Raw genomic sequence first — 57,140 nt, forward strand, 5'->3', positions numbered from 1 at the left:
TGCCGGGGTGGGCATCGTCAGATTCGACAGGGCGGAGAGCAGCATTTCGCCGGTGAGGGCGTCGAAATCGCCGCGCACCACCACCCGGCCGTTCAACGTCGACGCGATCCGCAAGTCGTTCCGATCCACATCCTCGGCGGGTGGAATCTCATCGGACTCGAAGATTCGCTCCAAGGTCGCGATAACACTCCGCACCTTCGTGGTCGTCGCCTCCACTCCGGAAGCGGCAGCCAACAACAAATCGATGCACTTCGGTAGCGCTTCGTCAGGCATGCCCTTTGGTGGTGATTCGCAGAACGCCACGATCAACACGGCATGATCGAAGGAGCAGTCCCCGCAATCGAATCGGGCCGCCACTGCCGGAAACGGGCGTAGCGCTGCACCGAGGGCGGCGATCTTCTTCCCGTCCCGAACCTGCAGCATCGTGTTTGCCGCCAACCAGCAACCCACCCCGCGGCTGGCAATCACCTGATCATCAGGACGCATCGAGAGTTCGTCCACCACCGCCACACGAACAGCCTCGAGACGAAGAATCTCCGCACTCGCCTCGATAGCGGCAGCACGCAACTCAGAAGCAGACAGCTGCCACAGGCGTCCGCGCAACCCTACCGCAGAACCCGAAACCACGTCCGACAGATAGACACTCATTGAATCCCCCGATCCCCACCCAAAACAATACTCGAACACGCGTTCGAGTCAAGCGTCAATTTTGTTGGGCTGGGGTGTGTTGCTCGAGGTGGCAGATGAGACTGGTATGGCCGTGCGTCCTCGGGTCGATGAGAGAATGAAGCGTGCCTGATCGACCTGAGATTGTCTGTATTTGCGGCTCTGTGCGATTCGCTGAAGAGATGCGGGAGGCGAACCGCGACCTGACGTTCGCAGGCGTGATCGTCGTCGCGCCGGGCGAAGCAGACGAGGCGATCTCTGTCGAGCAGAAAACGCTGCTCGACGCGCTTCACCTGCGCAAGATCGACCTGGCTGATCGGGTGCTGGTCGTCAACCCACGCGGATACATTGGCGAGTCCACGCGCCGAGAGATCGCGTACGCGCGCGCCACCGGCAAACCAGTGTCGTTCACGGCGCCGTTTGATCAGTAAGCGCCTCGTTGGTGCAGGCGGCAAGAAAGGATCCCAGGCAGAGTTGCGAGTGTTGCAGGAGAGTCGGTGGAGCGCGCTCCCGTCCGGAACCGCCACGCAGTCGGTTCGAACACCGTGCGCCGATCTACGGGCGGTTGACCGGTCGCCTTCACCTTCGGGAGCAACGGACCGATCACCTCCCCCGCCTCATCCGAAATCGCATCACGCAAAACGCATAAACACTCGTCCGTGAACTACCGGATCAGGATTGGCAACACGCTCTAAGCGCGAATGCCGTCGAGGTCGTGGACCACGTCGCAGCAGGCGCCGAGCAATTCGCGATCATGGCTGATGAGTAATACGCCGACGCCGGTTTCGGTGGCGCGACTCTCGATCAACCGAATGAGCGCGGCCGTCGTGGCGGCGTCGAGCATCGCCGTCGCCTCGTCACAGATGAGGTATTTCGGTTGTTGCGCCAGCGATCTCGCTAGACAGGCGCGCTGCAGTTGGCCGTCGCTCACCTGGTGGGGTCTACGGGACAAGAGATCGGGAGTGAGGCCCACTTCTGCTGCCAGTGCGACCACATCGATTGTCCTACCGGCAATATCGCCGGGTTGACCGATGATCGAGGCGAGCGTCTGCCGAGGGTCGGTTGATGCGCGAGGTGACTGAAACAGCATGGCCACCGTCCCGCGCAGTGCCGCGGATACCGAGAATTTGGTACCCACGACGGGTGATCCGTCGATTCGCACCTCGCCTGACCACGGTGAATCCAACGAGGCGAGAATCCTTGCAAGTGTTGATTTTCCGGTGCCAGAAGGCCCGGTCAGGCCGATCAGCCTTCCCGGCGGAATTTCGAGCGAGACGTTCTCGAGCACCGGTCGGTTCCGGTGGTAACCGCTGGTGATTCCCAGAGCTTGCAGACTCATGTCAGCTCACCTTCCGCAGTGTTCGGTACGTGCGGTCACCCAGTGTGACCAGTTCGGTCGGGCCACCGGATTGTTTCGACTCCGGGCGTCGTAGGTGATAGACGCAGTCGTCGGGGAGATCGGTGAGTTGCGGTGGTGATCCGGGCATAGGAGTCAAGCCTCGGGATGGCAAGGCGCCGAGCAGGTCTCGGGTGTAGTCGTGAAGCGGATCGTGGAACACCAGAGCCGCCGGACCGGTTTCCATGATGCGTGATGCGTACATGACGGCAAGTCGATCCGCGACATCGCTGCGGGTGAGTGATGCAAGGTCATGGGTGATGAGCAGGACAGCCGCCCCGGAGTCAGCGCACTCTCGAAGTAATCCCATGACGTGGTCGGTGAGTTCGCGGTCGAGGTTGGCGGTGGGTTCGTCTGCGACGATCACCGATGGATCCCCGGCCAGCGCACCGGCAATGGCAACGCGTTGCGCCATGCCGCCCGACAGTTCGTGCGGGTAACAGTCCAGGGCCGACGGTTCGAGTCCGACGCGAAGTGCCAAGGCGTCGCAAGTGTGGTCGCTGCCGAGTGCGTCGATCGTCTCCTGTAGCTGCGATCGCGCAGTCCGGACGGGGGTGAGATGTGTTGCGGCGGATTGTGGAACGAGAGCCACGTGACGCCCACGGAACGCGGTGCCGGAGAAGACGTCGAACTCGAGGTCCGCTGTACCGACGGTGACCGTTCCTGTTCGAGAAGCATTCGGCGGCAACATGTTCATGACCGAGGTGGCGATGATCGACTTGCCACACCCGGATTCGCCGACAAGCGCGGTCACCGTGCCGGCTGGAACGTCGAGGTCGATGTCGCTCGCAGCGTGGACTACGGATCCTCCGGGCAAAGGGATCCTGACGGTGAGGGATTTGATGCGTAGGCCGCGTTTCACAGTCGTAACTCCGAAGGTCGAGGGGGCGTGAGCATCGACCGCAGGGCCGAACCGGCAACTGCAACAGCGACGGTGGCGATCACGAGGACTGCGGCGGGGAATGCAAGTGTCCACCAACCGCCGAGGAGTAGAGAACTGCGTGCCTCTTCGAGGAGCGTCCCGAGACTGGGTTTGTGCGGGGGAAGACCGAAACCCAGGAAGGATAATGTCGATTCGTGCCAGACGGCATGGGGCAGCAGGAGAACGACTGCGATCAAGGCCTGTGGCGCGGTCGCCGGCACGAGGTGGCGCATGATCACGTGACGTCGACTTGCTCCCGCGAGAATGGCGGCGTCGATGTAGGGACGCTCCCGCAGACTCAAGATCTCGGAGCGGATGATCCGGGCCACTTGGGTCCAGTGGGTCAGTGCGATCGAAAGCACGATGGCGGCAATGCTTCCACGGAACATCGCGACGATCACGATGCCGAGCAACAGGTGGGGGAGTGCGTTGACGGCATCGGTGCCGCGCATGACGAACCTGTCCACCCAGCCGCCGACCAGTCCGGCCGTAGTGCCGACGGCGACGCCGATCACCGTGGCGAGCAGCGCGCAGGCGAGTGCGATCAGAAGCGAGGTTCTGATGCCTGCAGCTATGCGCACGAATAGATCTCGGCCCGCCGAGTCAGTTCCGAACGGGTGATCGAACGACGGAGCCAGGCGAGCCGCCGAGAAGTCTGTGACTCGGTCGTCGACGTCGGCCAACCATGGGACCAACGCCGCGTACAGCGCAACGAGGATCAGCACGCCGAGGGCGATCTTGAAGCGTCGTTCAGCCATCGGTACCTACTCTCGGGTCGAGCACTGCAACCAGCACGTCGGCAAGCAGTGAGCCGAGCATGACCGTCAATGTCGTACCGACGGTGAGGAACGCGAGCAGTGCCATGTCTAGGTCTCGCGCAGACGACACGATGGCGCCGGCGATCCCCGGCCAACTGAACACCTCTTCCACCAGCACTGCCCCGACTATCAGCTCGGGCAACCGCACGCCGACGATGTTGACGAAAGGTGCCAGTGATGTGGGCAGTATGTGGCGCTTCGTGATGGTCGGCGTCGGGATACCGCGTGCTACCGCGCCGGCGACAAATCCCTCACTCTTCGAACCCACGACGGACTCTCGGACGGCAAGTAGGAGCCACGGCATTTGCGAAATGGCGAGCACCGTCACCGGTAGGACCAAGTGCCGGATCACCTGTCCCGGTGTGGGATCGGCGCCCCCGTCGGTCAGTCCGGCGACCGGGAGCCAGCCGAGAGTCAACGCGAAGAGCGCGATGGCACCCAGCGACAAGACAAACGGCGGAAGTCCTTGGACCACGACGCTCAGCCCGGACACGGTCTTGTCCAGGAATCCTCCACTGCGGATTCCGGCGAGAACACCGAGTGTCAGCGAGGCGAGAATCGCGATGAGGAGTGAGATCCCGACCAGCAGCAAGGTCCATGGCAGACGTTCGAAGATGACTTGGGAAACAGGCTGATTGAACGATCTGGAGATCCCGAGATCGCCGGTGAACACACCCTGGAGCCAATTCCAGTACGTGCTGTACCAGGGGTTGTCGAAACCCATCTGGTCGGCGATCAACGCTTTGTCCGCGTCGCTTGTCGTCATGTATCGCGTGCCGAGGTAGCCGACCAGTGGATCGAACGGTGAGATCGCGGCGGCGGCAAAGAGTCCCGCGGACACCACGGCGATGACCGGCACGATGAACAACACCCGCCGACCGACCATCGTGAGGATGGCCTTTCGGCGGGAGTTGTCACGGTGGCCCCGTGTCGGCCCCGCGTCTGGCCGAACGTCGACCGCTGTCATTGCCCTCGGGCCCACGTCTGCAGTGACCACCATGGACCCCAGGTCACACCGTGTGAGTGTGGTTCGAGTACCGGTCCGGACATCTGCCAGTCGGAATCCTTCGACACGTACGTATGGTCGAGGAACACGAGGATGACAAACCCGGGATCTTCGACGTACGCCTGCTGTACGTCGCGATACGCGGCATCACGCGTTGCCTGATCCAGGCTGCGGCGTCCTACTTCCAAGCCTGCGTCGACTGCTGGATTGGAGTAGTCACTGGCGTTGTCGTAGATGCTGCCGACCCCGGGCGCGATGTACTTCGAGTTCAGCGCGTCGTACGCCTGTGTGTCGGGGTCGAAAGGTTCGTCGCCGCCACCGAGAAGCGTCGAATCCTGGTTGATGCGAGGGTCTATGCGGTCCCAGGAGAGTGCTTCGAGGTCCACCTCGATGCCGACAGCGAGAGCGTCGGAGGCAAATGCCTGAGCGAGATCGCGTCGAACGGTGTCGACGGAGTTGTACATGATCGTGAACTGTGCCCGCTGACCGTCTTTCGAACGGATTCCGTCGGCACCTTCGATCCAGCCCGCTTCGGTGAGTATTCGCTCGGCCTGGGTCGGGTCGTAGGCGAAGGTTGCGTTCGGGTTGTACGAATCGCCGTAGACCTCGGGGATCGGAGTGGCGGCGACGCGGCCGTGTCCGCCAAGGACGTTGTCGATCATCGACTGGCGATTGGCGGCGAGGTTGAGCGCCATCCGCACGGCTTTGTCGCCTGCCACGGGATTGTTCGTCGGGAGTGAGAGCCCGCGCCAGTCTGCTGACTGATGGGCCGTCACGGACATGTTGTCCTTGCCTGAGAACGTATTGGCAAGCAGTGGAGGGAGATTGGTTCCGTCGATCTCGCCGGACGCCATACGTTGGGCGCGGGTGTTGTCGTCAGGAACATAGAGGAGAGTGAGCTTCTTGATCTCCGGCGCACCGTCCCAGTAGTTCTCGTTCGCCTCGAAGACCGCTCGATCCGGTGAGAGGTCGACGAGTGTGTACGGACCCGTACCAACCGGTGCGGTGTTCAACGGCGATTCGGCGGCAAGCCCGGGTGTCGCGAGGGACTCCGATGGAACCATGCCGATCAGCATCTTCGTCAGCAGTGGGGCATACGAGTAGGCGAGGCGGAACTCGACTGTGCTGTCGTCGACGGCCACGACGTCGCTGATCATGTCGTACGACGACCGCGCTTCGGAGGCGGAAGCGGGATCGAGGATCGCCTTGTACGTGGCAACCACGTCGGCGGCGTCGAAGGTCGATCCGTCGGAGAAGGTGACGCCGTCGCGGAGTTTGACCGTCCAGACTGTCGCGTCGGCGTTGGCAGTGGGCATCTCCGCGGCCAGAGACGGCTCGAATCCCGGCATACCGGTGCCTCCGGTGAGCCGGACGAGACCGTCGTACATCTTGGCCTCACCGGCAGCGCCGAACCCTGCGACCGGGTTGTAGCCGCCCAGTTCGTAGCCGTCGGCCAAGACCAGGCCGTCGTTGTTGCCCGAGGAGTCGGTACCAGTCGGGCTACTGCACGACGTGATCAGAAGTGCGCCGATTGCGGCGGTTGCGGTGAGCGTCAGAACGCCTGGTTTATGGAGTTTCACGGGTGTCCTTTCCTTGGTGGACAGGTGTCCGAAAACATCTGTTCACCTATTCAGGTATTCATATGATCTCATCTCGAAACGGATATTTCGCACAAAGGTCGAACGCTGGGACCTTGGCCCCGTCAGTGGCACTCCGAGAGCGCTGTTATCGCAGGCCGTAGTCTGTTCCCCGTGCGCGTACTAGTAATCGGCTCCGGAGCCCGTGAACATGCCCTCCTTCTCTCTCTTGCTCGCGATCCAGGTGTCACGGCCCTGATCTGCGCGCCTGGCAATGCCGGGATCGCAAAAATCGCCGAGCAGCACCCCGTCGACGTCGCCTCTGGTGACGCGGTTACCGCGCTGGCCCAGAAGGTCGAAGCCGACCTCGTCGTCATCGGACCCGAGGTTCCGCTGGTCCTCGGCGTCGCAGACGCGGTGCGCGCAGCAGGTATCGCCTGCTTCGGGCCTTCGGCCGACGCCGCCCGCATCGAGGGATCGAAGGCTTTCGCCAAGGACGTGATGGCTGTCGCCGGCGTCAAGACCGCTCACAGCGAGATCGTCGACAATCCGGCCAAGCTCGACGAAGCACTCGACCGCTTCGGTCCCAACTGGGTGGTCAAGGATGACGGGCTGGCCGCGGGCAAGGGCGTAGTCGTCACGACGGATCGTCTCGCCGCGCGCGATCATGCCGCTGAACTGCTCGAGACCGGGCACCCGGTTCTTCTCGAATCCTTCCTCGACGGTCCCGAAGTTTCGCTCTTCTGCCTCGTCGACGGTGAAACTGTGATCCCACTGCTCCCGGCTCAGGACCACAAGCGCGTCGGCGACGGAGACTCCGGACCCAACACCGGCGGCATGGGCGCGTACACACCCTTGCCGTGGCTGCCCGACGAGATGGTCACGCAGATCGTCGACGACGTCGTCAAGCCCGTCGCTGCCGAGTTGGTCGCACGCGGTAGCAGTTTCTCCGGCCTTCTCTACGCCGGTCTCGCGATCGGTGTCGACGGCCCGGCCGTCGTCGAATTCAACTGCCGATTCGGTGACCCCGAAACTCAGGCCGTGCTTGCTCTCCTCGAAACGCCGCTGGGCGGTCTACTCAATGCGGCATCGAACGGAACACTCGATTCGGTCGGTCCGTTGCAGTGGCGCGACGGTTCCGCTGTCACGGTCGTGATTGCTGCCGAGAACTACCCGGCGACCCCCCGCACCGGCGACGTGATCACCGGAGCCGACGCCGACGGAGTCCTGCATGCCGGTACCAAAAAGCGTGAAGACGGAGCCGTCGTCTCGGCCGGCGGGCGTGTGCTGAGTGTTGTCGGAGTGGGCAAGGATCTGACCGAAGCGCGTGACGACGCCTACGCAAAGATCGCCGACGTCAAGCTTCCCGGCGGTCATTTCCGCACGGACATCGGACTCGGCGCCGTCGAGGGGCGCATCTCTCTTCCCTGACTCGTTCTTTCGGAGGGCCGGTGAACTTTCTGTTCATCGGCCCTTTTCATGGAAAATCAACGGTTCCTCGAAGTTACCCACGAGTATGGACTTCTCGTTCGGTTTCTCCCGGTATATCTCAGCGCGGGGGTCACGGAAAGAGAAGGGCACACTTGAGCATTCGCGCTGGATCCAACGAACGGCACGCACGTACCAATTCCACGCTCTCGCGTAGAAACTTCTTGGCAGCAACAGGATTAGCTGTGGGCGCCGCTGCGCTCTCGTCCTCGTGGACTACGGCCGCCGCTGCGCCCAGGCGAGCATTGAGCGACGGAGACCGTGTCCCTGCGCTCGTGATCGGCAGCGGATACGGCGGAGCCGTTGCGGCTCTTCGGCTGACGCAGGCCGGCATCGACACACACATGGTCGAGATGGGGAAGTCGTGGACCACACCGGGGTCCGACGGCAAGGTCTTCTGCCCGATGCTCTCACCGGACGGACGTTCCTTCTGGCTCAGAGACCGTACAGTTCAACCGGTTTCACACTTCTCCGGCGGCTCGGTGGACAAGAACATCAGCCGCTACGTCGGCGTTCTCGACGCCGAGGACTTCGGCGGGATCAAGGTCTACCAAGGCCGAGGGGTCGGCGGCGGGTCGCTGGTCAACGGCGGCATGGCCGTCACACCCAAGCGCAACTACTTCGAAGAGATCCTGCCCGGGGTCGATTCCAACGAGATGTACTCGACGTACTTCCCGCGGGCCAACGCTGCGCTCGGAGTCAACAACATCGACCCGGCCTGGTTCGAGTCGACCGAGTACTACAAGTTTGCACGAACCGGCCGAAAGACCGCTGAGAGATCCGGTTACACAACAACATTCGTGCCGAATGTTTACGACTTCAACTACATGAAGCAGGAAGCTGCGGGTCAGGTCACCAAGTCTGCCCTGGTGAGTGAGGTCATCTACGGCAACAACGCGGGAAAGAAGTCTCTGGACAAGACGTACCTCGCTGCGGCATCCGCCACCGGCAAGCTCACGATCTCGGCGCTGCACGTCGTGACCTCGGTTGCGCCGGCCGCGACCGGTGGTGGATATCAAGTGGTGATGAACCAGATCAACGAGCAGGGCAACACCGTCGGCACCAAGACGGTGACCGCGGACAAGGTCTTCTTCGCGGCCGGCAGTATCGGTACCAGTAAGCTCCTGGTCGCGATGAAAGCACAAGGGCAGCTGGCGAATTTGCCAGGTGCGGTTGGGCAGGAATGGGGGCACAACGGCAACGTGATGGTGGGTCGCGCCAATCACATGTGGGACGCCACCGGCGCGAAGCAGTCGGCGATCCCCGTGATGGGTATCGACAACTGGGCCGACGCATCTGCTCCTGTGTTCGCGGAAATCGCGCCCTTCCCAGCCGGTACCGAACTGTGGGTCAGCCTGTACTTGGCGATTGCCAAGAATCCGCAACGTGCTCAGTTCCAATTCAACTCGGCAACAGGCAAAGTCGGTTTGAATTGGCAGCGCTCGCAGAACCAGCCGTCGATCGACATGGCGAAGAAACTCTTCGACAAGATCAACAAGAAGGAAGGCACGATCTACCGGACCGACCTCTTCGGTCCGGTCCAGACGTGGGGCGACCAGTTGACGTACCACCCCCTCGGCGGTTGTGTGCTTGGCAAGGCGACCGACGGCTACGGTCGTCTGCCGGAGTACCCGGGACTGTACGTCATGGACGGATCCCTCGTTCCGGGCAATGTCGGAGTCAATCCGTTTGTCACCATCACCGCTCTGGCCGAACGGAATATCGAGAACATCATTGCGAACGACATGAACTAGAGCGGCGACTCGGGGTCAGGTGCGGTGGGATCAACTTCCTGCCGCACCTGCTCTGCGTGGGTAGCGGTTACAGTCACCTGGACAGACGACGGTCGATCCAGGGATGTAGACGTGAGGCGGACAAAATCCGAGGTCGACGGTGATTGGCTCCGGTGGGGCGTGCCGTCGAGCGACGAGCTGGTGGTATCCGAACACGAATTAGACGACGAGCCCGAAGATTTGGTTCTGTGGGGTGGTGCGTCGAGTGCTGATCAACCGGTGACATGGGAAACCCACGCGCACCGATCGAACGAGATTCTGTTCCCGCGTTCCGGCATTGTGGTTGTTCGCTCGGGCGCCCAGATGTGGACGTTGTTGCCGGGACGAGGGCTGTGGATACCGGCACTGCATCGACACTCGGTGCGCGTTGCCGCGGGTGCGCAGTTCCTGACGGTGTATTGCGCTGTAGGGCAGGGGCCTTCGCTCGGTGATCACCCGGTTGCGGTACACGGCACGCCGCTACTCTACGAGTTGTTTCTGCATCTGAGTGCTCGCGAGATGTCGGACGACGCGAGGCGCCGCGCCGAGCGAGTGTTCTTCGACCTCGTCGCTCCCGGCGACGAGCGCGGAGCGATGAAGATCCCCGATTCGGGCCCGGTCGGGCGGATTGCACGCGACCTGTTGTCTCATCCGGAGGACCCACGCAGTTTCGGAGACTGGGCGAACGAGATCGGCGTCAGCACCAGCACTTTGGCTCGTCGGTTCAAGGTGGACACCGGCGTGAGTTTCGGCCAGTGGCGAGTGCTGCTTCGGATGAACGTGGCGATGTCCCTACTCGGCCAAGGTGTTGCGGTCGCCGACGTGGCAGAGCAGATCGGATACTCGACGCCCAGTAGTTTCGTCGCCGCTTTCAAACAGTCCACCGGTGTCACGCCGATGGCATTTCGAAAGAACGCGGATCGTTGATCCGATTTCGACATTCTTTGACAAAACTCCGCGATTGCGTCATCCCCTGATCCGCTCTACCGTTAGCCATGTAGGCGAGGCTTACTTTACTTTCCGGGTTCGGGAGTTTCCCGAAACTCGCTCGACAGCATGGGGCAGAAGTGATCGATTTTGTTGCGACGCGTTCGAAACGCGGTAGCAGGGCCATCTTCATGGCTGTGGCAGTGGCACTTTCGACGGTGCTGGCAGCATGTGGCACCTCGACGACCGACGCGAAGTCCGACGGTGATGCGTGGACGTATGTCGATGCGCGTGGTCAGCAGATTTCACTCGACAAGATCCCCGAACGCATTGTGGCGACGGCGGACACCGCGCCGGTGCTACTCGAATACGGCGTCGTGCCGGTCGGCATCATCGGCTTTTCCAGGCTGGACGAATCAACGTTGAGTGCATTCGACTTCAGTGGAATTGCCCATGTCAGCGAGACCGACACAGATATCAGTGCCGAGAAACTCCTGGCAGTGGACCCGGATCTGGTCATCGACATCTGGAGTTCGTACAACGGCGGAAACTTCGGCAGCATCTGGGGCGACGATATCGCTCGCGTCGAAGAGGTTGCTCCCATTGCAGGTGTCAAGATCACCGACGGGGCGCAAGCAGCGTTGGACAGCTTCAGTTCGTTGGTCCAGGGTATCGGCGGCACCGACACCTCGCCGGTCTACGCGGCAAAACGGGAAGAGTTGAGTGCGCTCGGTGACCGGGTGCGTGAATTGGCCACATCGCGAACGAATATCTCTGTTGCATACGTGATTCCGTTGGAGTCGAGCCTTGACTATGCGGTGCCGGGATGGACTCCGCTCGGAAGTATTCTCGAAACGATGGGCGTCGAATTCGCGAAGCTGGACAGCGAGGACGGTTTCTGGGCATCAGCGAGTTGGGAAGAGCCGGGCGTCTTTCCGGCCGATCTCCTCCTGATTCCGCCGACGTGGTTTGACGCACCGGAGCTCAATTCGCCGACGTTCACCAGGCTTCCGGCTGTGGTTTCGGGCCAGGTTGCCTCGGTAGAACTGCGTACGGGGTACAGCCTGACGGGCATCACGGAGCAGATGAGGCGTTTTGCCGACGTCTACGAGAAGAGTGGGAAAGTCACCTGAGTGGCATCATCGCGGTGCGTGAACTCGCAGTGATCGATTGACTCGGTCGAGGATGCCGATGGCAGTGGTCAATGTGTCGAGGTCACCTTCGTCGAGGGCTGTCAGTTCTTGGGCCAGGACGCCGATGCGTAGTTCGGACCGACGGTCCCGGCGCGCGCTTCGCTCGTCCTTCACGAAAAGCGTGCTCACCCGGCCGTCTGTGGGATCGGGTCGCCGCTCGATCAGGTCCTTGTCGGAGAGGATGCGCACCAGCGTGCTGACGGTGTTCGGGCGTCTGGAGAGGCGATCGGCCACGGCCCCGATGCGAGTGCCGGGATGGTGCGCGACATCGTGAAGTACCTCGGATTGTGCCTCTGGCAAAGTCGCGTCGGTACCCGACGTATCCATGTATTCACGCAGCGCTCGACGCAATTCGAACGCCGCAGCGATGAGTGATCTCGATGGTTCTTCCGCAGTGGGCACGCGATCAGAGTAGCGATCGATCTCGTGTGATCCACGCCCCAAAACTGTATCTGACACAGATATAGTTTACAGTTCCTCAAAGGGTAGGGTCACCTAACCATGACGGTAGATGAAGCTGTCATGCTTCACGACGTACGGGACACGATCATGAATTTTGGACAGAAGTCACGCAGTGTAATGCTGATCGGCGCACTGACATTGGTGGCAGCTCTCAGTGGCTGCTCGAGCGACGCCTCGCCCACAGACACTGACATCAGTGCGTCGACTCCGGCGGACTCTGCGTTTGTCGCTCCGCGAGAAGTCCCGGCTGGAATGGGGAGCGGAAAGTCGGACGGCGAATTCCCTCGTACCGTTTCACACTTCAAAGGTGACACCACGATCGAATCGCAGCCCGAAAAGGTTGTCGTCATTTCGACCGGGCAAGCAGATGCGCTTTTATCTCTCGGCGTCGTTCCTGCGGCTTCGACTCGTGGTGACGGTGCGGACCTGGTGCCGCCGTACCTGTTGGCCGCATACCCCGAATTCCGCACCCAGCTAGGTGATGTCGTCGATGCAGGTGGGCGCTTCACACCGAACTTCGAAGCGATCGTCAAGCTCGATCCTGACCTGATCTTGATGAATGTTGCAGGGAAGGATGCTGATTCGCTGTACGACCAGCTTTCGGCAATTGCGCCCACCGTGGCAACGCAGGGGACCGGCGTCAACTGGAAGCAGGACTTCCTGCTGGTTGCCGACGGGGTAGGTAAGACGCAGCAGGCGACGGCACTGCTGGATACGTTCAACGCCGACGCCGCGGCCTTGGGTGCGTCCCTTTCGTCGCCGCCGACAGTGTCGTTCACCCGCCAGAACGGAAATCGCTTGCGCATCTTCGGTATTCCTTCGTTCACCGGAAGTATCGCCCAGGATGCCGGCCTGACGCGTCCGGAGTCGCAGCAATTCGACGACACCTCCCGAGACATCAGTGAGGAAGAGCTGAACGTGGCGGACGCTGATTGGATCTTCTACGGAGTGCAAGGCGGGGACCCGGCGACGTTGACCAACGCGCCGTTGTGGGCGCAGTTACGTGGAGTGATTGCCAACCATGCCGTTGCTGTCGACGACGACGTCTTCTACCTCAATACCGGGCCGACTGCGGCTCGTGAAGTGCTGAAGGTTCTGCAGAGCGCACTGCAGCAGTAGTTGATTCGGACTGGTTGTGCGTGCCGACGAACCGGAAGACAGCGCCACCCACAGTGACGGCAAGCGTTGCGAGAACAGCTCCGGCAACGACGTCGGTGAGCCAGTGAGCTCCCAAGTAGAGGCGAGTGAGCGCGACGACAACGGTGACCGTCACGGCGAGCAGCATCAGAAGGCGTTTGACGGACGGTGTTCGGTCGACGCTCACAACGAGAACCGCAATGCCGAACAGCGCTGCTGTGCCGGTGACGTGACCGGACGGGAACGAGTGGCCGGTCTCGAGAAGAACCTGGATGTTGGTCGGCGGACGTTCGCGACCGACGAGCGCTTTGATTACCGTACTGGCGACTGCCGCACCGCCAACGGTTCCGATCACGATCAAGCCCGGAACAACCGAACGCGCTCGCCACGATATGAGCACTCCGCAGGTGATCCCGAGCAGCGCGGTGGCGACCGGGCTACCGAGATCTGTGACGGCGACCGCGATCTGGTTGAGGGCGCCGCTCCGATGATCGACCATCCAGTCGGTCACCGGCCCGTCGAAGCTCGTCAACCACCCGTTTCGATATACCTGGATCGAGAGCGTCACCAGGGCGAGGGCGAGCCCGGACGCGCGGAGCGCTGTTGACCGAACGCTGGAGGCCCGGTAGATCGAACCGAATGCGAACAGCGCGGCTGCCACCACGATTGCGGCAACCGCAATTTCTGCGGTGGTGCTCTCGGTCAAGACTTCGGTGACCACGTTTCGCACGGTCGACACAGTTGCTGGCATGAATGCAGTGTGACGATCAGAAGCTGAAGAAACGCTGAACGTAACTCGGTCATGGGCCCACCGTCTGCTCTACTGGGTGCATCCGAACAACTGCGTGTCGACGAAACGGGGCCGGTGGTGCGAGTACTGGTTGTCGAAGACGAAGTACGCCTGGCCGAGACGATCCGGCGGGGATTGGTAGCCGAGGGATTCGTGACCGCCGTGGAACTCAACGGGGACGACGGATTCGCGACTGCCTGCAGCGACGAATTCGACGTGATCGTTCTCGACATCATGTTGCCGGGCAAACACGGATACGACATCGTGCGGGACCTACGCGCCCGGGAGGTGTGGACGCCGATCCTCATGCTCTCGGCGAAGGACGGCGAATACGACCTCGCTGATGCTTTCGATCTCGGTGCCGACGACTACCTGGTCAAGCCCTTCTCGTTTGTAGTATTCCTCGCGCGGCTTCGCGCACTGGTGCGGCGGGGCGCTCCCCAGCGTCCATCGATACTCACCGTGGGAGACCTGTCCCTCGACCCCGCCAAACATCAGGTGATCAGAGCGGGAATCGAATTGACGCTGACGCCACGTGAGTACAGCGTTCTCGAGTTCCTGATGCGCAACAACGGAGTTGTGGTCACGAAGACCGAGATCGTTCGCTCGGTCTGGGACACCAACTACGAAGGTGACGAGAACATCGTCGAGGTCTACATCGGTTACCTACGTAAGAAGGTCGACCTCCCGTTCGGAACCCACAGCATCGAAACCATTCGAGGCATCGGGTACCGCTTTGTCGGCACTGCCTGATCTTCAATCGGTCGGTAGCGGAATTGTCACCTCGAATCGACTTCCACCGCCTACCCTCTCGCTGACGGAAATGGTTCCGTGATGCGCCGCAACGATTTCCGACGCGATGGCGAGTCCGAGTCCGGAGCCACCTCCCTGCCTCGACCGCGGCTGGTCTAGGCGGACGAAGCGTCCGAAGATTCGTTCGCGTTCTGCTGCAGGGATTCCGGGCCCGTCGTCCTCGATCACGATATGGGCTTCGTGGCCGGCTTCGGAACACTCGAGATGCACGAGGGTCTCGGCGTGCCGTACTGCGTTGTCGACCAGGTTTCGCACCATGCGCGCCAACGCCCTCGGGTCTCCGGACACGCGAACCGGAGCAACGGTGGCGGTGACCGCGATCTCGGAGATACCGTCGATCCGCTTCTGCTCGGCGAACAGAATGTCGTCGAGGTCGACGTCGACGACGGTACCGATGGATTCGAGTTCGCTTTCGTCCGAGCGCGCGAGAATCAACAGATCCTCGATCAACTGCCGCATCCGTCGCGCCTCGGGAAGTAGCGCGTCTTCGATCAGTGCGTCGTCGAGGAGATCCGGGCGTCGGTGTGCCAGTTCGAGAGCCGTCGTGATCGTGGACAGTGGACTACGTAATTCGTGGGAGGCGTCGCTGACGAATCGTTGTTGAGCAAGTGCGCCTTCGTCGAGGCGCGCCAGCATGTCGTTCATTGTTGTTGCCAGTCGGGCTATCTCGTCGTTCCCGGACGGGACGGGCACTCGTTCACCTTGACGGCCACTCGAAATCGAGGCAACCCGAGCGCGGATGCGTTCCACGGGAGCGAGAGCCGAACCCACCAGGCGGTAAGTGGCAAACGCGGCCAGTCCAAGAACCAGGGGCCCGGCGATGGCGAGCAGAACGGCAACGGTGGTCACCACGGTTTCAACCGGTTCACGGTCGGCGCCGACGAAGACGGTGACCGGTCCGGCCGGCGTCTGAGCGCCTTGTCCGATCAGCCAGTAGTCCTCGTCGTCGGACTTCTTGACCCTTCCATAGGTGTCCGATTCGTCAGGGCCGAGAATGCGTTCGGACAGTAGGTCGCTGTCAGTTCCAGGCGATTGGGCGACTATTCGGTGATCGGCGTCGACGATCTGCACGATTCCGATCTGGCTGTCGGTGGACAGAAGCGAAGGGTCGAGATCGGCTGGGCTCTTCCCGGTGAGTTGCTGGACCAACTGTGTGGCACGGGCCTCGGAGCTGTTCAGTGCGGACAGGTGCAGGGAGTTCGCCAGTACGAAAACCAGTGCAAGCCCGGCGATCACCAAGCAGAAGGCGATCACGAGGGTAGATGCCACGGTCGTCCGGGCGCGCACGCTCCACCGGGACGGGTGCAGAATCGACTCGCCGATGACGTTCATGGCGTCCAGTCTGTACCTTCGCGGCTGTGCGTATACAAAGACGGGCGACGCGGCCTCGTAATCGGACCGCGTCACCCGTCTAGAGGATCAAGCCACTCGCTTGGCGGTTCGGCCGCCGAATTCGAGCATCACGGCGCGTCCGGTGTCATCGGTGACGAAGCGCCCCAGCGTCCGCGTGGTGTCGGCGCGAGCAGCGAAGTCGAGATCGTTGACGAAGGCGATCGGGATCGCCGGTGGCCAGACGATGTCCTCGTATTCGCCGAGGTCCTGCGCGCTGCCCATGCGGACGCCGATTCCCTCGTCACCGGGGGCGACGGTCATGGTCAGGTTGCCGGCCTGGTACTTGCCCAGGACGGCGTCGACGGCAGAGGGTTCGGGCTCGACCACGTCAAGAGATGCCGGCGCGGGCAACTCTGCGAGGTTGGCCATGCACCAGTCGACGATCTTCTTGCCGATTCCGCCGCCGAGTGCGTTGGTCAGCACGGTGACGGCGAAGTTCTTCTCAGGCACGGTCAAGAACTCGGAGACCTGGAGGTTGCTGACGTTTCCGCCGTGCCGCACTACCTGGGTGGTTCCGTATCGAGTCAGCAGCCAGCCGATGCCGACTTCCTCGAACATCATCGCGGCGGGACGTTGCGGCTTCTGCATCAGCAACCGGGTGGACTCGTCGAGCGGCTGTCCCTCACCCGGGTGTTCGCCCGACAGTGCGTAGCGTGCCCAGACGAGCTGATCGCGCACCGAGGACCACATTCCACCGCAGGGCGTCATACCGCGGTCCAGTCCGGTCTCGTTGGACACGAACGGCTCACCCTCGCGGATGTAGTGGCCGAGTGCAAACCGGTGGGTCATCACGTCCCAGGGCAGGAACGCCGAGTTCTTCATTTCGAGTGGGTCCAGAACGCGCTGCTTGACCAGCTCTTCGAAGGTCAGTCCACTGATCTTGGCTACGACGTATCCGGCGAGAACGAATCCGGAGTTGCTGTAGGAGAAGACCTCTCCGACGGGAAATTCCTGTCGTAGTTCCTTCAGCCGTGAAATCGATCGACCCAGCGCGTCTTCACCCCAGCCTGCCGAGAGGCTGGCGTCGCCGGTGAATCCGCCGGTGTGCGTCAGAAGATGACGCATCGTGACTGTGCGGGTGGCTTCGTCGTCGGCGAGGATCAGTTCGGGGACGTACTCGACCAGTGGGGTGTCGAGATCGAGTAGGCCGTCCTCGACGAGTGCCATCGCGGCTGTTGCAGCAAAAACCTTTGTGGTGGAACCGATCATGAACATCGTCTTGTCGGTGACCGGGAGCTGGGTTTCGACGCTCTCGATGCCGCTGGTGACGACGATGTCCTTGTCGCCGTGCACGATACCGACCGAGACGCCGGGGATGTTTGCCTCGACCCTCCACTGGTCGACGAGTTCCTGAAGCTGTTCTTGCATCTTTGATTCCTCGAGTTCGCTGGCGTTCTGTGTTTCGGCGTTCGGTGTTTCCGTCATCGTATGTGTATCGGTCGTCGTCACGCGTTAACCCGTGGTAGGAAGCGGAATCCGACGTACACGCCGTCGCGGTGCGGCCGTACCGTCGTCCAACCGGCAGCCCCGGGTTGACGGGTGGTCCAGGTCCCCGGGATCTGCGACGGTACGAGAGTGGCCACCGCTGCAGGCTTCTTCGGAGCTGTTTCGTCTTCCTCGGGATTCGGGATGACGTCACCGATGACGGTGATCACAGCCTCGTCAGCGGACTCTCCACGACGGAACTCGATTGCTATTCCGCCCGAGCTGTACTTACCCAGAACCGAATCCGGAATCGACTCCACACTCGCGGGGTTCGGGGCGAGGGCTTGCGGAGGTTCGAGTCCGACCAATGCGGCCGCGGCTTCGGTGAAGAGATCACGATAGAGGCCGTCTGCTTTGCCGCCGCTGGTCAGCAGCGCGATCGCGACATTGTGGCGGGGGAAGATGCGCAGATATGCGTGCTGCCCGATGGTGCTGCCGTCGTGGCCGAAAATTTCTTCGCCCGACCAGGTTTCGTGGAACCAACCCAGACCCCAGCCCGACTTGTCCGGGAACAGTTCGCTGATATCGATTTCGGGTGTACGCATCGCGGCGGCTGATTTTTCCGACACGATCCGCACACCGTCGACGCTCTGACCTTCGAGAAGGCCGAGTTCCGCGAACGTGAGCAGATCTCCGATGCTGGCAGTGATGCAGCCGGCCGGCCCCATCGAGCGCGTGATCGGCCAGACGGGCATCACGACGGAGTTCCCTGTATGGCCCGCTGCCACAGAGTATCTCGGAGTATCTCCGGTCAACGTGAGTGTGTGCGCGAGGCCGAGTGGATCGATGATCCGCTCCTTGAGGATGTCGTCCCAGATACCGCCGCGAAGAACCTCGACGATACGAGCTGCAAGGACGTACGCGGAATTCGAGTACGCGAAGCCGTCCTCGAGTGGATGAACCTGACGGAAGTCACGCAGGCCCTCGACGTAGCGTTCGACGACGTCGTCTCCGCGACCCTTGTCGATGAAGAGGTCACCGTCGATTCCGTTGCGATGGTTCAGAAGTGCGCGAACCGTGATGCGGGCGGCTGTTTCCTCGTCCTGCAGTGCGAAGTCGGGCAGGATCGACCGGACGGTCGCGTCCAGGTCGAGCAAGCCTTCGTCGACCAGCTGCATGACCAGCATCGCGGTCCATACCTTGGTGATGGATCCGATCTGGAACAGGGAGTCGGTGGATACCTCGACCCCGGTGTCTGCATTGATCACGCCGGAAGCCACCGTCGTACGGGTGATTTCCTTGCCGCTGGAATCGAGTGTGAGAATACCGAATTGAGCACCGGTGACGCCGTAACGCTCACACAGTACGTCCAGTGAGCGCTTCCACGCGTCGGCGCCGGCAGATGCGTTGGCCAGGCCGGTCTTGGGCAGCTTCGCGGAGGTGTATCGCTTGACCCACTCGATGAGCCGTGTGCTGTAGTCGATTCGGTGCGAGATCGAGCCGTTGACGAGGAAACCGTGGCTTGCACCGGGATACGCCACCAGTCGGGTGGGTACATGCAGCTGGCGAAGTGCGGCGAACCAGGCCTCGGCCTGACCCAGCGGGCACCGCTCGTCCGACTTTCCGTGCAGAATCAGCGTCGGAGTCACCACGTTCTTCACGGCGGCGAGCGGTGAGGCTGCCAGGAGCCCCGCGGAGTTCTCGGGAACAGTGGTGCCCGTGGCGAGCGACGCGAGGTGCGGACCGAAATCGCAGACTCCGGCCATGGCGTTGAAATCGCAGATCAGCCCACCGGCCACCGCCGCGGCAAAGCGATCGGTCTGCGAGGTGAGGTGGCAGGTGCTGTATCCGCCGTAGCTGTACCCGGTGATCGCCAGGCGGTCCCCGTCGACAAGTCCCTCGGCGACAAGTGCGTCGATCGGCTCGAGGAAGTCGGCTTGGTCCGAGGTACCCCAGGCGCCGTTGACGGCGTACATGAAGTCTGCGCCGTACCCGTCCGATCCACGTGGATTGAGGGTCAGGATGCGCCAGCCCTGCGCTGCGAGAACCTGGTGGGCGGGGTGATAGGTATCGGCAACGCCGGTCCACGCGTTGTGCGGTCCGCCGTGAATGTCGAGCAGAAGGGGTGCAGCGCCATCAGTTTCGGGAGCGGACAGCAACCAGCCATGCACGGTACGGCCGTCGGAGATGGTGAATTCGCGCTCCTCGGCGGCAAACAGGGTCACCTCGGGGAGTGCTTCTGCGGTGAATTTTGTCAGCGTGGTGACAGCGCCGCTGTCGAGATCGACGAGTGCGACCTCGCCGAAGGACTGCTGTGTGGTGACGATGACGGAGGCGACGCGGGCGTCACGGGCAACGGAGAGCGCCGAGACAACCTCGTTGGGATTGGCGACGAGGGAGCGAGAGGTGCCGGTTTCGATGTCGGCTGCATACAGATGCGTCCATCCGCGATCGCGGAGGCAGAACACGATTTCGTCGCGAGTATTCGACAGTGCCGGTGTGCCACCGGGGTAACCGGGCGCGCCGGGCATCACGTTGCGATCGAGATGAGCTGTGAGGGTGACGTCGACCGGTGTCTCAGTTGGGCCGGGGACGGACAGACGGATCAGGTCGGCAGTTCCGACACGGACCTCGGGGGTGCCGATGGCGACGACCGAATCTCCTTGCGGGTGCCACAGTGTGGAGCCCTGCACCCCGGTGGCGTGACCGAGTCGCTGCGGCGGAACTGACAGATCGTCGACGAGGATTCGGTAAGCGCTGAACGTGAGGTTCAGATCGCTGTCCGGTTCGAGATTCGCGGTGAAGGCAAGAGCCGTGCCGTCGGGCGACCAGGACGGTACGTCCGCATTCCAATCACCGTCGGTGAGGCGTCGTACTGCCTTCGTCTCCAGATCGACGGTGTGCAGGTGGCGACGGAAGGTGCCGAGCCAACCGGCGCCGTCCACCTTGTATCCGAGTCGGTCGGTGACGATGGGCGCATTCGGATCGGTGGAGTCCGAACGTGAGATCACAGCGGCGAATGCAATGGCTTTTCCGTCCGGGCTCCAGACCGGTGCGCCGGCACCGAGGGGGAGTGATGCTGCTGTGGTGAGGGTTTCGGCCTCGCCGCCGGCGAGCGGGATCAGGTGCAGCTGCGCGGAGTCGCCGACCTTGCGGAGGAAGGCAATCGAGGTTCCGTCCGGAGAGAACCGAGGTGCCGAATCGGCGGGCCCCGCAGTGAGGCGGCGAGCCTGGGAATCGCGGGACACTGCCCAGAGCGATGTAGTTGCCTTTCCGGCAACAATTTCCGAGCGAACGAAGACGACCACGGTGCCGTCGGGCGAGATTGCGGTTTCAGTGGGTGTGACCACGCGGTGGAGGTCGTCGAGAACAAATGGACGGTCAGTCATGTAGATCCTTCGAATCGGAGAAATAGATGCAGACGTAAAGCTTTGTCTTCCGGCTTATTTCAGAACTCGGATGCCTGGGCCCGCCAGGGTTCCACCAATCGGCGCGTACAGGGACGTCGCACCGTTGAAGAACATGAAGTTCGGCGATGTGGATACCGGAACGACGTCAGAAGAGGTGAACAGCGCCTGTTCCGCTTCCTTCCACACCGAGCAGGATTCCTGCCCGGGCAGAACCGATGCCTTCGCAGCCAGTTCGGTGTACTCGGGATTGTCGATCGATGCGAAGTTGACGCCCGCCGGCGGGGTCGGGCCGGAGAAGTACGGAACGAAGATGCTGGGAGTGTCACTCTGGACGGTCAGACCGATCGAGATCGACCAGGATGTCAGGTCCTTTGCCGCGAACGTATTGGAGATGATGAAATTGTTGTCACCACCGCGAAGCTCTACCTTCGCGCCGAGTTCCTGCCACTGCTTCATCGCGTATTCTGCTGCTGCAGAAGTGGTATCGCGGTAGTTGGCAAAGATGACCGTCAATTGCAGCGATTGACCGTCCTTGGTCAGAACGCCGTCGGATCCGGGCTTCCAGCCGGCGTCGGCGAGGGTCTTCTTCGCCGCGGCCATGTCGAACTTCGGAACTACACCGGTGACACTGTCGTAGTCACATGCCCGCGGATCGACAACGGCCAATGCCGTAGCGCGCGAACCCTTGCCACCGGTGTTGATGTCCGTGTAGTCGTCGAGATCGATTGCCTGCACGAGCGCGCTGCGCACCGCTTCGTCCTTGGTGGGAAGAGCAGTGTGGTTGAAGATGAACTGCCCGCTCAAGGTGTTCGACGTCATCGATTCCAGGCCGGACGCTTCCACACGTTCGATATCCGCACCGGCCACCGGTGCTGCGTTCACCGTTCCGGTGAGGACCAGGTTCGCCGTCGTCGCCGCGTCGGTCACGATCTTGATCGTGACGGCCTTGGGCACTCCGAGGGTGTCCGATGTGGTTTCGCCGTTCGGTCCCCAGTTGTATCCGTCGCGGCGTTCGAGCGTCACGTGATCGTTTGCCACTACTTCGGTGATCTTGAACAGGCCGGTTCCGTTGCTGCTGCCGCGAACACTGGCGGGGTCGTCGAGTGCTGCCTGGCATGCCAGTTTGAGAGCACCGATGCGCTCGAGCAGGAAGGGCGCAGGTTCCGCCGTCTTGATCGTGAGCTCGTCGCCATCGGCGGTTGCTACTGCAGTTTCGGGTACCGACGCTCCCAGCCACGGCGAGCCGTTCGTCTTGTCGACGACCCAGTTGATGTTGTTCGCGGCTGTCTGGGCAGTGAACGTCGTGCCGTCTTCACACGTGATCCCTTTTTTGAGGGTGAAGTTCAGCGAAGTTCCGTTCTCGCTCCATTTTTCGGCCAGATACGAGCCCGCTGCACGGGTTTTGGGGTCGATGGCCAACAACGAGTCGTTGGTATAGCTGTTGATTGCCTGCGTGGCAGTCAGGTTGGTGATCAGGGGATGAAGGTTGCCGGGGTCGGTGTTCACGATCGTCGTGAAACTCCCGTCCTTGGCGTAGTCCCCGGAGGTCCCGCCGCCAGGATCAGAGGTGCTTCCGCACGAGGCAACCGTGAGAACGCCGATCGTGACCAGAGCCGCGGTGGGCACTGAGCGAGCTTTCATCTGATGCACCTTTTGATCGAAGGATGTCGTTGATCAATGCTGCGCGAGGGACGTGGCCCAGGTCTCGTTGAATCGACTCATGCTGAGCACCTGAATCTGTCGGATCGTCACAATGGATGGTCGTCGTTTCTCACGGAAGTGTGGTTCGGCTACCGTCGGGGTGTGCGCTCAGAATCTCGTCGATCAGATATCCAGACCTTCCATGTCATGGATGTATGGAAGGCCGCGACCGAACGTCAGCGGACGCACGGTGACGTTCTGACGTTGGCTGCCGGTCAACCGTCGACCCCCGCGCCGGCACCGGTGCTGCGTGCGACGCGCGAGATCCTCGGCACCGAACTACTCGGGTATACCGAGACTTTCGGGATCCTGCCGCTACGCGAAGCTATTGCGCGCTACCACAGCGAGCGATCGGGAATAGCCGTCGACGCCGAAGACGTGGTGGTGACGACAGGTTCGTCCGGGGCGTTCACCTTGCTTTTCCTGGCCGCGTTCGACGAGGGCGACACCGTGGTGGTCGCTCGCCCCGGATATCCCGCCTACCGCAACACCCTTGCCGCTCTCGGCTGCAACGTCGTYGAACTCGACTGCGGGCCGGCAACCCGATACCAGCCGACGGTGGACATGCTCGAGGCCTTGCCGTCGCCGCCTGCCGGTCTGATCATCGCCAGCCCGGCAAATCCGACGGGCACGGTGATCTCGCCCGAGGAGCTCGCTGCGTTGGCGACGTGGTGCGAGCAGCACGGCACCCTTCTGATCTCGGACGAGATCTACCACGGCATCGGATACGGCGATCAGCACACGTCGAGTGCCTGGGAGACCTCACGCGAATCCGTTGTGATCGGCTCGGTGTCCAAGTACTTCTCGATGACGGGTTGGCGGCTCGGGTGGATGTTGGTGCCGACGTACTTGCGGCGCCCGCTGCAGCGACTCGCGTCGAACATGACGGTGTGTCCGCCCGCGATCTCTCAGTACGCCGCCATCGAGGCGTTCTCGGACGAGGCGAAGGTCGAGTTGGACGGGCACGTTCAGCGGTACGCCGTCAATCGTGAACTGCTGTTGACCGGGTTGCCGAAACTGGGCATCACCGAGCTGGCTCCCGCCGACGGTGCGTTCTACGTCTACGCGGATATCGGCCATCTGTGTGGCGACGAGGGCGCTACCACGTGGTGTGCCCGGTTGCTGACAGATACCGGGGTCGCGTTGGCACCCGGAATCGATTTCGACACCGTCCACGGAAACCGGATGGTCAGACTTTCGTTCGCGGGCGCGACAGCCGACATCCAGGAGGCGCTGACCCGCCTCGAGAAGTGGCTCGGGTAACAAACAGCAGGGTCTTCGAGCTGTTTCGCCATGCGGAGGTGCCCTCTGCTGGCACGATGTCGTGGTGTCTTCTGCAGCTACGCCCAAGGGTGAACGACGTCGCCAAGCTCTGGTGGCGTCCGCTGCTGAACTTTTGCTGGAGGGCGGGTTCGACGCCGTTCGTCACCGAGCGGTGGCAACCAGGGCCGACCTTCCTCTGGCTTCGACGACCTATTACTTCGACTCACTCGACGATCTGATCGCGTGTGCCGTCGAGCTCAACGGCAACGCCGACATGGAAGCGATGCGCGCCAGAGTGGCTGCGGTGACCCAACGTCGGCGGGGCGCGGAATCAACCGTCGAACTTTTGGTCGAGCTGCTGCTCGGAGACGAAGAGAAGCGGCCGGAGAGCCGCGAACGATTGATCTCGCGCTACGAACGATTTGTGGCGTGTGCCCGTCATCCCGCGCTTCGTGACGTGCAGTTGCGCCTACGCGCCCAGCTCGACGACCTGTTGACCGATGCGCTTCGACGCTCGGGCCGAACGGCTCCCGAGGGGCAATTGCGCCGTCTTGTCGCGATGGTCGACGGCGCGATGATCACGGCGCTCGGGGAGTACGACCCGGATCCACGCGGGTTGGCCAGAGGAATGCTCTTGGAATCGATCGACGTGATGGCGCCGCCGGTCGTCTAGTCGGGGGTAACAGCACTGCTCGGCCACCGTTAGACTGAGGCCTCGTGAGCCGCATCCCGAATGTCCTTGCCAACCGATACGCCAGCCCGGAGCTTGTTGCTCTGTGGTCTCCCGAGTACAAGATCGTGCTCGAGCGTCAATTGTGGGTGGCGGTGTTGCGTGCGCAGGCAGAGCTGGGCATCGACATTCCGGCCGACGCCATCGACGACTACGAGCGCGTCATCGACGACGTCGACCTGGCGTCCATCGCGGACCGCGAGCGGGTCACCCGCCACGACGTGAAGGCACGCATCGAGGAATTCAATGCACTCGCCGGACACGAGCAGGTCCACAAGGGCATGACCAGCCGTGACCTCACCGAGAACGTCGAGCAGCTGCAGATCGTGCGTTCTCTCGAACACGTCTACAACCACGGCATCGCCGTCGCCGCCCGTCTGGGTGAGCGCGCTGCCGAGTACTCGTCCATCGTGATGGCCGGCCGCTCGCACAACGTCGCAGCTCAGGCCACCACCTTGGGCAAGCGTTTCGCTTCCGCGGCCGACGAGCTTCTCGTTGCACTGACACGTCTGCGTCAGCTGATCGATCGCTACCCGCTGCGTGGGATCAAGGGCCCGATGGGTACCGCTCAGGACATGCTCGACCTCCTCGACGGCGATGCGGCCAAGCTCGAGCAGCTCGAAGCGAAGGTCGCGGAGCACCTCGGATTCGCCCACGTACTGACCAGCGTCGGCCAGGTGTACCCGCGTTCCCTCGACCACGACGTCATCTCCGCGCTCGTCCAGGTCGGCGCGGGCCCGTCGTCGTTTGCACACACGATCCGCCTGATGGCCGGCCATGAGCTGGTCACCGAAGGCTTCCAGCCCGGCCAGGTCGGCAGCTCGGCGATGCCGCACAAGATGAACACCCGCTCGTGCGAGCGAGTCAACGGACTTCAGGTGATCCTGCGCGGCTACGGCTCCATGGCAGCCGAGCTTGCGGGTGCACAGTGGAACGAAGGCGACGTCTTCTGCTCCGTCGTGCGCCGCGTCGCTCTCCCGGACGCGTTCTTCGCGATCGACGGCATGTTCGAGACCTTCCTGACCGTGCTGATCGAGATGGGCGCGTACCCGGCCGTCATCGAGAAGGAACTGACGCGCTACCTGCCGTTCCTCGCCACGACCCGCGTTCTCATGGCAGCGGTGCGCGCGGGCGTCGGACGCGAGACCGCCCACGAGGCGATCAAGGAGAACGCCGTCGCAGTTGCGCTGGCGATGCGTGAGGAAGGCAAGGAGCCCGACCTGCTCGATCGCCTTGCCGCCGACGATCGTTTGCCGCTCGACCGCGCCGCACTCGACGAGGCTCTGGCCGACAAGGCGGCCTTTGTCGGCGCCGCGTCTGCTCAGGTCGACGCCGTTGTCGCCGAGGTGCAGAAGCTTGTCGACGCCAACCCCGAAGCTGCGGCGTATGCGCCGTCGCCGATTCTGTAAGGGCTACGCCCCCGTGCGCCTTTTCGGTAGTCACCACTACCGAAAAGGCGCACAGGGTCGAAGAGCATGAACTGCATCTTCTGTTCCATCATCGCCGGTGAGGCCGAGGCCAGCGTCGTCTACGACGACGCGAATGTCCTTGCCTTCATGGATATTCGGCCGTTCACATCCGGCCATCTCCTGGTCGTGCCGAAGCGCCACGCCAGTGGATTGTCCACGCTCGATTCCGACGACGGTGCCAGGATCTTTGCCGTCGCACAGAAGATCGCCGCAGCGATGCGTACCGGACCTCTCCCGGTCGACGGAGTGAATCTGCATCTCTCCGACGGAGCTGTTGCGGGGCAGGAAGTCTTCCATGTTCATCTGCACGTCATTCCGCGAAATCGCGGCGACGGCTTCGGCCTGCGTGCACTACCTCGCACGCCCAATCGGGCAGTTCTCGACAGCACGGCTGCCGTCATTCGCGGTGCACTGAACTAGCGGTACCGGCCAGTTTCAGGGACTGCCGATCAGTTCGACAACGGAGTCCAGAAGGACACTGCGCCAGCACAACCAGTCGTGGCCGCCGTCGAAGATCCGATACGACACTTGCGCTCCGGCAGCTTCCAACGCCTGTGCGACCGCTGCGCTGTGCCCGACCATGTCGGACTCGTGCCTACCTACTTCGAGGACAACGCGTAAACCGTCCGGCACGCCATCGCGCTCGATGCGTGCGGCGATGTCTCCACCCGGCGGACCGTCCTCGCCGCGCTTCAAGCCTGTCGGCCACCAGAATGAACCGGACCCGCTGGCGACCAGCGCGAAGTGTTCGGGGAATTCGAGTGCTGCGAACATCGAGGCCAGGCCGCCGAAACTCTGCCCTGACACCACCGTTCGCGTTCGATCAGACGAGAAGGGTGCGACGGCGCGCACCTGCGGAAGTAGTTCGTCGACGACTGCACTCCAGTAGTCGCGGTTGCACGGCAATTCCTTCGAACGACGTTGATTGTCAACGGAATCAATGGCCAGCAGAACGCAGGACTTCAGTTTGCCGGTCTGGACTGCACGATCGAAGGCGGCACCTGCTGGCATGACCTCGGCCCAGTGGCGCCCGTCGAGAAGTATCACGAGCGGCCGTTCTTCGAGCGGTGTCAATCCGTCGTCCACGGTCTCGTAGATCCACACCGGCCGCTCGACGTCCAACGTCGAACTGGCCCAGGTGAGCTGTATCGACTTCCTGAAAACTGGAGCATCCCAACCGAACTGGACCGGCGCCGAGGGCATCTCAGCGACGGAACGCCTTGTGTCCACGCCTGCGGAAAGCGGATTGAGTGGGTCGGCAATTCGGTGTTCGAGCAACCCCAACCAGCGGGTGCGGCGGGTCGTGTCTTCCTTGCCTGCTCCCGGATAATCGAATTCGTCGACTACGGACTTCGGCGCCGGGATGATGCTGTAACTGCTGCGCCAGGTGTTCGAGACTTCGGCGGCGTAGAACCACACCGGACTCTCACTGATCCGTTGCATCACGCTGAGTTGTTCCGTGTGATGGTCGGTCAACGAGTTTGCGTCGAGGTAGACGCGCTCGACTTCCGTCTCCTCGGGCTGTCGCCAGAGGAAAGTTACTCGAACTGTATGTGTGTCAACACTTTCGATGATCGGCGTGCCTTGTTGCACTATCCGGTTCCAGAAGGTGTCGATGTCGGGCGAGGCCGCGAGGGAAGCGGACAATTCTGTCACCGCCTGAGTTAGCATGAGCACAGCCTAACCTAATTTCATGGGCTTTTGAATTCGAGGAGTGGTCCGCCAGTGGGCGTCACAATGAAAAAATCGCGCGCCTTGAAGGTGCTCTCCGCAGTCTTGGTGGCAGGGTTCGCTCTCGCCGGATGTAGTTCTGCGGATGCCGATTCCGGTGCTGATTCGGCTGCATCGCAGGGTAATTGGCCCCGCACGGTGGAAACGCCGAAGGGGCCGGTGGAGATCACGTCGAAGCCGGAGAGGATCGTCTCGACCAGTGTGACGCTGACGGGCACGCTGTTGTCGATCGACGCTCCGGTGGTGGCTACCGCATCGACGGGACCGAACACCGACGTATCGGATGCGCAGGGGTTGTTCACACAGTGGGGCGACATAGCTCGAGAACGTGGACTCGCAGTGCTGCCGATGGGCGGAGCGAACGCAGAATCCGTTCTGGCCCAGAACCCGGACCTCATCGTCGTCTCGGCGACCGGAGGTGACTCCGTCGTCGATCTGTACGAACAGTTCACGGCCATCGCTCCGACAATCGTGGTGGACTACGGCGGAAGTAGTTGGCAGGAAGTGGCCGCCGTGCTGGGTGAAGCGACAGGTCTCGAAGACAACGCAGCGGCCACGGTCGCGAAATTCGACAGCGCAGTAGAGGCAGCGAAGGCCAAGGTCACACTTCCCCCGCAGCCGACCACCGCGCTCGTCTACTACGAGGACGGCAGCGGCGCCAATATCTGGACGCACGAGTCCGGGCAGGCGAAGTTGCTCACGGCGATGGGTTTCACGGTCGCCGACATTCCCGAGTCTGCGAAGAGCAGTGAATCCATGGGTAAGCGCAAGGACATCATTCAGGTCTCGGCCGAGAACCTCTACGACGGTATCGCGGGCAACACCCTGATCTTGGTCAGCGCCGACGACGGTGCGGTGAAAGCGGTCGAGGCACTTCCCCTGTTGGCGCAGCATCCGGCAATTCGTGATCACCATGTCTATGCCGTGGGGCTCGATACCTTCCGTCTCGACTACTACAGCGCAACCAACATGGTGAACCGGTTGGTCGAGCAGTTCAGCTGAGACATAAGTACTGGACATAAGTACTAGGCCTTTCACCCCGAACTAGTCCTTTGGTTGTAGCCGAGAATCGAACATTCCCTTCACGTTCGCCGAATGTGGGACCAAGTGGTGCGCGCATGCCACCATGAACGTCAATCATCGGATGCGGAATGGGGAGTGGATGTTCGACTCGGCTGGTCAGAATGTCTCGGGGCAAGCCCTGGCATCGCGAGGGTGGGGACGTTTCAACCTGAACAACCCGGCCACGGCGGCCGTGATCGTCGGCCTGCTGAGTGTGCCGTGGGTGTTCGGTCTCGCCAGTCTCAAGACTGAACCCGAGACGAGCAATCGAGTGCTGAGCGATCCGGGAACCGTCGTCGGCATCATGGGTTTCCTGACGGTGTTGACCGTTGTGGCGTGTGCGCGCCGGCGGTACCCGATCGCGTACTACCTCCTGACGTTGGCAGGATCCGGCGGATTGATGCTCTTCCTCGGCAGTCGATCGCTGGGGGCCACGCCGCTTTTCTGGTTCGCGATCATGGCAGTGTCCATCCGGGTGAGCGGCATGCGCCTGGTCGGACTGCTGGTCCTCGGAATGGCGATGGACGTGATCTTGGCGATGTATCTCACCGAGCGGGACGGGCTGACGGTCGCAGAGGTTCAGGTGGGGGAGTTGCCCCACCTGTTCCTCGAGCCGGCGGCAAACACCGTCACGAGTTTTCTGGTCGTCGCCGCCATGGGAAAGATCGTCGCGCGTCTGCGAAAGCAAGCAGTGGAGAACAGTCAGGCGGTAGCGGATCTGCACCGGGACCGCGAACGCAAGATCGCGAATGCCGTTGTCGCCGAACGGCAGGACATGGCACGTGAGTTGCACGACGTCGCGGCTCACCACATGACCGGCATGATCATCCAGGCCCGTGCCGCCGACAAGTTCTTCTCGAGCAATCCCGAACAAGCGCAAGCCCTCCTGGGCGGCGTCATCGAGCAGGGGCAGCGGGCCCTCAACAGCTTGCGGCAGATCGTGGGGATCCTCCGTCTGGGTGAGGAAGACCCCGATTTCCCGACGCCTATGGTCTCCGACATCGACGAGTTGGTGGACGACTGCAGGCGCACCATCTCGTCGATCTCGCTCGAGAAGGTCGGCCGCTTCGACGACCTGGACAGCGGAGTCCAGTTGACGTGCTACCGCATCGTCCAGGAGGCGTTGTCGAACGTCCTTCGCCATGCGCCGGGTAGCGAGTCCAAGGTATGTCTGAGCCGAGAAGCCGGTGCGGTGAGAGTCCGGGTGATCAATACGCTCGGGAATGCTCGTCCGTCCTCCGACGGGCAAAACCTCGGAATTGTGGGAATGCGCGAACGCGCGACACTCATGGGTGGTCAACTGGACGCCGGACCGAATTCGGAAGGTGAGTGGGCTGTGCAGGCACTGGTGCCGGTGAACGGGAGGATCAACGCATGATCGACGTCCTTATTGCAGACGACCAGCAGGTGGTACGGCAGGGGTTCGAACTGTTTCTCTCCGGTCACCCCGAGATTCGCGTCGTCGGGCATGCCAAGACGGGAGTCGAGGCGTACGAGCAGGTGCGTGCACTGCGTCCGGACGTCGTACTGATGGATATCCGAATGCCTCACGGTGACGGGTTGACCGCGACCAGGGAGGTCCTTGCCGAGTTTCCGGCGACCCGCGTCGTCGTGATCACCACGTTCGATCTCGACGAGTACGTTTTCGAGGCGCTCGACAGTGGCGCCGCAGGGTTCCTGCTCAAAGACGCCGATCCCGAGGAGCTCTCGTCGGCAGTGCTGACCGTGGCCGAGGGTGGCTCGGTGCTCTCTCCGAGATTGACGTCGAGACTGATCGTGGAGTTCGCGAGGCGCAAGCCGGCACCGATGTCCACGGCGCGCTCCGGATCGGATCACGGTCTCAGCGCGCGTGAAATGGATGTGGTGCAGTTGCTGTCACAAGGCTTGGGAAACAACGACATCGCAGATTCTCTCAGCCTCGAGCAGAGCACGGTGAAGTCGCACATCAGCAACATCTGCAAGAAGCTGCAGGTGCGTACCCGTGTGCAGATCGTCATCTGGGCGTACCGAAACAACGTGATCGCCGTATCGCGCTGACGCACGGGACGCTGCGGCGCATCCGGCACGGCGCGGGCAGAGAAAGTCCACGTGCCCGGGTTCGACCCCTCGTCGAACCCGGGGCAGGTGGGTCGCTCAGCCCAGCAGTTTGGCTTTGAGCGTCATGACGGTCGCCGGACTCAGACCCAAGCCCTCGGTCAGGTAACGATCGACCGACCCGTAGGTCTGGTCCAACTGGGCGAGGCCGGCATCGAGATAGCTTGCCTCGACACCCAACAGGGGCTCCATGTTGACGGCCATCTGTTCGCCCAGGCTCGCCGCGATGCCCGCGCGCGTGGCCTTCATGCCTTCGGCTGTGTATTCGTTGGTCAGCAAGTAGTCGTTCATGATCACCGAGCGGTCGACACCGGCGATGCTCAGCAGCAGAAACGACGTCCAGCCGGTGCGGTCTTTACCTGCAGTGCAATGGAAGACCTGTGCGCCTTCGGTTTCCGCGAGGCCCGTGAGCAACTGTGCGAACCCGGCTCGCTCCGTCGCTCCGGTGACGAAGGCGCGGTTCATGTCCTGCATCATCGATCGTGAGTCCTCGGGGGACTTGATCTTCGCGACCATCTCGGCGATGTTCCCGGACAGGATCGGAATGTTCTCGTACGCAACCCCGTCGGGCAGGACATCCGGCTTGCTGGCGATCTCGGGTTCCGTGCGCAGATCGTAAACCTTTGTCAGTCCCAGCTTTTCGAGAATGCTCATGTCATCGCCCTTGGGCGTGATCGCGTTCGCGCGGTAGAAGACTCCCTTGTTCACGGGCAGACCGAAAGTTCCCGAGTATCCGGCGCCGGTGCCTGCGACGTCGCGGAAATTGTCGATCCCGGTCAGCCGCGGAGCATCTGGGGTTTGCTCGGCACTGCCGAAGTTGCTGGATCCGAAATCCAGTGAGCCGAACTGTGGAGCCGAGGGGGCAGGTCCGGCGTGCGCGATCGAGGCGCCGAAACCGGTGATGAGAAAGCTGCTGGTCAACGCAATGGCCGCGGCAGACCGTAGCGAGCACGTGCGCGTGGATCGGGACATGTGTGAGCCCTTCGTCGAGCGGAGAGAGTGGCTGGTCGATGAGGTATCGCGAAGGCAAGGTAGCGAGTTCGCGTGTCCGATTCGAGAGGAATCTTGCTTTGCTCCCTCTCAGTGGGAGGCGTGCTGCTGTGAGCGTGAGTGACTCGGGAGGCGCAGTTCATTCCTCGAGACCTGTGTTTGTGTAAAGGTCCAGTGCCCTGATATTGGTTAGCCTCACCAAATCAATTCCGGAGCAGTCCGGTGCGTTCAGATGGAGTTCAACATGCGGGTTCAAGGTCTGTCGTGGTTTCGCCGCGCAGTGGTGATCGGCGCAGCAGCTGCGCTGGCGGTCGGCGTCGCCGGCTGCAGCAACTCCGAGGAGGCGTCGTCCGAATCGTCGACGACAGCCGCGAGCTCGCAGACCCGTGTCTTCGAGGCACAGAACGGATCCATCGAGATCCCGAGCGACCCGCAGCGGATCGTGGCCTGCGGATACGCAGTTCTGCCGCTGATTCAGGCGGGAGCGAACCTGGCAGCAGTATGTGAGTGGACCCGTGAACTCGGCAACATGGACGACAAGACCAAGGCCGCTTACGAAGCTCTGCCGAAGGTCGCGCCCGACGGCAACGTCTCCCAGCTCAACTACGAGGGAATCGTCGCTGCCGAGCCCGATCTGATCATCATGGGTGTTCCCGCTCGTGTCGAAAGCCAGCTGGACATGGCGCAGCTCAAGGCGGCCGCTCCCGTCGTCTTCCTGGGACCGACGGTTCCTGCTGATTGGCGAGTGCTGGGCGAGCAGTTCGCCGATGCCGCGAATGTCTCCGACACCTACGGCGAGTTCAAGGACGACTACGACGCCAAAACCGCCGAACTGGCCGCGAAGTACAAGGACAAGCTCGGCTCGTTGACCTTCGGCGGCGTGTGCAACGTCTGCAAGCCCGAGGCCGGCACCTTCTCACGCGAGTACGCGTCTTCGTACACGACCAATCTCTTCGACGGACTCGGACTGCAGTTCCCCGGCACCCCCGCAGACCCCGCCGACATCCACGTCGAACAGGTATCCATCGAGAAGATCGGCGAAAATCTCGGAAATGTCGACGTGATCGTCTACGGCCTCAACGCCGATGGCTCGATGTCTCCGCAGTTGCAGGAGCTGGTCAATTCCGAGCTGTGGAAGGAATTGCCCGCAGTGAAGGCCGGCAACGTCGTCCAGGTCCAGCATTCGTTGGCCGCGACCTATCAGACGGCTCTTCTGACGCTGGATTCGATCGACGAGGGCCTGTCGAAGCTGCCCGCAAACCAGTAGTTCATCGACTGTGACGGTGGCCTCTCGCCTGCTGGCGAGGGGCCACCTGCATATCCGGATGAGCAGGGCGGACAGCTCTCCGAACGGCGAGGACGCTTACCTGTCCCGGCTACCGGGGTTCTGTACGAACTGCGAACGCCCGATAGGGTGACCGGGTGCGTCCTACACTTGATTCCTACACTCATCTGGCCGGTGGCAAGGTCCGTGACCTTTACACGATCGACGACGASCATCTGCTGCTTGTCGCGAGTGATCGGATCTCGGCCTACGACCACGTGCTCAGCACGCCGATCCCGGACAAGGGTCGCGTGCTCACCGCGATGAGCGTGTTCTTCTTCAACGTCCTCGGTGGCACCAACCACCTGGCCGGCGAGCCCGACGACGATCGCATCCCGGAAGAGGTTCTCGGCCGCGCTCTCGTAGTGCGCTCCCTCGACATGGTTCCCGTCGAATGCGTCGTTCGTGGCTTCCTCACCGGCTCCGGCCTGGTCGACTACAACAACACCGGCGCAGTGTGCGGCGTCGCGTTGCCCGAGGGCCTCGTCGAGGCGTCGCGGCTGCCCGACCCGATCTTCACCCCGGCGTCCAAGGCAGCTCTCGGGGATCACGACGAGAACATCAGCTTCGATCAGGTAGTGGAGAAGGTCGGCCAGAAGCTGGCAGTGCAGCTTCGCGAGGACACTCTCGACGTTTATGCCCGCGCCTCCAACTTCGCGGCCGATCGCGGAATCATCCTTGCGGACACCAAGCTCGAATTCGGTCTCGACTCCGGTGGAAACCTCGTGCTCGCCGACGAGGTGCTCACCCCCGACTCGTCGCGCTACTGGCCTCTCGAAGGCTACGAAGCGGGCAAGGTGCAGCCCAGTTTCGACAAGCAGTTCGTGCGCGACTGGCTCACGAGCCCCGAATCCGGCTGGGACCGTAGCTCGGACACGACACCGCCGCCGTTGCCGCAGGAGATCGTCGACGCGACTCGGGCACGCTACATCGAGGCGTACGAGCGCATTTCCGGTCTGTCCTTCGACGATTGGGTCGGTCCCAGCGCATGAGCCTGATCCCGCCGGTCGCAAAGAAGGTCCCCGCCGAACGTACCCATCACGGACACACGTTCGTCGATGACTACGAGTGGCTGCGGGACAAGGACAACGCCGAGGTCGTCGCATACCTCGAAGCCGAAAACGCGTACACCGACGAGCAGACGGCCGCGCTCGAGCCGTTGCGCGAGAAGATCTTCCAGGAGATCAAGTCGCGGACGCAGGAAACCGACATGTCGGTGCCCACTCGCATGGGTAAGTGGTGGTACTACTCGCGCAGCGTGGAAGGCAAGTCGTACACCGTCCAGTGCCGGTGCCCCATCGCCGGTGAAGACGATTGGACTCCGCCCAACCTGACGCCCGGCGTCGAGCTGGCCGGCGAGCAGATCCTCATGGACGGCAACGTCGAAGCCGAAGGGCACGAGTTCTTTTCGCTCGGCGCGTTCTCCATCAGCGAGGACGGCACGTTGCTCGCGTACTCGGTGGACATCGTCGGCGACGAGCGGTACACCTTGCGGTTCAAGAACCTCGAGACCGGTGAGATGCTCGCCGACGAGATTCCCGATACCGCGCCTGGCGCCACCTGGGCGATCGACCACAGTCACGTCTTCTACATGACGGTCGACGATTCCTGGCGTCCGGACACCGTGTGGCGTCACAAGCTGGGAACGCCGCAGAGTCAAGATGTTTCGGTGTTCCACGAGCCCGACGAGCGGTACTGGGTTTCGGTGGGGTCTACCCGCAGTGAGAAGTACCTGATGATCTGGGTCGGTTCCAAGGTGACCAGCGAAGGCTGGATGCTGGAATCGGCGAACCCGGAAGGCGACTTCCGCGTCATCATCCCGCGTCGCGAGGGCGTCGAGTACGGCGCTGAACACGCGGTGATCGGGGGAGAGGACCGCTTCCTGATCCTCCACAACGACGTCGTGGACGGAGTCAAGGCCGAGAACTTCGTGTTGGTGGAAGCTCCCGTGTCGGATCCGACAAACATGACGACGCTGATCGAGCACAGCGCAGACGTTCGTCTGGAAGAAGCCGAAGCCTTTGCCGGACACCTCGTCCTGAGCTACCGCCGCGAGGCGCTCACTCGGGTTGCCGTGTGGCCGTTGACGGATGACGGCTACGGCGAGCGTCACGAAATCGACTTCGACGAAGAACTCTTCAGCATCGGTATGGGGTCCAATCCGGAATGGGCGCAGCCCACCATCCGACTCGGCTTCACGTCGTTCATCACTCCCGGGCAGGTGTACGACTACTACGTCGCCAGTGGTGAACTGGCACTGCGCAAGTCGCAGCCTGTTCTCGGTGACTTCGATGCGAGTAATTACGAGCAGCGTCGCGACTGGGCAGTGGCCGACGACGGAACCCGCATTCCGCTCTCGATCGTGAGGCGCGTAGGTGCGCCGGAAGGTCCCGCGCCGCTGCTGTTGTACGGCTACGGTTCCTACGAGGCGAGCATCGACCCGTCGTTCTCGGTTGCCCGCTTGTCGTTGCTCGATCGCGGCGTCGTCTTCGTGGTCGCACACGTGCGCGGCGGCGGCGAGATGGGTCGTCACTGGTACGAAAACGGCAAGACGCTCACGAAGAAGAATACCTTCACCGATTTTGTCTCGTGCGCAAAGCATTTGATCGACACCGGTGTCACGGCGGCCGATCGGATGGTTGCCGACGGCGGTAGTGCGGGTGGATTGCTGATGGGGGCTGTCGCCAATCTCGCTCCGGAACTGTTTGCCGGCATTCTCGCCAATGTTCCGTTTGTCGACCCGCTGACGTCGATTCTCGATCCGTCGCTACCGTTGACGGTCATCGAGTGGGACGAATGGGGAGATCCGCTGCACAACAAGGACGTCTACGACTACATGCGCTCGTACAGCCCGTACGAGACCGTGGAAGCCAAGGACTATCCCGCCATTCTTGCGATCACGAGCATCAACGACACCCGCGTTCTGTACGTGGAGCCGGCCAAGTGGGTCGCGAAACTGCGCGCCACGAAGACCGGTGATGCTCCGCTACTTCTCAAGACCGAGATGAGCGCCGGACACGGCGGTGTCAGCGGTCGGTACGAGAAGTGGAAAGAGGTCGCATTCGAGTTCGCCTGGGTTCTCGACACGGTTGGCGCAAACTAGATTCTGTGTCAATCAGGTTCTGCGGTAACGAACCTGAGGGCGCCCAGCGCGCCCGTACTCGGTCTCCCGGGTGAGCATGCCGTCGTCTGCCAGCTTTTCCAGGTAGCGCCAGGCCGTCACCCGGGACACGCCGACCGATGCTGCCACCTCTGCAGCGGTCACCGGTCCTTCAGAATCCCGGACAGACGCTGCGACGAGTCCGAGTGTTTGAGACGCAAAGCCTTTCGGTGCCGCTGCGCGATCGTCGGACGTTCGTAGTGCGGACATCGCGCGGTCGATGTCGTGTTGACTGACCGCAGACTCGCCAGCGGGAAGTGCTGCACGATATTCGAGGTAGCGCTCGAGCTTGTCGCGGAATGCTGCGAAAGTGAACGGCTTGAGAAGATAGAGGACGATCCCGCGAGCCACGGCGCTTCGGACCACCTCCAGATCGCGCGCCGAGGTAACCGCGATGATGTCCGGACTGGGCCGCAACCCGCCCAGGGCGGAGGCCACGTCGAGACCGCTGGCGTCGGGCAACCCGATGTCGAGCAGGACCAGGTCGATGGGCTGGTCGGTGGCGTTGGCCGCCGTAACTGCACGCACGGCGGCGTTCCCGGAATGAACCACGCTGTGGACCACGAATTCCGGCACACGCTCGACGTACGAACGGTGCGCCTGGGCGATCAACGGTTCGTCGTCGACTATCAGTACACGGATCATCGCGGTGCTTCCGCCTCGCGCAGCGGGATACGGACAACCAGCATGGAGCCCATCGCCGGCTCGCTGGTGAGCGTGCCGCCGTGCCGTTTCACGACTTGAGAGACCAGTGCGAGACCGAGTCCGCGAGAGCCGGATTTTGTGGAGTAGCCACGGCCCTTGGCCTTTTCGAGTGCTTCGGGTGTCATTCCCGGGCCGCTGTCGGCGACGGCAACAACCATCATCGAATCCTCTTCCATTACCGTCACTTCCACCCACGGAGACTCGCTCGCGCGCGATGCGTCAATAGCATTGTCCACGAGATTGCCGACCAGCGTGACCAACTCGCGTGCATTGAGCGAAGGAACCGGACCGAGCGCGGTGTCTTCCGTGATGGTCAGGTCGACCCCGCGTTCGGTCGCTTCGCTCATTTTCCCGAGCAGTAGTGCGGCCAGCGCCGGCTCGTGGACCGCATTCATCAGACGATCGATCAGCTGTTGGGACACCCGCAATTCGTTGGTGGCGAAGGCCACTGCGTCCTCGTTTCGCCCCAACTCGACCATCGTGATGATCGTGTGCAGACGATTTGCACTCTCGTGGGCTTGCGATCGAAGCGACTCGGCAAAACTACGTACCGAATCCAATTCCCCGAGTACGTTCTGAAGTTCGGTGTGATCGCGAATTGTCAGCACGGTGCCAATTCTGTTGCCCTCCCACTCAACCGGGTGTTGGTTGACCACCAGCACACGCTTGTCGGTGAGGTGCACTTGATCCTTCGCGGGAGAGGCGTCGTCGACCCGCATGGTCTCGGGGATGGATGAAAGTGGCACGGGCCCGTCCGGTAGATCGAGGAGGCGACGTGCTTCGTCGTTGACGATGTCCACTCTCGCGTCTTTGCTTCGGCCTTGCCCGATCACCACCAAACCCTCACCGATGCTGTGCAGTACGGCGTCGTGGTGCTCGTACATGGTGCGCAGTTCGTCCGGAGCCATTCCCAGGGTCTGTCGCCTGATGCGTCGGCTCACCAGAAGTGAACTCAGGAGGGCGGCAAGAAGACCGCCGCCGGCAACGAACAGGATGACCGGAACGCTTTGGGCGAACTGCTTGCTGATCTGCTCGCGGGTGACACCGGCAGAAACCAGACCGACCAGGGTTCCGCCGGAATCGTAGACAGGAGTGACTGCGCGGATCGACGGCCCCAGCGACCCGGCGTACGTCTCCGTGAAGGTCACGCCGGCGAGTGCGCGGTCAATGTTTCCGTTGAACAGTTGACCGATCAGCTCCGGGCTCGTGTGGGTGAATCGAGTGCGATCCGGCGCCATCACCACGATGAAATCGACGCCGGTTGCCTGTCGTATTTTCTCGGTCTGTGGTTGCAGAATCGCGGTCGGGTCCGGGCTCGTCAGGGCGGCCGCCGTCGAATCCGACAGGGCAAGAGTCTGCGCTATCGAGCTCACCTGCCTGCGGATCGCGTCGTCGCTGTCTCGGCGTTCGTCGACAACTGCGAGCGCGGCCCCCACGCCGATGACCAGCGCCAACAACGCCAATTGCAGGAGCAGGATCTGCCTGGCGACGCTCATACGTCGGCCGGTCTTTCGTTCGACCATCGAGCGCCTCCTGAACGTAATGAACACAAACTTCCGGGCCCACCTGTTTGCAACAAGAATTCTCCACGACTCGAAGTGATCCCGATCACTTCACAGATATCCGATCCAAAGGACACCCCATGAGCAGCACGGCAACAGGGACAGTAGACGGTTCCCCACAGCCCGAGGGCACCAAGGCAAAGCGCGACAAGACGCATTGGCTCTACATGAGCGTCATCGTCGCGGTTATCGGCGGCATCCTCGTCGGTTGGCTCGCACCCGAGTTCGGTAAGTCCGTCGGTGTACTCGGCACGTTGTTCGTCAGCCTGATCAAGATGATGATCAGCCCGGTCATCTTCTGCACCATCGTGCTCGGCATCGGCTCGGTTCGAGCTGCTGCCAAGGTCGGCAAGGTCGGCGGCCTCGCACTCGCCTACTTCATCGGGATGTCCACCATCGCACTCGCGATCGGCCTGGGCGTCGGCAACCTGCTCAACCCGGGCAGTGGCCTGAACATCACGCCCAACGCGGCCTCCGTGGCCAAGCTTGCAGATCAGGCCCACAGCGCGGGCGGTACCTGGGACTTCATCGCGTCCATCATTCCGACGTCGATGCTGTCCTCCCTCACCGCCGGCAGCGTGCTGCAGACTCTGTTCGTCGCCCTTCTGGTCGGCTTCGCGATCCAGTCGCTCGGCAAGTCGGGTGAGCCGATTCTCAAGGCCGTCGGATACATCCAGAAGCTCGTGTTCAAGATCCTGACGATGATTCTCTGGCTCGCCCCGATCGGTGCTTTCGGCGCCATCGCCAGCGTCGTCGGCCAGACCGGTTTGAACGCCGTCGTCCAGCTCGGAACCCTGATGATCGGCTTCTACCTGACCTGCCTGATCTTCGTCTTCGGTGTTCTCGGAACGCTGCTGCGCGCCGTCACCGGATTCAACATCTTCAAGCTGGTCAAGTACTTGGCCCGTGAGTACCTGCTCATCTTCGCCACGTCGTCCTCCGAATCGGCACTGCCGCGTCTGATCGCCAAGATGGAGCACGTAGGCGTCGAGCGCACCACGGTGGGCATCGTCGTTCCCACCGGCTACTCGTTCAACCTCGACGGCACCGCGATCTACCTGACGATGGCCTCGATCTTCATCGCCGACGCCATGGGACAGCCGCTCGCCTTCGGTGAACAGCTCTCGCTGCTGGTGTTCATGATCATCGCCTCCAAGGGCGCTGCGGGAGTCAGCGGCGCCGGTCTGGCCACGCTGGCCGGCGGACTTCAGAGCCATCGCCCCGAGCTTCTCGACGGCGTCGGACTCATCGTCGGAATCGACCGCTTCATGTCGGAAGCGCGAGCGATCACCAACTTCTCGGGCAATGCGGTCGCGACTCTCCTGGTCGGCGCGTGGACCAAGACGATCGACAAGGAACGCGTCATCGAGGTGCTCGACGGGAAGATTCCGTTCAACGAAGCCACGATGCTCGACGACGAGGACGAAGAAGAGCAGCACAAACTCGAAACGGCTCCGACCGGCACCAAGCAGTCATTTGTGAGCCATCACTAGATACTTCCGCTCTGCTGAACGTTTGACCGCACAGCAGGCGCGGAACCCGATCTACGATCAGTGATCCTGGTCGTAACGATGAAAGAGACCGCCGCACCAACCGTGCGACGGTCTCTTTCTGTTCGTGGGTGCTATGTGTACCAGGTGGGTTCGGGAATCTCGCCGGTCAGAAAACGACTACCGACTTCACGGCGCTTGTACGCGAGCGGATCGTGAAGGGTATGCGTCCGGATGTTGCGCCAGTAGATATCCAGGCCGACATCGTTGGACGTGGCTCTGGCACCGGTCAGTTCGAAGATCTTGTTGCTGATCTCCAAGGAGACGTCGGCGGCGCGAAGTTTTGCGGCCGCAATGCGTACGGCGAGGTCGCCGCGAGCCTGCTCGGTGAGGTTTTCGCGAGCGTCGTGGAGCACGGCGTCGGCCTCACGGCTGACCTGATCCACGAAGGCCTCCGCCGCCCACAGCTTCGATTGCAAGTCGCCGTAGCCCTCACGGAGGTACCACTCGTCGGTTGCGATTTCGCGGTTGTCACCGCCGTACGGCCATGGACGCGTACGGGTTCGGGTGTACTCGGCCGCAGTGTCCAGTGCGCCACGGGCGATCCCGAGGTAGAAGTTCGCGAACACGATCTCGATCGCCGGGAAGTTCAGGGTGTTGTAGACCAGAGGTTGGAATTCCTTGTCGACAAAGCCTGCCGCACTTGCCCAGTCGACCTCGACGTCGTTGATCTCGACACTGCCCGAATCGGTGAGGCGCTGCCCGAGGTTGTCCCAATCGCCGCGGAAGACTATGCCGTCCTGAGCAGTCGGCACGATAGCGAACACATGCGTCGCAGTTCCGTCGATGATTCCTTCGAGCACCGTGAGGTCGGTGACTCGTCCGCCGGTGGAAAACGACTTCACACCGTTGAACACCAGGGTGTCTCCGCGGTCCACGACGGTGAGGTCCGTATCTCGAGGATTCACTGCGCCGCCGAAGAAGAATCGGTTGCTCGTGTACAGCTCCTCGACAGCGGAGATCTGCGGATCGGTTCCGACCAATCTGGCTGCCCATGCCCACAGGTAGTGATACCCGAGCAGTTGCCCGATGGAGCCGTCGGCGCGCGCGATCTCCCGAACCACCTTGTAGGCGGTCTCCCATCGCTGCCCACCGCCGCCGAACTCGATCGGACCCAGCAGTGTCACCAGACCACTGTCCTTGAGCAGCTGGACTTCTCGGAACGGTGGTTCGCCGGCTCGGTCGCGGGCGAGCGCGTCGACGGCAAGGACGTTGCTCACCTCGCGAGCGCGGTCGATCCAGCCTTCGGATGTGTCGGGAACGCCGACGAAGACTTCGGTTTCACTGGTCACGGTCATGCCTGTACATCCTTTTCGGTCGGTGCAGTCCCGATGGCCCACACGTAAATCGGTTCGGTTCCGTTGATTTCGTAGTCGCCGACAACTTTGGATTTGAAGACGACCGGATTATGACTGGCCACGGTGCGCGCGTTGCGCCAGAACCGATCGAGATCGAGGTCGCGGCTCACTCCGGAAGCGCCGAGTGCGTCGAAGATCTTGGCCGTGGCTGGAACGACGAGTCCGATCGAGGCGACTTGCCCTCGCCCCGAATCGATTTCGGCTGCGATGTTGGCGGCTTTCTCTTCCTCCGGCGAGCCGGAGAATGCGGCTTCGTATGCCCATTGGGACGACTGTGCTGCGTGCAGCGCCACGGCCTCGGCTGCAAAGGCAGCCGAGGACACCTCGCCGACAACTTGCTGGATCTGCGAATCCTGCGCGTATCTCGGAGCGTTGCCGTGACTGAAGGTTCGAGTACGAGAGGCGACTCGACGAGAGATCTCGGTTGTCGCAGCCTTGGCGATGCCGGCGAGAGTGGCGAGGTGGAAAAGTTGGTAGAACGCGGTCTGGTATTTGAAGCGCGTCGAGAAGTCGAAGATGTTCTCCGGCTGGACTATTGCGTTCTCGTAGACGGACGAGCCGGAGCCAGTCGTCTGCTGGCCGAACCCGTTCCAGTCGTCACTGTGTGTGACACCGGGTTGTCTCGCTTCGACTGCGGCGATCACGAATGCGCCGGTGTCGGTGCGCTGCGAGTACAGGTCGATCCAGTCGGCGAAAATGGAACCCGTGCTGTAGAACTTTGCCCCGTTCGCCAGGAAGTGGTCGGCATCGGGTGCGGGCGAGACCTTGGTGTTGGCTTCGCCCAATGCAACGTCGCCGATTTCGGTCCACGCGTTGCCGACCAACTGTCCCTCCGCGAAGCGTCGGAGCCAGGTGTCGCGCTCAGGCCCGGGGTCGGCGACCAGTCGGTCTTCGACAAACGCGAAGTGACCGCGCAGTGCCTGGGTGATGTTGGAATCGGCGCTCGACAACTCGACTAGTAACCGGATCAATTGCGGGATGCTCGCGCCGGATCCACCGTGTGTTGTCGGCACCCGAACGGCGCCGAAGCCTGCTTTCTTGAGTGCGTCGATCTGTTGGAAGGGAAGCACGTGATCGCGTTCGCGTTCGACGACGGCTTGTGCGATGTCCGCGAAGATCGGACGGAATTTTGCTGCCAGTGTTTCGTAGTCGACCTCACTCTTGATCGGATCTGCAGACCGGGAAACGGCATTCGGCGTCAGTGCGGTGGTCATGGGAAGAATGCAAGCTGTAATCACCAGGGGCGTCGATCCTTCATCGCGACCTGATTCGAAGTGTTGTCAGTCCGCGCAAATCTCGGTTCGATGGCCTGCCGGGCAGTTGGGCCGGAATCGAATGGTCAGTGCGATTGCTCGTGAAGGTGTTCTACGATCCATCCGTTCCATTCGACAGTTCCTCCGGAACCACAATCGTGTCGGAACGGCTGCCCTGGAGAGCCGGGTCGAACGACCACGCGAAAGTCTCTCGCCTCCAATCGAAGATCGACAGTCGTGTGTTCTCCGTCGACGCTCTCGGCGACACTCTCGAGTGCGTCCGTCGCGACGATGCCGGTAACGCGTCGGACTGCGTGTTCGGCGGCCTGAGCGGCCTGTGACAGTGCCGCTCGGCCGCGCAGGTGCAGCAGCTCCAATTCTCCGGCTTGGTATTTTTCGGCTGCATCGATTGCGGAGTTGCCGTCCAGTCGGCTGAAATAGACTGCGGCGGGCCACGCAATCATGTTGGCCGCGAAACGATCTCCGCCGATGTGACTGCATTCCCACACATCTGCGATCTGTGCCGCGTTCAGCGCCGACACGACCGGGCGACCGAGTTCCGCGCAGCACGCATCCTTCTTTCCATGTGTGCAGACCGCGAAGAGCGGTTCCGTGCGGGAACGGCCGAAGTCGGGTTCCACACCGGTGGCCATCGATTCGAACGGCAGTACCGACAGGTCCTCGTATCGGTCGACCGACCCTTCCCGCATCCACTGACGTGTGCCGTCCGTCCAGGCGAGTACGCACGTCGGGGTTAGGACTCGGCGGTTGCGGGGCCGCCGGATCACCACGAGGCGAATACGACCCTGCGCTGCGTAGATTTTTTCGGTGAGTGCGACGGGGAGAACGTCGTCAGGAGCGGACGCCGGCCAGGGGCCGGGGTGCTCGATCAACACCCACAGATGTGTCATTCCGGCGCGACCGACCAGCGGTTCGCCGGCGGTCGACGACTGCCGTGTACAGGCGTGAGGGCGTCGACTGGTTTGCGGATTGGCGACAAATTCCGGAAAGCACTGCATAGATGCCTTCCCCAGGACACCGTCGCTGCAGGTGTGGCAGGGAAGGGAAGACATGATGAGGCTCCAGTCTCGTAGGTTAGGCTCACCAGACTATTGGATGGTGAATCCTTTGCTCAGCCGTGGTGAATGCGCGTGGTTGTGACGGTCGAAAGCAGTCGGTAACAGGAGTGTTGGGAATGAAACGCAGTAACTCGCGGGCGAAGTACGCGCTGGGTGGTTTTGTCCTCGCCGCCATCGTGGCAACGACAACGGCGTGTGGCAGTGACGACAAGACGGATACCGACAGTCAGTCCGCCGACACCGTGCACGCGGTCACCCATGCCCGCGGAACCACGGACGTACCGATGGATCCGCAGAGAGTTGTCGTGCTCGAGCCGGTTCAGCTCGACACGTCGGTAGCGCTGGGCGTGATTCCCGTGGGCACCGCGGTCCTCAGCGAGACGACCGGGGTTCCGGCGTACCTCGGTGAGAAGGCCGCAGAGATCGAGATGGTCGGCACCGTCGCGGCGCCGAACCTCGAGAAGATCGTCGCACTGAGCCCGGACCTGATCATCGGAACGGAATCGCGGCACGGTGATCTGTACGAGCAACTCGCTGCCATCGCGCCGACCGTCTACATGGCGACCCAGACCGATCCGTGGCAGGACAACGTCCAGTTCGTCGCAGAGGCGTTGAACAAGACCGATCAGGCAGGCGAACTGCTCGGTGATTACACGGCACGCTGCGAGGAAGTGGCGAGCAAGCATAGCACCGAGGGCAAGACCGCTCAGCTCATCCGCCCACGCGACGACGTTCTGACGCTGTACGGACCCACGTCGTTTGCCGGAAGCACTCTCGAATGCGCGGGACTCACGATTCCCGCACGCGACTGGGAGAACTCGATCTCCGTCGACCTCTCCCCGGAATTCGTCTCCGGAGCCAACGCCGACCTCATCCTGGTCACCTCCGCGAAGCCGGCAGATGCCAGCACGATGCCGAAGGCCGTGGCGGACAACGCCGGATTCTTCCCGAACCCACATCTGGTCGACATGTCCTACTGGATCACGGGCGTCGGACCGCTCGGCGGCCTCACCGTTCTGGACGACCTCGATCGCATTCTCGGAGCATCGAAGTAGCAGTAGGTGAGAACAAGCAGTAGGTGAGAACAAGTAGTGGGCGAGAACTGGCAGTCGGCAAGAGTCGCTAAGTTGGACCTATGACAACTCCAGTACAGAACATCGCGATCAACACCCTCGGTGGCGTGCCCACCTCGTTGGGTGAATACGACGGCCGTGCCGTGCTCGTGGTCAACGTGGCATCCAAGTGTGGACTGACCCCGCAGTACTCGGCGCTCGAGAAGCTGGCCAGCGAGTACGCCGATCGCGGTCTGACCGTGATCGGCATCCCGTGCAACCAGTTCATGGGGCAGGAACCGGGTACCGCCGAAGAGATCGAGACGTTCTGCTCCACTACCTACGGCGTCACGTTCCCGCTCCTCGAGAAGATCGAGGTGAACGGCGAGAACCAGCATCCGCTGTACGCCGAACTCACCAAGGCTGCCGACGCCGAAGGCGCTGCGGGCGACATCCAGTGGAACTTCGAGAAGTTCTTGATCGGACCGGACGGCACCGTCGTCAACCGCTTCCGTCCGCGGACCGAACCTGACGCTCCCGAGGTTGTCGCCGCCATCGAAGCCGCGCTTCCCAAGAATTAGTAGCCGCGCTTCTCAAGAACTAGTAGCTGTGCTGAAAACTGCCGCCGGATGATCATCCGGCGGCAGTGTGCTGTTCACCCACAGCTGCCACTATCGGAGTATGTCCGCAGAACTGATCGTGTCGGTATCCGGAATCAGAGACGAGACATGTTATCTCGCTGCCGGATTCGCAGACGAGATGGACGCTCGAGGTGTCCGCCTGTCGCTCCTGGTGGCGCCGCGACTGAAGGACAAATATCGACTGGCCGACGACGCGGTGACGACGGCCTGGCTGCGTGAGCGTCGTGAGCACGGCGACGCCATCGTTCTGCACGGCTACGACCAGGCCGCGACCAAGCGTCGTCGAGCCGAGTTCGCCACTCTGTCGAAGCACGAAGCAAAACTGCGACTACTCGCTGCGGATCGGGTTCTCGAGCATGCAGGCCTTCGGACCCGGGTGTTCGCACCGCCGCGCTGGGTGGCGTCGCCTGGTGCCATGTCGGTGTTGCCGGAGACCGGCTTTCGGACGATGGCAGGCCTCGGCGCAGTACACGATCTGACCCGTGGAACCTTGCAGCGGGGAAGGGTTTTCGGTATCGGCGAGGGCTTCAAGGCCGAGCCGTGGTGGTGTCGCGCATTGGTTCTCGGAGCCGGGCGCGCCGCCAAGCGTGGGGGATTGGTCAGATTGTCGATTACTGCCAAGCAGTTGGGAAACGAGGGCCCACGTCAGGCTGTTCTCGACGCTGTGGACCTCGCGCTTTTTCATGAGGCCACCTCGCAGGTATACCGATGGAACTCCCCGTCGCAGGCACTCGGCGCTGCCTGAATTCGGTCATTGGCAACTATTTGATAGCTGCGAGACGGTGTCGTGTGTCCGGGTTGCCCGAGCAGGCAGACTCTTCGCATTTATCCCGTTCCTTGCAGGCAGTAGGGCCGATTAGGTCAAAGTCGCATAAAGTGGACGTTGAATTCGAGTACGGCGTCGCCCAACCTTTTCGCTGCTACAGTGCGGGCAGTTAATCTGCCGCTAGTAGACGAAGTTGAGGTTCACCATGCGCGCACGAGGGTTCTCCAAGTCGGCCGAAGGTCTTGTCGCTCTGGCTGTGGGCGCAGTCGTCTGTGCTGCAATCGTCCCGGCAGTTGCGTCTGCCGCTCCGACCGGCGTGGTTCACACGCTGCCGACGGGCGGTGTCGACGGCGGTGCGAGCGAAGGCACCCGCACCGCAACTGTCGACGACGAAGGTGAGCAACTCACACTGCGGCTTCACAAGATGAATCTGCGGGGATCCGACTYCTCGATGGCCGTACAGGAAAGCGGCGGCGAGCTGACCGATGTGGTGATCCCGGCGCCCCGTTCGTACATCGGCAGTGTGGAAGGGCATCCGGACGCAATCGTCTCGGCCATCGTCGACTCCGCCGGAACACTGCGCGGGCAGGTGATTTTCGATCGTGGTGCTTCGATCGAGTTCGTGGGATCCGACGTGGTCGGTCGCAGCACGGCGCCGATCGACGCAAAACCCAAGTGGCCGACCGCCTCTATCGCGTCGGCCTCGGCCGCAAGCGTCGGCAAGACGGTGAAGCAGTTCGTGGTGGGATTGGATCTGAGTGGCGAGTGGTACTCCGCGCACGGCGCAGGCAGTCCCGCCGTCGCTCTGGATCGGGCCGAGGAATCAATGGCCCGAACCGCTGCCATCTGGATCAGAGACGTCGGAATTCGGCCGATCCTGGGTCGGGTTGTCCTTCGCGCCGATGCCGCGAGTGACCCGTATTCGAGCAGTTGTGAAAACCTCGACCAGTTGGAAGGTCTGTGGTCCGATCAGGTCGGCACGAGCGTCGACCAGGCGACTGTCGTCTGCGCTTCCGGTGGCGGAAATGCCTACTACTCGAGGTTCGAACTCGATCACAGCTACGCGCAGGTCGGTGCCGAGCCCGATGGCAACTTCAGCCGCGTCCTCCGCCACGAGTTGGGCCACAACTTCTACGCCGACGACTATCACGGCGGCGGCGCCGAGGGATCGACCATCATGAACGGCAACGACCTCTCGCGCTTCGACGGCACCGAATTTGCTGCCATCGTCGATGCCGCCGACGTGGCCTCAGCTCGACTCGACGACGTCGGTCGGTACACGACAAGCCCGATCCCGCCGTACGCCGCACTCGACACCGCGCAGGTCCGCTCAGGTGGCACAGTCACCGTCGACGCCGTCGCGAATGATCATGACAGCAACGGAGATTCGATCAAGGTAACCGGGGTCGAGGCGACGTCACTTCTCGGTGGCACCGTAAAGCTCGAAAACGGCGAAGTGGTGTTCGAGGCCGGAACGAAGACAGGCACCGACAGGATTCTCTACACACTCACCGACGCAGCCGGTGGGACGAGCACCGGCTGGATCATCGTCGATGTGAGTGCGTGAGGACTGAATCAGGCGACTTCGACGCTCGACTCCTCACCGAGAACTCGGAACTCGGTACCGTCGGCAGCCATTTCCGAGTAGCGACCGTAGAAGATGCCTGTGGCTTCGTCGCGGATGATCGCTTGATGTATGGGAACCGCGACGCGCGGCGCTACCGCGCGAAGGTAGTCGATGGCCTCCGAGATCTTGAGCCACGGTGCGGCGGCGGGAAGGGCAAGAACGTCGACCTTCTGTTCGGGGACGTAGAGGGAATCGCCGGGATGCATGAACTGCGCCGGGTTGGTGGCGTCGCCGAGGAGGAACGCGGTGTTGTCGATCATCGGTAGGTCCGGATGGATGATCGCGTGCTCTCCGCCGGTCCCGGTCACCTCGACGTCGCCGATGCTGAACCGGTCGCCCGGCCGGACTCCCGTCCAGCGCCCACCGAGCTTCTCAGCCGTCTGCGGATCGCTGTACAGCACCGCGTCGGGGTTCGCTTCGGCCAGTTCGGGCAGCCGCGCCGGGTCGGCGTGATCGGGGTGTTGATGTGTCACGAGGATGGCGTCGAGGCCGGTGATGCCTTCGAATCCGTGCGAGAAGTTGCCGGGATCGAAGAGGATTTTCGATCCGTTCAACTCCACGAGCACACAGGAATGGCCAAAATGTGTCAGTCGCATGATTTCGAGTATGCGCCGCCCTGGAGTGACTCGCAGGCGGGTTTCGCGGGTGTTGGCCGTCACGCCCCGATCACTCGATGCGAACCATCTCGGGTGCGCCCGGTAAACTGGCCATCACCCGAGCGTTTCACTCCGGGTTCGCGCACTAGTACCGAGGAGCAGCACGTGGCCCGTGTCGTCGTCGAAGTCATGCCCAAGGCCGAGATTCTCGACCCCCAGGGACAGGCAATTGTCGGGGCACTGTCTCGCCTGGGCTTTGCAGGAGTATCCGATGTCCGTCAGGGCAAGCGGTTCGAGTTGGAGATCGACGGCAGTGTCGAAGACGCCGAACTCGAGAAGATCGCCGAAGGCCTGCTGGCCAACACGGTGATCGAGGATTGGACCGTCAGGCGCGTCGAGGCATGAGCGCACGTATCGGGGTTATCACGTTCCCGGGCACGCTCGACGACATCGATGCTGCTCGGGCCATCAACCTGGCCGGCGGTGAAGCTGTCGAACTCTGGCACGGCGACGCAGACCTCAAGGGTGTCGACGCGGTTGTCGTTCCCGGCGGATTCTCCTACGGCGACTACCTTCGTTGCGGCGCGATCGCACGTTTTGCTCCCGCGATGGGCAAGGTTGTCGAAGCAGCCAAGGGCGGCATGCCGGTCCTGGGCATCTGCAACGGTTTCCAGATCCTCTGCGAAGCAGGTTTGCTCCCCGGTGCCCTGACCCGTAACCAGGGTCTGCACTTCATCTGCCGCGACGAGTGGTTGACGGTCGAAGCCAACAACACGGCTTGGTCCTCACGTTACGAGGCCGGCGCCCAGATCCTCATCCCGCTCAAGTCGGGTGAAGGTCGCTTCCAGGCTTCCGAAAATGTTCTCGACGAACTCGAGGGTGAAGGTCGCGTCGTCTTCCGCTACTCGGAGGAGAACCCCAACGGTTCGCAGCGTCGTATCGCCGGTATATCTTCCGCCAACGGCCGCGTCGTCGGGTTGATGCCGCACCCCGAGCACGCCACCGAGGCTCTCACCGGACCGAGTGACGACGGACTCGGCTTGTTCTACTCGGCACTCGACGCGATCGTCACTGCCTGATCGCCTGCTGATTTTCACCACTGAACGCCGACCGGAAATCCGGTCGGCGTTCAGTCGTTTGTGGGGGCGTCCCGGTTCTCGGGTTACTGGCTGTAGGAACTGAGGAAGTTGCCGAGACGCTCGAGGGCGGTCGCGAGGTCGTCGGTGTTCGGCAGAGTCACCAACCGAAAGTGGTCGGGTTCGATCCAATTGAACGCGCGGCCGTGACTGACCAGAATCTTCTCCGATTCCAGTAGATCGAGAACGAACCTCTCGTCGTCGACGATGCCGAACTTGTCGACGTCGAGCTTCGGGAACAGATACAGCGCGCCGTCGGCCTGCTGACAGCTGATCCCGTCGATGCTGTTGAGCGTGCTGTGCGCGAGATCGCGCTGTGCTGTCAGTCGACCTTGCGGGAGCAGGAGGTCCTCGATGGACTGGCGTCCGCCGAGTGCGGTCTGGATCGCGTGCTGCGCCGGCACATTGGCACACATTCGCATGTTGGCCAGCAGTTTGATGCCTTCGATGAAACTCGACGCCCGCTCGAGTGGTCCGGTGATGGCCAGCCATCCGGCTCGGAACCCGCAGACGCGGTAGGCCTTGGACAGCCCCGAGTACGTCAGACACAAAACGTCTCGCCCGGTCATCGACGCAAGGTTTGTCATGGATCGGCCGTCGTAGACGATCTTCTCGTAGATCTCGTCGGCGAAGAGCATCAGGTCATGCTTGCGGGCAATGTCGACGAAGCGTTGCAGCACCTCCGTCGAGTAGACGGCGCCCGTCGGATTGTTGGGATTGATGACGACAATCCCTCGGGTGCGCGGAGAGATCCGGGCTTCCAGATCGTCGAAGTCCGGTGCCCAGCCCTGGCTTTCATCGGTGAGGTAGTGAACCGGCGTGCCGCCGGCAAGTGAAACCGAAGCCGTCCACAAGGGGTAGTCGGGAGCGGGAATCAGGATCTCGTCCTCGGGATTGCAGAGCGCCTGCATCGTCAGCGTGATCAGTTCGGAGACGCCGTTTCCGAGATAGATCTCGTCGACGGTGACGTCGGTGATACCCCGCGTCTGGTAGTACTGGACCACCGCGGTGCGCGCCGAATACAGTCCGCGAGAATCGCAATATCCCTGGGCGGTAGGGAGATTGCGGATCATGGCCATCATGATTTCGTCCGGTGCTTCGAATCCAAAGGGGGCCGGATTGCCGACGTTGAGTCGCAGGATCGTGTGTCCCTGATCCTCGAGTTCTTCGGTCTTGTCGAGAATTCGCCCTCTGATGTCGTACCTGACATTCTCGAGCTTGCGGGCCTGATCGATGGGTGTGTTCACGCGGTTACGTACCTCTCCGGTTCGGGTGGGCGAGTTGTGTTTCAGATGAGAAGGGCGCCTCAGTGTTCGGTCTGGAAACGGACATTGATTCGCGATAGCGCTAGCGGCGAGAGGGGAGTAGCGCTACTATGATTCGACATGTCCAATGATAGCAGTTCGAGGATTGTCGCAGCCTTGCGCGAATGGATCGCGACGGCACCTCCAGGCGCGAAGCTTCCGTCCACTCGGTCGCTCGTGAGCCTGCACGGGGCGAGCCCGGTCACCGTGCAGAAGGCGCTGCGAACGCTGGTATCTCAGGGGGTTGTGGAGGCTCGTCCCGGTGTGGGGACCTTCGTACGCGCCGCACGCGTCGTGCGACCCAACGACTACGGGTGGCAGACCGCGGCGCTCGGATCGCCGAACTATCGTCTGCAGCTTCCTATTGCGCTGCAGTCCACCTCCAACGACGTGATCGCGCTGCATTCCGGCTATCCGGCCCGAGAGCTCTTGCCCGAAGGTCTGGTTCGTGCAGCCTTCACCAGGGCGACGCGAACCGACGCCGTGTTCAATCGGCCCCTCGCCGCCGGGCTTCCGGAACTGCAGTCCTGGTTTGCCTCCGAATTGGGTTCCGCAACTCCCGCCGGGATCACTCCGCCCGGGCCGAACGACGTGGTTGTACTTCCCGGCAGTCAGGGTGGGCTTGCGACGTCCTTCCGTGCGCTGGTGGGGGAGGGGCGTCCGTTGCTCATGGAATCGCCGACCTACTGGGGTGCGATCCTGGCTGCCGCGCAGGCCGGAGTCACGGTCATTCCGATCTCCAGCGGCGCCAACGGTCCTGATCCCGAAGAGCTTTCGCGTGCATTCGAACAGACCGGTGCCCGTGCGTTCTACGCACAACCGAGCTTCGCGAGCCCGACGGGAGCACTGTGGTCGCCGTCGTTGGCTGACAAGGTTCTCGACACCGTCCGTCGGCACGGCGCCTTCCTCATCGAGGACAGTTCGGCGCTCGACTTCGGAATCACCGCAGATCCCAGCCCCATCGCTGCACGCGACGACAGCGGACACGTCGTCTACCTTCGTGCACTGACCAAGAGCGTGTCGCCATCGGTGCGAGTTGCCGGATTGATCGCCCGAGGGCCGGCCTACGAGCGGATTCTTGCTGATACACAGGCAGATTCGATGTATGTCAGTGGGATGCTGCAAGCGGTAGCGCTCGACGTCGTGACCCAACCGGCCTGGCGTACGCACTTGCGCCGGCTTCGTCAGCAACTCGAGGCCAGACGCGACCTCCTCGTGTCGAGTCTGCGCGAGCATGCGCCGGACGCTCACCTCGACGCTGTACCGCAAGGCGGACTCAACCTCTGGCTTCGGCTCCCGGACACCACGAATCTCGAACGTGTCGTGCAGGACTGCCGGTCGGCCGGCGTCATCGTCGGGGCCGGTGACGATTGGTTCCCGGCAGAACCGACCGGAAAGTTCCTGCGGCTCAACTACGCCGGACCGAACCCGGGTGAGTTCCCCGACGCCGCCCGCATCATCGGCCGAGCAATCACACAACATATGTAGAACTTCACCTCGCTGGTGGTTGACCTGAACTTCCGTTGAGGTTTTATCGTCGTGTCCATGAACAAACAAGCGATGCAGCCACCGGCCAATCAGCCGATCGGATTCTGGACAGCGCGCGCCGGTGAAGCGATTCGCGCGCGCACGCGCGGAGCGCTCGAAGCAATCGGCGTGACCCAGCCGGGGTGGTGGGTCCTGCACCAACTTTCGCTGCACCCTGAAGGGGTGGAGCGAGCTGTCCTCCTGCGAACGATCGGTCCGAACGAATCAACTGACGTGATCGACGCGGCCGTCGACTCTGCTCTCGACCTGGGCTGGGCGCGTGAAGACGAGTCTGTCCTTCTCCCTACTGATGCGGGCTCCCAGCAGTTCGATCGCGCCGCGCGGGTACAGCAGATGCTGCAGGAAGAGCGGATGCAGGGAATCAGCGAAGAAGAATTCGTCACCACCATCACGGTTCTGCAGCGAACCATCAAGAACGTGGGCGGCGACGCCTGGCACTGGTAGCCACCACTACCGCCGCCCGCTGTCTGGCAGGGCGGCCTCGATCAACTCGACGGCACGAGATACACCGCCCGCCGCTGCGAGTTCTTTTGCCAACTCTGCACTGCGTCGGCGGAACTCGTCCGAGCTCACCCGGGTCAGCGCCTCACGAAGCTCTACTGGCGTGACGGTAGCGCCGTCGACGCGTACTGCGACACCGGCGTCGACGAGCGAGTCGGCGTTGCCGAACTGATCGACGGCTTGCGGCACCGCGATCATGGGCGTGCCGGTCACGAGTCCCTCGCTGGATCCGCCCATACCCGCGTGGGTCACGAACGCGTCGGCCTGCTGCAGAATCGCGAACTGCGGTACCCATCGGTGTATTTCGACGTTGTCGGGCAGTGGTCCGAGATCCGAGATCTGCACCTGCTTTCCGATCTGGAGGACGACGTGCCAGCCGTCCATCGGGCCGAAAGCCTCGACGCAGGTGCGATAGAAATCCGGATGATCGGTGAAGGCTGAACCCAGCGAAATCAACACAAGCTTGCGTTCGGGATCCGGGTTCACCCAGGGTTGATTGCTCGGTTCGAGTGCGGGGCCGACGAACGTGTAGACGTCGCGGTTCACGCGATCGGCGTTGGGCTGCATCGATTCTGCGATCAGCACGATTGCACGGGGTGGGCGTCCGGTGAACTCACGCGGATCGACCTCGACGCCTTCGGCGCGGAAGAACCGGGCCTCCCGATCGAGCAGGTCGACGCCTCTCGGATCGGAACGAATCTCGTCGTACATCGGTGCGGCGTCGGCTTCGTAGCCGTCCCAGGCAACATACGTCGGCGACAACTGGATGATGGGAACATTCCACTGCTGAGCCAGTATTCGCGCGGGGATCCCGGCGATGTCGTAGAGAAAGAGGTCGGGACGGTCGTCGTCGTAGATTTGGCGCAGCTGCGGCAGCATCGCCTCGTAGTCGTCCTGGAAAATCGTCAACTGATCGATCAGATCCCCATCCCAACTCTTCTCCGGTTCGGCGCCGTCAGGGGAAGGAACGAGGCTGGGCAGCGTGGAGACGTACGGTGCGAATTCGGCCCCGGTCGCCTCGATGACCTCGCGCATCGACTCGTCGTTGGCGTAGGTGACGCGGTGACCGGCGGCGACGAGACGCGCGATGATCGCCAGGCTTGGATTGACGTGGCCAGGTGCCGGAATGCTCACCATGGCGATATGTCTGCGGGTCATCGATCACTCCTGCCGTCTGACTGTTGTCGAACAACAACTGTTCTGGAACAACTCCGGATACCGGACCGAGACTATCCACCAGGATGGGTAACGGCATCTGATTTTTGCCGGGGAAGTACCGTGCGCACTCGAGTAGGACTACGCATCCGAGTGCCGGGATGGGCGAGCAGACTTCGAAGCATGAGCACACCGACAACACCTTCGAAGACCACTGCAGCCTTCTATCTGCAGGCCGGAATAGCCTTTGCCGTCAGTTTTGTCGGCACCCTCCTCGGAATTGCGTATCTTCCGATCGATGCGTGGCAACGCGGATTTCTCGGAATGTCCTTGCTGTTCTTGGTCACCAGTACGTTCACGTTGGCCAAGGTGATTCGTGATCAGCAGGAGGCGTCTACCGTCAGGGTTCGAGTGGACGAGGCTCGACTCGAGAAGTTGATCGCCGAGCACGATCCGTTCAAGGCAGCTGCCTGAGTCCCATCGGCACAGTGAGGACGAGCGTGCTGCCGAGCGGCTGCTCGTTGCGGCGGGCCGTCAGGTTGCCGCCATGCGCCAGCGCGAGGCTCCTCGCAATGGTCAGTCCCAAACCAGAGCCGTCGGATCGATCACCGCGATGGAAACGGTCGAAGACGGATTCGAGTTGGTCTGCGGGAATTCCGTCACCGGTATCGGTGACGGACACCGTGAGGTGGTCACCTTCCCGTGCGAGTGTCACCGTCACCGAACCTCCGGTTGGAGTGTGCCGCAACGCGTTTTCGAGCAGGTTGGCGAGGATCTGTTCGATTCGTTGGCGATCGACCTCGGCCGTGATCGGTTGCGGAGGTAGGGCGGTTGTCAATTCGACTCCACGATCGGCAAAACGTGGCCCCGCTGCTGCCGTTGCGCTGCAGACGATGTCGTCGAGATTCTCGGTCCGGCGATCGAGTACGAGAGCGTGTTCGTCGGCAGCGGAGACGTCCGCCAGATCGCACGACAGCCGACGCAGACGTTCGAGTTGATCGCGCATCACCGACCACGACGAAGGATCTGCCGGCACAACTCCGTCCTCGATGCCGTCCACGTACGCAGCCAAAGTCGATACCGGAGTGCGCAATTCGTGGGCAAGGTCGGCAAGCAGTCGTTTGCGGACCCGATCCGAATGATCAAGGCGTGCAGCCATGTCGGCGAATGCCGTTTCGAGACGCGTGAAATCGGCATCTACGTCGGACCTGCCGATAGTCACGTCGAAGTTCCCGTCGGCGACGCTTTGCGCCGCCTCTGCCAGCATGGTGATCGGTGCCGTGACGCGTCGGACGATGTAGACCGCGGCGATGCCTGCGCCCACCAGCGCGACCACGATCCCGCACAACAGTGCAATGGTCATGGTCTGAGCGAATGCTTCTTCGGTGTGGGTGCGGACATTCGAGTCTTCGATGCCGGCCATCATGAGGTGGTTGTGAAAGAGCGGGGCAGCGACGGCGATGGCAACGGCGGCGATTACGAGGCAGGCGACGAACAGGACGACAAGCTGCGCGAGCAGTAGTTTTCCGCGTAGGCCGAGTTTTTTCATGACGACCGCGTTCATGACGACCTCAGTGAGTATCCGACGCCCCTGACGGTTCTGATGAACCGCGGATCGGTCGCGTCGTCGCCGAGTTTGCGGCGTAATGCACGGACATGGACGTCGACGATGTGCTGGTCCCCGAACCAGGACGACCCCCACACCGAGGCGATGATCTCGGCCCGACTCCAGGCTGCGTCGGGTCGGGATGCGAGCGCGGACAACAGGGTGAACTCGGTGGGGGTCAGATCGACCAGGTTGTCGTCGACACGGACCGTGCGGGCCAGGACGTCGATGTCGAGTCCGGGAGGCGTTGGCAGCACTTTCGGCAGCAAACTCGACGCGCGTGGCCGTCTGAGCAGAGCTTTCACTCGCGCAACCAACTCGCGGGGGCCGAAGGGCTTGACCACGTAGTCATCCGCGCCGGCCGCCAGACCCGTCACCTTGTCCGACTCTTCACCGCGGGCGGAGAGCATCAGGATGTACGCGTCCGAGAAGGTGCGGATTCGTCGGCAGACTTCCATGCCGTCGAAGCCCGGGAGCATCAGATCGAGCACGATCAGCGCGGGCTCGAATTCGCGCACCGAACGTACTGCGCTCGGCCCGTCGTGGGCGAGGCGAACGGTGAATCCTTCGCGTGTCAGATAGTTGGCGACAACCTTCGCGAGGGCAGTCTCGTCGTCGACGACAAGAACACGCCCCGGTTCCTCACCAGGTCGTAGTTCGGCGCTCATCAAACCGAGGTTAGTCGACTGTGTGTCTGCATTGCTGTCGTGTGGTGGTTTCCGCTCGACTGTGAAGATTCGATGAAGGAAGCCTGTTTGGGCCGGTTATCGGGCTTCGAGGCGGATTTTCGCCGGTAACGTGGCAACTGTGCATGTGCAGCATTGTTGTCAAATCAATTGTGGTGCAGCGCATATCGAACAGAATCAATTCTCGGGAGTGAAACATGTCTTTGACGGTCAGGAAGAGCGCCGCACGGTTCGTACCGGTTGTGGCAGCGGCAGCACTGTTGATTGCCGGATGCTCGGACAACTCCGGGGAGAGCG

Annotated in this window: 52 protein-coding genes (2 of these 52 running past the window's edge); 28 read left to right on the top strand and 24 right to left on the bottom strand. The window is 62.3% G+C overall.

Annotated features, from left to right (window positions below; all coding sequences use genetic code 11):
• Positions 1–648, bottom strand: partial view of an HNH endonuclease signature motif containing protein gene (locus AC1DWA_RS03470; protein ID WP_477846316.1) — the beginning only. It extends 651 nt beyond the left edge of the window; only the first 648 of its 1,299 coding nucleotides appear in the window; the start codon lies at positions 646–648; the stop codon falls past the left edge of the window.
• Positions 649–848: 200 nt separating this feature from the next.
• On the opposite strand from AC1DWA_RS03470, the gene AC1DWA_RS03475 reads away from it, so the two are divergent.
• A complete protein-coding gene (locus AC1DWA_RS03475) occupies positions 849–1,097 on the top strand; it encodes a hypothetical protein (protein WP_229757029.1) in 249 nt (82 codons plus the stop codon).
• 260 nt (positions 1,098–1,357) lie between these two features.
• On the opposite strand, the gene AC1DWA_RS03480 is transcribed toward AC1DWA_RS03475, so the two are convergent.
• From AC1DWA_RS03480 to AC1DWA_RS03500, 5 genes are read right to left on the bottom strand one after another with little or no spacing between them, the layout of a single operon-like run.
• Positions 1,358–2,005 (bottom strand): ABC transporter ATP-binding protein, encoded by a 648-nt coding sequence (locus tag AC1DWA_RS03480; RefSeq protein WP_133727656.1) that lies wholly within the window; start codon positions 2,003–2,005, stop codon positions 1,358–1,360.
• A 1-nt stretch (position 2,006) separates the two neighbouring features.
• Entirely contained in the window at positions 2,007–2,924 is a 918-nt protein-coding gene (locus AC1DWA_RS03485; protein ID WP_211918287.1) for an oligopeptide/dipeptide ABC transporter ATP-binding protein, read from the bottom strand.
• Positions 2,921–3,742 carry an ABC transporter permease gene (locus tag AC1DWA_RS03490; RefSeq protein ID WP_020906350.1) on the bottom strand — a complete coding sequence of 274 codons (822 nt, stop codon included), beginning with the start codon at positions 3,740–3,742 and terminating at the stop codon, positions 2,921–2,923. Before AC1DWA_RS03490 ends, AC1DWA_RS03485 begins: the two co-directional genes overlap by 4 nt.
• Positions 3,735–4,769 carry an ABC transporter permease gene (locus AC1DWA_RS03495; protein ID WP_020968536.1) on the bottom strand — a complete coding sequence of 345 codons (1,035 nt, stop codon included), beginning with the start codon at positions 4,767–4,769 and terminating at the stop codon, positions 3,735–3,737. Before AC1DWA_RS03495 ends, AC1DWA_RS03490 begins: the two co-directional genes overlap by 8 nt.
• Positions 4,766–6,388, bottom strand: a complete 1,623-nt coding sequence (locus tag AC1DWA_RS03500) for an ABC transporter substrate-binding protein (protein ID WP_092765103.1) — start codon at positions 6,386–6,388, stop codon at positions 4,766–4,768. Before AC1DWA_RS03500 ends, AC1DWA_RS03495 begins: the two co-directional genes overlap by 4 nt.
• A gap of 171 nt (positions 6,389–6,559) precedes the next feature.
• Here AC1DWA_RS03500 and purD point away from each other — a divergent pair, with 171 nt between their 5' ends.
• The 4 genes from purD to AC1DWA_RS03520 all read left to right on the top strand — a co-directional run bounded on the left by purD (position 6,560) and on the right by AC1DWA_RS03520 (position 11,705).
• Complete coding sequence (gene purD / locus AC1DWA_RS03505) at positions 6,560–7,816, top strand: phosphoribosylamine--glycine ligase (RefSeq protein ID WP_020968538.1); 1,257 nt, start codon at positions 6,560–6,562, stop codon at positions 7,814–7,816.
• Between the two features lie 152 nt (positions 7,817–7,968).
• Positions 7,969–9,627 carry a GMC oxidoreductase gene (locus tag AC1DWA_RS03510; protein ID WP_029254543.1) on the top strand — a complete coding sequence of 553 codons (1,659 nt, stop codon included), beginning with the start codon at positions 7,969–7,971 and terminating at the stop codon, positions 9,625–9,627.
• A 111-nt stretch (positions 9,628–9,738) separates the two neighbouring features.
• The gene (locus tag AC1DWA_RS03515; protein WP_477846315.1) at positions 9,739–10,572 is read left to right on the top strand and encodes a helix-turn-helix domain-containing protein; all 834 of its coding nucleotides are present in this window, start codon (positions 9,739–9,741) and stop codon (positions 10,570–10,572) included.
• A 191-nt stretch (positions 10,573–10,763) separates the two neighbouring features.
• Positions 10,764–11,705 (top strand): substrate-binding domain-containing protein, encoded by a 942-nt coding sequence (locus AC1DWA_RS03520; RefSeq protein ID WP_477846314.1) that lies wholly within the window; start codon positions 10,764–10,766, stop codon positions 11,703–11,705.
• A 6-nt stretch (positions 11,706–11,711) separates the two neighbouring features.
• Here AC1DWA_RS03520 and AC1DWA_RS03525 read toward each other — a convergent pair whose 3' ends face one another.
• Positions 11,712–12,224 (bottom strand): MarR family winged helix-turn-helix transcriptional regulator, encoded by a 513-nt coding sequence (locus AC1DWA_RS03525; RefSeq protein ID WP_477916467.1) that lies wholly within the window; start codon positions 12,222–12,224, stop codon positions 11,712–11,714.
• A gap of 42 nt (positions 12,225–12,266) precedes the next feature.
• Between AC1DWA_RS03525 and AC1DWA_RS03530 the strand changes: the two genes are divergently transcribed.
• Positions 12,267–13,346: an ABC transporter substrate-binding protein gene (locus tag AC1DWA_RS03530; protein WP_020968543.1), complete on the top strand. Its 1,080-nt coding sequence runs from the start codon at positions 12,267–12,269 to the stop codon at positions 13,344–13,346.
• Here the strand turns inward: AC1DWA_RS03530 and AC1DWA_RS03535 are convergent.
• Entirely contained in the window at positions 13,282–14,115 is an 834-nt protein-coding gene (locus tag AC1DWA_RS03535) for a phosphatase PAP2 family protein (protein WP_202022464.1), read from the bottom strand. The genes AC1DWA_RS03530 and AC1DWA_RS03535 overlap by 65 nt on opposite strands.
• Positions 14,116–14,232: 117 nt before the next feature.
• On the opposite strand from AC1DWA_RS03535, the gene AC1DWA_RS03540 reads away from it, so the two are divergent.
• A complete protein-coding gene (locus AC1DWA_RS03540) occupies positions 14,233–14,907 on the top strand; it encodes a response regulator transcription factor (protein ID WP_030534675.1) in 675 nt (224 codons plus the stop codon).
• A gap of 3 nt (positions 14,908–14,910) precedes the next feature.
• Here AC1DWA_RS03540 and AC1DWA_RS03545 read toward each other — a convergent pair whose 3' ends face one another.
• The 4 genes from AC1DWA_RS03545 to AC1DWA_RS03560 all read right to left on the bottom strand — a co-directional run bounded on the left by AC1DWA_RS03545 (position 14,911) and on the right by AC1DWA_RS03560 (position 22,835).
• Positions 14,911–16,299, bottom strand: a complete 1,389-nt coding sequence (locus AC1DWA_RS03545; protein WP_030534674.1) for a sensor histidine kinase — start codon at positions 16,297–16,299, stop codon at positions 14,911–14,913.
• An 87-nt stretch (positions 16,300–16,386) separates the two neighbouring features.
• Positions 16,387–17,784, bottom strand: coding sequence for a serine hydrolase domain-containing protein (locus tag AC1DWA_RS03550; RefSeq protein WP_021342978.1), 1,398 nt, complete (start codon positions 17,782–17,784; stop codon positions 16,387–16,389).
• A gap of 20 nt (positions 17,785–17,804) precedes the next feature.
• Positions 17,805–21,173, bottom strand: a complete 3,369-nt coding sequence (locus tag AC1DWA_RS03555; protein ID WP_279218632.1) for a serine hydrolase — start codon at positions 21,171–21,173, stop codon at positions 17,805–17,807.
• A 54-nt stretch (positions 21,174–21,227) separates the two neighbouring features.
• Positions 21,228–22,835 (bottom strand): ABC transporter substrate-binding protein, encoded by a 1,608-nt coding sequence (locus AC1DWA_RS03560; RefSeq protein ID WP_477846312.1) that lies wholly within the window; start codon positions 22,833–22,835, stop codon positions 21,228–21,230.
• Between the two features lie 162 nt (positions 22,836–22,997).
• Here AC1DWA_RS03560 and AC1DWA_RS03565 point away from each other — a divergent pair, with 162 nt between their 5' ends.
• The 4 genes from AC1DWA_RS03565 (at position 22,998) to AC1DWA_RS03580 (ending at position 26,777) form a co-directional block, all read left to right on the top strand.
• Positions 22,998–24,158 (top strand): pyridoxal phosphate-dependent aminotransferase, encoded by a 1,161-nt coding sequence (locus AC1DWA_RS03565; RefSeq protein WP_477846311.1) that lies wholly within the window; start codon positions 22,998–23,000, stop codon positions 24,156–24,158.
• A 64-nt stretch (positions 24,159–24,222) separates the two neighbouring features.
• Positions 24,223–24,831 carry a TetR/AcrR family transcriptional regulator gene (locus AC1DWA_RS03570; RefSeq protein WP_024487531.1) on the top strand — a complete coding sequence of 203 codons (609 nt, stop codon included), beginning with the start codon at positions 24,223–24,225 and terminating at the stop codon, positions 24,829–24,831.
• A 44-nt stretch (positions 24,832–24,875) separates the two neighbouring features.
• Positions 24,876–26,297 (top strand): adenylosuccinate lyase, encoded by a 1,422-nt coding sequence (gene purB, locus AC1DWA_RS03575; RefSeq protein WP_477916468.1) that lies wholly within the window; start codon positions 24,876–24,878, stop codon positions 26,295–26,297.
• Between the two features lie 66 nt (positions 26,298–26,363).
• Positions 26,364–26,777, top strand: a complete 414-nt coding sequence (locus tag AC1DWA_RS03580; RefSeq protein WP_047889106.1) for an HIT family protein — start codon at positions 26,364–26,366, stop codon at positions 26,775–26,777.
• Positions 26,778–26,792: 15 nt separating this feature from the next.
• Here AC1DWA_RS03580 and fes read toward each other — a convergent pair whose 3' ends face one another.
• On the bottom strand, positions 26,793–28,028 hold the full coding sequence (fes, locus tag AC1DWA_RS03585; protein WP_211918300.1) for an enterochelin esterase: 1,236 nt from the start codon (positions 28,026–28,028) through the stop codon (positions 26,793–26,795).
• A gap of 66 nt (positions 28,029–28,094) precedes the next feature.
• Here fes and fepB point away from each other — a divergent pair, with 66 nt between their 5' ends.
• The 3 genes from fepB (at position 28,095) to AC1DWA_RS03600 (ending at position 31,187) form a co-directional block, all read left to right on the top strand.
• Positions 28,095–29,090 carry a Fe2+-enterobactin ABC transporter substrate-binding protein gene (gene fepB / locus AC1DWA_RS03590; protein ID WP_019747062.1) on the top strand — a complete coding sequence of 332 codons (996 nt, stop codon included), beginning with the start codon at positions 28,095–28,097 and terminating at the stop codon, positions 29,088–29,090.
• A 124-nt stretch (positions 29,091–29,214) separates the two neighbouring features.
• Positions 29,215–30,528: a sensor histidine kinase gene (locus tag AC1DWA_RS03595; RefSeq protein WP_256922331.1), complete on the top strand. Its 1,314-nt coding sequence runs from the start codon at positions 29,215–29,217 to the stop codon at positions 30,526–30,528.
• On the top strand, positions 30,525–31,187 hold the full coding sequence (locus tag AC1DWA_RS03600; RefSeq protein WP_019747064.1) for a response regulator transcription factor: 663 nt from the start codon (positions 30,525–30,527) through the stop codon (positions 31,185–31,187). Before AC1DWA_RS03595 ends, AC1DWA_RS03600 begins: the two co-directional genes overlap by 4 nt.
• A gap of 96 nt (positions 31,188–31,283) precedes the next feature.
• On the opposite strand, the gene AC1DWA_RS03605 is transcribed toward AC1DWA_RS03600, so the two are convergent.
• The gene (locus AC1DWA_RS03605) at positions 31,284–32,216 is read right to left on the bottom strand and encodes a tyrosine-protein phosphatase (protein WP_153213265.1); all 933 of its coding nucleotides are present in this window, start codon (positions 32,214–32,216) and stop codon (positions 31,284–31,286) included.
• Between the two features lie 250 nt (positions 32,217–32,466).
• Here AC1DWA_RS03605 and AC1DWA_RS03610 point away from each other — a divergent pair, with 250 nt between their 5' ends.
• From AC1DWA_RS03610 to AC1DWA_RS03620, 3 genes are all read left to right on the top strand, one after another.
• The gene (locus AC1DWA_RS03610) at positions 32,467–33,501 is read left to right on the top strand and encodes an ABC transporter substrate-binding protein (protein WP_020906369.1); all 1,035 of its coding nucleotides are present in this window, start codon (positions 32,467–32,469) and stop codon (positions 33,499–33,501) included.
• Positions 33,502–33,656: 155 nt separating this feature from the next.
• The gene (locus AC1DWA_RS03615; protein WP_477916469.1) at positions 33,657–34,550 is read left to right on the top strand and encodes a phosphoribosylaminoimidazolesuccinocarboxamide synthase; all 894 of its coding nucleotides are present in this window, start codon (positions 33,657–33,659) and stop codon (positions 34,548–34,550) included.
• Entirely contained in the window at positions 34,547–36,661 is a 2,115-nt protein-coding gene (locus AC1DWA_RS03620) for a S9 family peptidase (RefSeq protein WP_477846310.1), read from the top strand. Before AC1DWA_RS03615 ends, AC1DWA_RS03620 begins: the two co-directional genes overlap by 4 nt.
• Before the next feature lie 12 nt (positions 36,662–36,673).
• Here AC1DWA_RS03620 and AC1DWA_RS03625 read toward each other — a convergent pair whose 3' ends face one another.
• Both AC1DWA_RS03625 and AC1DWA_RS03630 read right to left on the bottom strand, forming a co-directional pair.
• The gene (locus AC1DWA_RS03625) at positions 36,674–37,363 is read right to left on the bottom strand and encodes a response regulator (RefSeq protein ID WP_020906370.1); all 690 of its coding nucleotides are present in this window, start codon (positions 37,361–37,363) and stop codon (positions 36,674–36,676) included.
• A complete protein-coding gene (locus tag AC1DWA_RS03630; protein WP_019747069.1) occupies positions 37,360–38,946 on the bottom strand; it encodes a sensor histidine kinase in 1,587 nt (528 codons plus the stop codon). Before AC1DWA_RS03630 ends, AC1DWA_RS03625 begins: the two co-directional genes overlap by 4 nt.
• A 119-nt stretch (positions 38,947–39,065) precedes the next feature.
• Between AC1DWA_RS03630 and AC1DWA_RS03635 the strand changes: the two genes are divergently transcribed.
• Positions 39,066–40,478, top strand: coding sequence for a C4-dicarboxylate transporter DctA (locus tag AC1DWA_RS03635; protein ID WP_003945501.1), 1,413 nt, complete (start codon positions 39,066–39,068; stop codon positions 40,476–40,478).
• A gap of 131 nt (positions 40,479–40,609) precedes the next feature.
• On the opposite strand, the gene AC1DWA_RS03640 is transcribed toward AC1DWA_RS03635, so the two are convergent.
• The 3 genes from AC1DWA_RS03640 to AC1DWA_RS03650 all read right to left on the bottom strand — a co-directional run bounded on the left by AC1DWA_RS03640 (position 40,610) and on the right by AC1DWA_RS03650 (position 44,219).
• Positions 40,610–41,833, bottom strand: a complete 1,224-nt coding sequence (locus AC1DWA_RS03640) for an acyl-CoA dehydrogenase family protein (protein WP_019747070.1) — start codon at positions 41,831–41,833, stop codon at positions 40,610–40,612.
• Positions 41,830–43,107, bottom strand: coding sequence for an acyl-CoA dehydrogenase family protein (locus tag AC1DWA_RS03645; RefSeq protein ID WP_020906373.1), 1,278 nt, complete (start codon positions 43,105–43,107; stop codon positions 41,830–41,832). Before AC1DWA_RS03645 ends, AC1DWA_RS03640 begins: the two co-directional genes overlap by 4 nt.
• A gap of 125 nt (positions 43,108–43,232) precedes the next feature.
• A complete protein-coding gene (locus AC1DWA_RS03650) occupies positions 43,233–44,219 on the bottom strand; it encodes a sucrase ferredoxin (RefSeq protein ID WP_279217844.1) in 987 nt (328 codons plus the stop codon).
• Positions 44,220–44,341: 122 nt separating this feature from the next.
• On the opposite strand from AC1DWA_RS03650, the gene AC1DWA_RS03655 reads away from it, so the two are divergent.
• The 4 genes from AC1DWA_RS03655 (at position 44,342) to AC1DWA_RS03670 (ending at position 48,251) form a co-directional block, all read left to right on the top strand.
• A complete protein-coding gene (locus tag AC1DWA_RS03655) occupies positions 44,342–45,280 on the top strand; it encodes an ABC transporter substrate-binding protein (protein ID WP_477846309.1) in 939 nt (312 codons plus the stop codon).
• 80 nt (positions 45,281–45,360) lie between these two features.
• Positions 45,361–45,858, top strand: coding sequence for a glutathione peroxidase (locus AC1DWA_RS03660; protein ID WP_003945816.1), 498 nt, complete (start codon positions 45,361–45,363; stop codon positions 45,856–45,858).
• Between the two features lie 100 nt (positions 45,859–45,958).
• Positions 45,959–46,663 (top strand): DUF2334 domain-containing protein, encoded by a 705-nt coding sequence (locus AC1DWA_RS03665; RefSeq protein ID WP_060938354.1) that lies wholly within the window; start codon positions 45,959–45,961, stop codon positions 46,661–46,663.
• Positions 46,664–46,889: 226 nt separating this feature from the next.
• Positions 46,890–48,251 (top strand): Ig-like domain-containing protein, encoded by a 1,362-nt coding sequence (locus AC1DWA_RS03670; RefSeq protein ID WP_477916470.1) that lies wholly within the window; start codon positions 46,890–46,892, stop codon positions 48,249–48,251.
• Between the two features lie 8 nt (positions 48,252–48,259).
• Here AC1DWA_RS03670 and AC1DWA_RS03675 read toward each other — a convergent pair whose 3' ends face one another.
• A complete protein-coding gene (locus AC1DWA_RS03675) occupies positions 48,260–48,907 on the bottom strand; it encodes an MBL fold metallo-hydrolase (RefSeq protein ID WP_029254557.1) in 648 nt (215 codons plus the stop codon).
• A gap of 165 nt (positions 48,908–49,072) precedes the next feature.
• Between AC1DWA_RS03675 and purS the strand changes: the two genes are divergently transcribed.
• Together purS and purQ are read left to right on the top strand one after the other, a co-directional pair.
• Positions 49,073–49,312: a phosphoribosylformylglycinamidine synthase subunit PurS gene (gene purS / locus AC1DWA_RS03680; RefSeq protein WP_003945817.1), complete on the top strand. Its 240-nt coding sequence runs from the start codon at positions 49,073–49,075 to the stop codon at positions 49,310–49,312.
• Positions 49,309–49,986, top strand: coding sequence for a phosphoribosylformylglycinamidine synthase subunit PurQ (gene purQ, locus AC1DWA_RS03685; protein WP_019747077.1), 678 nt, complete (start codon positions 49,309–49,311; stop codon positions 49,984–49,986). Before purS ends, purQ begins: the two co-directional genes overlap by 4 nt.
• An 83-nt stretch (positions 49,987–50,069) precedes the next feature.
• Here purQ and AC1DWA_RS03690 read toward each other — a convergent pair whose 3' ends face one another.
• Positions 50,070–51,290 (bottom strand): pyridoxal phosphate-dependent aminotransferase, encoded by a 1,221-nt coding sequence (locus AC1DWA_RS03690; protein WP_019747078.1) that lies wholly within the window; start codon positions 51,288–51,290, stop codon positions 50,070–50,072.
• A 138-nt stretch (positions 51,291–51,428) separates the two neighbouring features.
• On the opposite strand from AC1DWA_RS03690, the gene AC1DWA_RS03695 reads away from it, so the two are divergent.
• Together AC1DWA_RS03695 and AC1DWA_RS03700 are read left to right on the top strand one after the other, a co-directional pair.
• Positions 51,429–52,835, top strand: coding sequence for an aminotransferase-like domain-containing protein (locus tag AC1DWA_RS03695; RefSeq protein ID WP_166501890.1), 1,407 nt, complete (start codon positions 51,429–51,431; stop codon positions 52,833–52,835).
• A gap of 57 nt (positions 52,836–52,892) precedes the next feature.
• On the top strand, positions 52,893–53,339 hold the full coding sequence (locus AC1DWA_RS03700) for a hypothetical protein (protein WP_097387819.1): 447 nt from the start codon (positions 52,893–52,895) through the stop codon (positions 53,337–53,339).
• Positions 53,340–53,345: 6 nt separating this feature from the next.
• On the opposite strand, the gene AC1DWA_RS03705 is transcribed toward AC1DWA_RS03700, so the two are convergent.
• Positions 53,346–54,554 (bottom strand): macrolide family glycosyltransferase, encoded by a 1,209-nt coding sequence (locus AC1DWA_RS03705; RefSeq protein ID WP_113682182.1) that lies wholly within the window; start codon positions 54,552–54,554, stop codon positions 53,346–53,348.
• Between the two features lie 180 nt (positions 54,555–54,734).
• Here AC1DWA_RS03705 and AC1DWA_RS03710 point away from each other — a divergent pair, with 180 nt between their 5' ends.
• Positions 54,735–55,025 (top strand): YiaA/YiaB family inner membrane protein, encoded by a 291-nt coding sequence (locus AC1DWA_RS03710; protein WP_003945505.1) that lies wholly within the window; start codon positions 54,735–54,737, stop codon positions 55,023–55,025.
• On the opposite strand, the gene AC1DWA_RS03715 is transcribed toward AC1DWA_RS03710, so the two are convergent.
• Both AC1DWA_RS03715 and AC1DWA_RS03720 read right to left on the bottom strand, forming a co-directional pair.
• Entirely contained in the window at positions 55,009–56,115 is a 1,107-nt protein-coding gene (locus AC1DWA_RS03715; RefSeq protein WP_416314900.1) for a sensor histidine kinase, read from the bottom strand. The two genes, AC1DWA_RS03710 and AC1DWA_RS03715, sit on opposite strands and share 17 nt — an antisense overlap.
• Positions 56,112–56,825, bottom strand: a complete 714-nt coding sequence (locus AC1DWA_RS03720) for a response regulator transcription factor (RefSeq protein WP_019747082.1) — start codon at positions 56,823–56,825, stop codon at positions 56,112–56,114. Before AC1DWA_RS03720 ends, AC1DWA_RS03715 begins: the two co-directional genes overlap by 4 nt.
• A 215-nt stretch (positions 56,826–57,040) precedes the next feature.
• Here AC1DWA_RS03720 and AC1DWA_RS03725 point away from each other — a divergent pair, with 215 nt between their 5' ends.
• Positions 57,041–57,140: the 5' portion of a DUF305 domain-containing protein gene (locus AC1DWA_RS03725; RefSeq protein WP_029254561.1), read on the top strand. Its footprint extends 551 nt past the window's final position; only the first 100 of its 651 coding nucleotides appear in the window; its start codon is at positions 57,041–57,043; its stop codon lies off the right edge, out of view.

The sequence above is a fragment of the Rhodococcus sp. P4_F3_2 genome, from assembly GCF_056401335.1.

Excerpts from the sequence above, each read along its gene's own strand:
- AC1DWA_RS03475 (WP_229757029.1), top strand. The coding sequence starts at position 849 with ATGCGGGAGGCGAACCGCGACCTGACGTTCGCAGGCGTGATCGTCGTC.
- AC1DWA_RS03480 (WP_133727656.1), bottom strand. The coding sequence starts at position 2,005 with ATGAGTCTGCAAGCTCTGGGAATCACCAGCGGTTACCACCGGAACCGA.
- AC1DWA_RS03490 (WP_020906350.1), bottom strand. The coding sequence starts at position 3,742 with ATGGCTGAACGACGCTTCAAGATCGCCCTCGGCGTGCTGATCCTCGTT.
- AC1DWA_RS03495 (WP_020968536.1), bottom strand. The coding sequence starts at position 4,769 with ATGACAGCGGTCGACGTTCGGCCAGACGCGGGGCCGACACGGGGCCAC.
- AC1DWA_RS03520 (WP_477846314.1), top strand. The coding sequence starts at position 10,764 with ATGGCTGTGGCAGTGGCACTTTCGACGGTGCTGGCAGCATGTGGCACC.
- AC1DWA_RS03530 (WP_020968543.1), top strand. The coding sequence starts at position 12,267 with ATGACGGTAGATGAAGCTGTCATGCTTCACGACGTACGGGACACGATC.
- AC1DWA_RS03535 (WP_202022464.1), bottom strand. The coding sequence starts at position 14,115 with ATGCCAGCAACTGTGTCGACCGTGCGAAACGTGGTCACCGAAGTCTTG.
- AC1DWA_RS03545 (WP_030534674.1), bottom strand. The coding sequence starts at position 16,299 with ATGAACGTCATCGGCGAGTCGATTCTGCACCCGTCCCGGTGGAGCGTG.
- AC1DWA_RS03550 (WP_021342978.1), bottom strand. The coding sequence starts at position 17,784 with ATGACGGAAACACCGAACGCCGAAACACAGAACGCCAGCGAACTCGAG.
- AC1DWA_RS03555 (WP_279218632.1), bottom strand. The coding sequence starts at position 21,173 with ATGACTGACCGTCCATTTGTTCTCGACGACCTCCACCGCGTGGTCACA.
- AC1DWA_RS03560 (WP_477846312.1), bottom strand. The coding sequence starts at position 22,835 with ATGAAAGCTCGCTCAGTGCCCACCGCGGCTCTGGTCACGATCGGCGTT.
- AC1DWA_RS03580 (WP_047889106.1), top strand. The coding sequence starts at position 26,364 with ATGAACTGCATCTTCTGTTCCATCATCGCCGGTGAGGCCGAGGCCAGC.
- fes (WP_211918300.1), bottom strand. The coding sequence starts at position 28,028 with ATGCTAACTCAGGCGGTGACAGAATTGTCCGCTTCCCTCGCGGCCTCG.
- fepB (WP_019747062.1), top strand. The coding sequence starts at position 28,095 with ATGAAAAAATCGCGCGCCTTGAAGGTGCTCTCCGCAGTCTTGGTGGCA.
- AC1DWA_RS03595 (WP_256922331.1), top strand. The coding sequence starts at position 29,215 with ATGAACGTCAATCATCGGATGCGGAATGGGGAGTGGATGTTCGACTCG.
- AC1DWA_RS03600 (WP_019747064.1), top strand. The coding sequence starts at position 30,525 with ATGATCGACGTCCTTATTGCAGACGACCAGCAGGTGGTACGGCAGGGG.
- AC1DWA_RS03605 (WP_153213265.1), bottom strand. The coding sequence starts at position 32,216 with ATGTCCCGATCCACGCGCACGTGCTCGCTACGGTCTGCCGCGGCCATT.
- AC1DWA_RS03610 (WP_020906369.1), top strand. The coding sequence starts at position 32,467 with ATGGAGTTCAACATGCGGGTTCAAGGTCTGTCGTGGTTTCGCCGCGCA.
- AC1DWA_RS03620 (WP_477846310.1), top strand. The coding sequence starts at position 34,547 with ATGAGCCTGATCCCGCCGGTCGCAAAGAAGGTCCCCGCCGAACGTACC.
- AC1DWA_RS03625 (WP_020906370.1), bottom strand. The coding sequence starts at position 37,363 with ATGATCCGTGTACTGATAGTCGACGACGAACCGTTGATCGCCCAGGCG.
- AC1DWA_RS03630 (WP_019747069.1), bottom strand. The coding sequence starts at position 38,946 with ATGGTCGAACGAAAGACCGGCCGACGTATGAGCGTCGCCAGGCAGATC.
- AC1DWA_RS03635 (WP_003945501.1), top strand. The coding sequence starts at position 39,066 with ATGAGCAGCACGGCAACAGGGACAGTAGACGGTTCCCCACAGCCCGAG.
- AC1DWA_RS03640 (WP_019747070.1), bottom strand. The coding sequence starts at position 41,833 with ATGACCGTGACCAGTGAAACCGAAGTCTTCGTCGGCGTTCCCGACACA.
- AC1DWA_RS03645 (WP_020906373.1), bottom strand. The coding sequence starts at position 43,107 with ATGACCACCGCACTGACGCCGAATGCCGTTTCCCGGTCTGCAGATCCG.
- AC1DWA_RS03650 (WP_279217844.1), bottom strand. The coding sequence starts at position 44,219 with ATGTCTTCCCTTCCCTGCCACACCTGCAGCGACGGTGTCCTGGGGAAG.
- AC1DWA_RS03655 (WP_477846309.1), top strand. The coding sequence starts at position 44,342 with ATGAAACGCAGTAACTCGCGGGCGAAGTACGCGCTGGGTGGTTTTGTC.
- AC1DWA_RS03660 (WP_003945816.1), top strand. The coding sequence starts at position 45,361 with ATGACAACTCCAGTACAGAACATCGCGATCAACACCCTCGGTGGCGTG.
- AC1DWA_RS03665 (WP_060938354.1), top strand. The coding sequence starts at position 45,959 with ATGTCCGCAGAACTGATCGTGTCGGTATCCGGAATCAGAGACGAGACA.
- AC1DWA_RS03675 (WP_029254557.1), bottom strand. The coding sequence starts at position 48,907 with ATGCGACTGACACATTTTGGCCATTCCTGTGTGCTCGTGGAGTTGAAC.
- purQ (WP_019747077.1), top strand. The coding sequence starts at position 49,309 with ATGAGCGCACGTATCGGGGTTATCACGTTCCCGGGCACGCTCGACGAC.
- AC1DWA_RS03695 (WP_166501890.1), top strand. The coding sequence starts at position 51,429 with ATGTCCAATGATAGCAGTTCGAGGATTGTCGCAGCCTTGCGCGAATGG.
- AC1DWA_RS03700 (WP_097387819.1), top strand. The coding sequence starts at position 52,893 with ATGAACAAACAAGCGATGCAGCCACCGGCCAATCAGCCGATCGGATTC.
- AC1DWA_RS03705 (WP_113682182.1), bottom strand. The coding sequence starts at position 54,554 with ATGACCCGCAGACATATCGCCATGGTGAGCATTCCGGCACCTGGCCAC.
- AC1DWA_RS03710 (WP_003945505.1), top strand. The coding sequence starts at position 54,735 with ATGAGCACACCGACAACACCTTCGAAGACCACTGCAGCCTTCTATCTG.
- AC1DWA_RS03715 (WP_416314900.1), bottom strand. The coding sequence starts at position 56,115 with ATGAACGCGGTCGTCATGAAAAAACTCGGCCTACGCGGAAAACTACTG.
- AC1DWA_RS03720 (WP_019747082.1), bottom strand. The coding sequence starts at position 56,825 with ATGAGCGCCGAACTACGACCTGGTGAGGAACCGGGGCGTGTTCTTGTC.